This window comes from Allobosea sp. OAE752 (assembly GCF_050433265.1).
Taxonomy (GTDB): domain Bacteria; phylum Pseudomonadota; class Alphaproteobacteria; order Rhizobiales; family Beijerinckiaceae; genus Allobosea; species Allobosea spartocytisi.
This window is the reverse complement of record NZ_JBNPXO010000007.1, coordinates 225,705-270,806: the sequence shown is the minus strand read 5'-3', so window position 1 is coordinate 270,806 and position 45,102 is coordinate 225,705. Positions and strand designations below refer to the sequence as shown.

Below are 45,102 nucleotides of genomic sequence, written 5' to 3'. Positions count from 1 at the left end.
CGCGGCTGCGCCAGCTCGCCGAGGCCGCCTTCGTCCAGTCCCGGACCGCCCCAGCCCCCCGCAAGGTCGCCAATGGCCGCGCCATCGACACCGGATGGGAAGAGTTCTGAGGGAGCCCGGCCTTCAAGGCGCTCCGTCACAAACACAAACGGCGCCGAAAGGCGCCGTTTTCTTTTTCTTTATGCGTCAATGGCCTGCCCGACCGAGACCTGGCGCGCCCGAAAGCGCTCCAGGCGGTGCTCAGACGGCTTTTCGGTCCAGCACCGCCGACAATTCCGGCTTCACGTTGAGCGTCTGGAAGACGACGCAGTAGCGCTCGGTGAGCTTCAGCAGCGTGTCGAGCTTCTCCTGCGGCGCGTCGGTCTCGACGTCGAAGGAGAGGCGAATCGCCTTGAAACCGACGGGCGCATCCTTGACGACGCCGAGCGTGCCGCGGAAGTCGAGATCGCCCTCGGCCCGCACCACGCCCTTCTTCAGCTCGATCTCGAGCGCCGTCGCGACGGCCTTCAACGTCACGCCGGCGCAGGCGACCAGCGCCTCGAGCAGCATGTCGCCGGAGCAGAGCTCGGCCCCGGAGCCGCCGGTCGCGGGATGCAGGCCGGCCAGCGCGATGGCGCGGCCGGTCTCGACCTTGCAGGCGATGTGCTGGTCGTCGAGCTCGCCATGGGCCTTGAGCGTGACGATCGCCGCCTCGGGGTTGCTCCGGTATTCGTCCTTGAGGGGAGCCTGCAAGGCGCGCAGCGCGGTGACGTCCATGGAACCGACCCTCTCGTTCAGACTGTGAAATCGCGTCATGCGGCTGATAGGACGAAGCCGCGGCCAATGCCAGAGATGGCAGCGCGCCGCAGCCGGGCTACCACCACATGCCGGCGGTCTCGGCCGCCTTCTCCTGATGCGGCGCCTCGTGGCGCAGCGAGCGGTCGAGCGCGCGCAACGCCTCGCGCTTCGTCGCCTCGAAGGCCGGAGAGAGCCGGTCACGCGGCCGGGCGAGCGGGTTGTCGAGCTCGTCGAAGAGCCGGCCGGGATGCGGCTGCATCACCACGATGCGGTCGGCGAGCGTCACCGCCTCCTCGACATCATGCGTGACCATCAGGACGGTCGGCCGGCTCTCCTGCCAGAGCGCCAGCAGATGGCCGTGCAGGCTTGCCCGCGTCGTCGCGTCGAGGGCCGAGAAGGGCTCGTCCATCAGCAGCAGCTTCGGCCGGGTGACGAGGGCGCGGGCGATGGCGACGCGCTGCTGCTGGCCGCCGGAGAGCTCGCGCGGCCAACGCTTCTCATGGCCGGCGAGGCCGACGCGGACCAGCGCATTGGTCACCAGCCCTTCCCGCTCGAAGGCGGAGAGATGCGACAGGCCGAAGCCGACATTCTCCGCGACGCTGAGCCAGGGGAAGAGCCGCGGCTCCTGGAAGATGACGCCGACATCGGCGCGGGGCTCGGCGACGGTCTCGCCATTGAGCCGGATCGCTCCGGCGCTCGGCGTGTCGAGCCCTGCGACGAGCCTGAGCAAGGTCGTCTTGCCGCAGCCCGAGCCGCCGAGCAAAGCGACGATCTCGCCGCGCCCGACTTCGAGGTCGATCGCCGAGAGGGCATGGGTGCCGTCGGCATAGGTTTTGGACAGCCGGTCGAAACTCAGCACGGGGTTAAGCCTTCAGAGCTTGTCGCGCGCCGTATCCTGCCAGGCGAGGAAGGGCCGCGTGATGGCGACGAGGAGGCCGTCAGCCAGCTTGCCGAGCACGGCGAAGCTGATGATGGCCGCGATGATGGTGTCGGGGCGACCGAGCTGCTGGCCGTCCACGAGCAGGTAACCCAGCCCCTCGCTCGCCCCCATGATCTCGGCCGCGACCACGAACATGAAGCCGAGGCCGAGGCCCGAGCGCAGCGCAGTGATCCAGTCCGGCAGGATCGCCGGCAGCAGGACGCGCCTGACCATGGCGAGCCGCGAAAGGCGGAAGACCCGGCCGACCTCGACGATCTTGCGGTCGATGCCCTGGATCGCGGCGGCGACGCCGAGATAGACCGGGAAGAAGACGCCGACCGCGATCAGCGCGACCTTCGAGGCCTCGAAGATGCCGAGCCAGAGGATGAAGAGCGGCACCCAGGCGATGGAAGGGATGGCCCGCAGCGCCTGCAAGGTTGGATCGAGCAGGCGGCGCGCAACCGGCAGGGCGCCGGTCAGCGCGCCCAGGACCGTGCCCGCCAGCGCCCCGAGCCCGAAACCCGCCGCGACGCGCGAGAGTGTTGCCGTCGCATGGGTCAGGAGCTCGCCGGAGGCGGCCAGATCCCGGAGCGTGCGGCCGATGACGCTGGGTGGAGGCATCAGCCGACCATTGGCGATGCCTGCCGCCACCAACCCTTCCCAGAGCAGGGCCAGCAGCACTGGCAGCACGAAGCCGAGAAGAACGAGGCTGGAACGGCGCGGCTTGCGGCCGCCCTGCCGCTCCTGCCGGACCGTCCCAGCCGCTTCGGCCTCCACCGCGCTCATCGGGCCGGGCCGCGCCTCAGTTGGTCGCGAGGAAGCCGCGATCGATCAACGAGTCGACCGCCGCCTTCACATCGGTCGCGGCCGGCAGGACGCCGGCGTCCTTCAGCGCGATGCCGGCGGCGGTGATGCTGTCGATCTGCGCCTGCCCGATGGCGGAATGGGTGAGATCCGTGCGGGTGAGCTGGCGCTCGATCACCGGCTCGGAGAGCTTGGTGTAATCGACCAGGATCTTCTTGAGCTCGGCGGGGTTGGCGAGCGCGTAGCGGCGTGCCTCCTCATAGGCGGCGATGACCTTGCGCACGAGCGCCGGGTTCTCCGCAGCGAAAGCCTCGCGGGTATTGAGGATGCCCCAGGTGTTGTCCTCGGGCTTGCGGTAGAACAGCTTGGCGCCGCTCTCGACCTCGGCCGCCGCCATCAGCGGGTCGAGCCCGGCCCAGGCATCGACATCGCCGCGCTCCAGCGCGAGGCGGCCATCGGCGTGCTGGAGCAGGACGAGCTTGACGTCCTTCTCGGTCAGCTTGGCATCGGCCAGCGCCCGGACAAGGAAGATGTGAGGATCGGTGCCGCGCGTGACCGCGACGCGCTTGCCCTTGAGGTCGGCGACCTTGGTGATCTCGCTCTTGGCGCCGGTGACGAGGGCGGTCCATTCGGGCCGCGAATAGACATAGATCGACTTGATCGGGTTTCCGTTGATCTTGCCGATCAGCGCGGCGGCGCCGGCGGTCGAGCCGAAATCGATCGAGCCGGCATTGAGGAATTCGAGCGCCTTGTTGGAGCCGGCCGAGAAGACCCAGCGGACCTTGATGCCGTCGGCCTCCAGCGCCTTTTCCAGCGTCCCGCGCTCCTTGAGCACGAGGCTCACGGGGTTATAGGTCGCGTAATCCAGGCGGATCTCCTTGGGCTGCGCCAAGGCGGGAGTGGCGAGCGCGGCGACCGCCAGGGCGGCGAGCGCAAGACGGCGGGTGATGCTGGTCATCGGATGATCCCTCTTTTGTCGACGATGCGAGGGATCGGGCGCTCATCGCCCCTCCCAACGCTTTAGCTGCACTTGTTTCGCGCCCGCAAGCTGATGGCTCAAATCGGCGCGTATCCTTTTCTTAGGTCCAATCGTTCTGTATGTCAAACAACACAAACCTGCATGGTCTTCCGCAAAATTCACGGAAATCCACGTATATTTTAAGCGTTCCTGCGCAGCGCGCCGTCATGATAGGAACAGACTTCACAGCGAGACCCTGCTGCCGTGTCAGCCGCCCACGACAAGCCCGCCCTTCCGCTTCCCGAGATGCTGCAAGATCCCGAGGCCGGCGTCACCCGCCTGCTGGCTTCGGCACGTCGGCGCGACAAGGCCGAAAAGCGCCAGCTCCTCGTCGGCGCGCTGCGCCAGCTCCTCGACGACGGCCACGCCTCGGCCCGCGCCATTCTCGAAGGGCCGCGCAGCGGGCTCGCCTGCGCGCACCGGCTGTCCGCGGTGATGGATGCGGTCGTCATCGCGCTGCACAAGGCTGCGACGGGCTATTTCTATCCGGCCGACAACCCCTCGCAATCCGAGCGCATCGCGGTCGCCGCCGTCGGCGGCTATGGCCGCGGCACGCTGGCGCCGGGCTCGGATGTCGACCTGCTCTTCCTGTTCCCGCACAAGCAGACCGCCTGGGGCGAGAGCGTGGTCGAGTCCATGCTCTACCCGCTCTGGGACCTGAAGCTGAAGACCGGCCATTCGGTCCGCTCGGTCGACGACTGCATCCGCGAAGCGCGTGCCGACATGACGATCCGCACGGCGCTGCTGGAAGCGCGCTTCCTCAGCGGCGACAGGGCGCTGTTCGACGAGATGGTCCGGCGCTTCGACGCCGAGGTGGTCGAGGGCACGGCCGCGGCCTTCACCGAGGCGAAGCTCGCCGAGCGCGAGACGCGGGTGCAGCGCGCCGGCACCTCGCGCTATCTGGTCGAGCCCAACGTCAAGGATGGCAAGGGCGGCTTGCGCGACCTCAACACGCTGTTCTGGATCGCGAAATACGCCTACCGCGTGAAGGATGTGCGCGAGCTCGTCGCGGCGGGCCTGTTCGACACGCAGGAATTGCAGATGTTCGAGCGCTCGGAGGAGTTCCTCTGGCGCGTGCGCTGCTGGCTGCACTTCATCACCGGACGGGCGGAGGAGCGGCTCTCCTTCGACCTGCAGCGGCAGGTGGCGGCGGCCATCGGCTATGCCGGCCGCAGCGGCCAGGCACCGGTCGAGCGCTTCATGAAGGCCTATTTCCTCGTCGCCAAGGATGTCGGCGACCTCACCGCCATCGTCTGCGCGGCGCTGGAGGCGCGCCAGCAGAAGCCGCGCGCGACGCTCTCGCGCCTGCTCGGCTCCTTCACCAAGCGCAAGCGCGTGCGCGCCCTCGGCCACACCGATTTCACCCTGAAGGGCCAGCGCCTCGCCGTCATCGACGACAGCGCCTTCGAGCGCGACCCGGTCAACCTGCTCCGGCTCTACCAGATCGCCAGCCGCGAGGACCTCGCCATCCATCCCGATACGAGCCGGCTGGTGACGCAGTCGCTCAGGCTGATCACCTCCGGGCTGCGCCACGACCCCGAGGCCAACCGCATCTTCCTGGAAATCCTCACCGCGCGGCGCTCGCCGGAGGTGGTGCTGCGGCGCATGAACGAGTCCGGGCTGCTCGGCCGCTTCGTCCCGGATTTCGGCCGGGTGGTGGCGATGATGCAGTTCAACATGTACCACCACTACACGGTGGACGAGCACCTGATCCGCGCCATCGGCGTGCTGGCCGAGATCGATTCCGGCACGCTCGAGGCCGAGCACCCGCTCGCGAACGAGATCATGCCGACGGTCGCCAACCGGCGGGCGCTCTATGTCGCCCTGTTCCTGCACGACATCGCCAAGGGCCGGCCGGAGGACCATTCGCTCGCCGGCGCACGCATCGCCCGCAAGCTCGGCCCGCGCCTCGGGCTGACGCCGGGCCAGACCGAGACCGTCGCCTGGCTGGTCGAGCACCATCTCGACATGTCGACGGTGGCGCAGAGCCGCGACCTCGGCGATCCGAAGACGATCGAGAGCTTCGCGGCCACGGTGCAGACGCTGGAACGATTGAAGCTCCTGCTGATCCTCACCGTCGCCGACATCAAGGCGGTCGGTCCCGGCGTCTGGAACGGCTGGAAGGGCCAGCTCCTGCGCACGCTCTATTACGAGACCGAGCTCGTCTTGACCGGCGGCCATTCGGCGGTCGAGCGCAAGGCCCGTGTCGGCCGCAAGCAGGACGAGTTGCGGCAGCGGCTCTCCGACTGGAGCGAGGCCGAGCGCGAGGCCTATATCGCGCGCCACTACCCGCCCTACTGGATCAAGGTCGATCTCGCCGACCAGGAGAAGCACGCACGCTTCCTCAGCGAGGCGGAGAAGGCCGGCCGCACCACCGCGACCGTGGTCGAGACCGACCAGTTCCGCGGCGTGACCGAGCTCACCGTACTCGCGCCCGACCATCCGCGCCTTCTGGCCATCGTCACCGGCGCCTGCGCTGCGGCCGGCGGCAACATCGTCGACGCGCAGATCTTCACCACCACGGACGGGCTCGCGCTCGACACCATCTCCGTCTCGCGCGCCTTCGACCGCGACGACGACGAGTTGCGCCGGGCCGGGCGGATCGCGGCGGCGATCGAACGGGCCTTGAAGGGCGAGATCAAGATCGCCGATCTCGTCGCGCAGCGCCGCGCGCCGCCGCCGCGCGGCCAGACCTTCCAGCTCGCGCCGGAGATCGTCATCGACAACGTGCTGTCCAGCCGCCACACGGTGCTGGAGGTCTCCGGGCTCGACCGGCCGGGCCTGCTCTACGACCTCACCACCGCGATCGGGAAGCTCAACCTCAACATCGCCTCCGCCCATATCGCGACCTTCGGCGAGAAGGCGGTCGACGTTTTCTACGTCACCGACCTGACCAATGCGAAGATCGTCTCGACCGCGCGCCAGCTCGCGATCCGCAAGAGCTTGCTGGAGGTGTTCGAGTTCGAGGGGGGCAAGGCGGCGTCGGCCAGGACGAAAGTCCCGGCGCGCGCTTGATTTGGGCCGCCATAAGCCCGATATCGGCCACGAACGCGGCCGCGTTTCCGGGGAAACCCGCCAGGCCCGGCGACGGGCGGCACGGCCAGCCAGATTGATGGATGGGAATTGGAACAGGCAATGACGCGCAACCCTGCGACGGAAGACCCGAACCTCGAAGCCGCGACCGACGCTCCCGAGCAGGCTCAGGCCACCGAAGGGGGCAACGAGGCCCAGATCGCGGCGCTCCAGAACGAGCGCGACGACCTCAAGGACAAGCTGCTGCGCACGCTCGCCGAGATGGAGAACCTGCGCCGTCGCACCGAGCGCGAGATCGCCGATGCGAAGGCCTATGCGGCGACGAGCTTCGCCCGCGACATGCTCGGCTCCTCGGACAATCTGCGCCGGGCGCTCGAGAGCGTGCCGGACACTGCGCGCGACGCCGCCGACGCCACGCTCAAGGCACTCTATGACGGCGTCGAGCTGACCGAGCGCGAGCTGCTGAAGACGCTGGAGCGTCACGGCGTGCGCAAGATCGACCCGCTGGGCGAGAAGTTCGACCCGCACCTGCATCAGGCGATGTTCGAGGCGCCCGATCCGGCCACGCCCAAGGGCATGGTCTCCAAGGTGGTCCAGGTCGGCTACAAGATCGGCGAGCGCGTGCTGCGCCCTGCCCTCGTCGGCATCTCGGCCGGCGGCCCCAAGGCCGAGCAGGGCGGCGACAAGCCCACGAGTCACTGATCGATGTTCGAGGGCGCCGGCGTCGCCATCTTCGCGCTGACCGGAGCCCTCGTCGCCGCCCGCAAGGGCATGGACCCCTTAGGCTTCATCCTGCTCGCGACCGTCACCGGCGTCGGCGGCGGCACGCTGCGGGAGCTGCTGCTCGGCCATAGCGCGCGCTGGGTGCACGATCCAACCAGCGTGATCATCTGCACCGTGGTGGCGATCGGCGCCTGGGCGCTGGCCTATCTGCGCCCAGGCATTATCGAGGGCTGGAGCGGGCGCAAGCTGCTGCTCTGGAGCGACGCCGCCGGCCTCTCGATGTTCGCCGTCAGCGGGACCCTGATCGGGCTGGAAGCCGGCGCGCCGGTCCTGTCCGCCATCGCGCTCGGTGCCATGACCGCCACCTTCGGCGGCATCCTGCGCGACATCCTCGCCGGCGACCGGCCGATGGTGCTGTGGAGCCGGGAATTCTACGTCACCGCCGCCACGGCCGGCGCGGCGGTGACCGCCTTGCTCCATGGCCTTGGCCTGCCCGTCTATGCCGTGGCTCTCGGCGGGCTGGCGATGGGCTTCGGGCTCAGGGCCGGCTCGCTGCTGCTCGGCTGGTCCTTCCCGAAGCTGCCGGGCGGCACGGGCGAATAAATCCCGTTTGCGATGGGCAGTCCTCCCCCCGAGAAGCCGCGAAGCGGCGTCTCGAAGGACGGGGTCCGATCATCTTCAATCCGGCTTCGTCACGCGCCGCAGCGTCAGGTTGAGGCGCCCTCCCTCGGCCAGCAAGGTCGAGGAGCCCGACAGGACGCGGTCGATGCCGTGATAGGCGAGCCGCGCCGCGCCGCCGAAAACCAGCACATCGCCGGAAGCGAGCTTGAGGGAAGCCGTCTTGCCGCCACGCGTCGTCCCGCCGATGCGGAAGAGCGCGGCATCGCCGAGCGAGATCGAGAGCACCGGCGCGTCGAAATCCTGCTCGTCGCGATCCTGATGCAGCCCCATCTTCGCGCCGGCCGCATAATAGTTGACGAGACAGGCCTCGGGCGGATGGGGATAGCCGGAAAGCTCCTCCCACAACGCCAGCAGCGGTGCCGGCAGCAGCGGCCAAGGCTCCTTCGTCTCGGGATGGAGCGGCTGGTAGCGATAGCCGCTCTCGTCGGAAACCCAGCCGAGCGGGCCGCAATTCGTCATCCTGACCGAAAACGGCTTGCCGGTCTTCGGCATGCGCGGCTGGAAGAGGGGCGCCTGCCTGACCACGGCACGCAATTCGGCCAGGAGAGCGCCCTGCTCCGCGGCCGAGAGCCGGCCCGGCCAGTGGACGACGCCCGGGGCGACGGCGATCCGCGTCATGGCCAGCTCCGGGTCACGAGCTACAGCGTGTCGAGGCCGAGGACATCGGCCATGGAATAGAGGCCGGGCGCCCTGCCCCGGCCCCAGAGCGCCGCCCTGATCGCGCCCTGGGCAAAGAGGCTGCGATCCTCCGCGACATGGGCGAGTTCCAGCCGTTCGCCCGCTCCGGCGAAGATGACCTTGTGATCGCCGACAACGGTGCCGCCGCGCAACGCGGCAAAGCCGATCGTGCCCGGATCACGTGCACCGGTGATGCCGTCACGGGCCGCGACGCGCCGCTCGGCGAGATCGACGGCGCGGCCGGCAGCGGCCGCCTCGCCCAGCAGCACGGCCGTGCCGGAGGGCGCATCGACCTTCATGCGATGGTGCATCTCGACGATCTCGATGTCCCAGTCGGTGCCAAGCGTCGCGGCGACCTTGCGCACCAGCGCCGCCAGCAGATTGACGCCCAGGCTCATATTGCCGGACCGAATGATCGGGATGCGCCGCGCCGTCTCCGCCAACGCCGCGAGATGCGCCGGCTCCAGCCCGGTCGTGCCAACGACGTGCAGGATGCCGGCATCGGCCGCGAGGCGCGCGAAGGCGACGGTCGCCTCCGGCGAGGTGAAATCGAACACGGCATCGCCCTGCGCGAAAGCGGCAGCGGGATCGCCCGTCACGGTCACGCCCAGCGGCGGCAGTCCAGCAAGCGGACCGGCATCGGCGCCCAGGGCCGGCGAGCCCGGACGTTCGACGGCAGCGACCAGGCGGCATCCCTCAGCCTGATCGATGGCCTTGATCAGCATGCGCCCCATGCGCCCGGCGGCGCCGACGACGACGAGACGCATGTCACTCATGGGGCAGGCTCCGAAAGGGCTTCCGGACGGAAGCGGCAAGGCAGGACGACTAACGCAAGACGACCAAGGCGGGACGATTATCGCTATAAGCCGGTTCGTCGCGGCGCGACACCCGAAACCGCGCATGGCCAGGCGCATGCGAAAACGGCCGGGTTGCCCCGGCCGTGATGCGATTTTGTTGCAAGATCGCGGAGGTTCAGGCCGCCTGCTGGATCGCGGAGAGCTTCCACTCACCGCCACGCTCGCGCAGGAAGGTCCAGAACTCCTTGACCTCCTGCGGCGCGGTCGCATTGCCGTCGACGACGCGGCCGCTCTTGCGGTCATAAAGCGCGTTGACCAGGCTGAAGCGCATCGAGACCGTGGCGTAGTCGGTGCTGCCCTCGCGCCAGGCCTCGGACAGGTCACCCTGCAGCAGCTTGACGTCGGAGACCCGGTCGACCACGCCGCGGCGGACGTTCTCGGTCAGATCCTCGTCGAAATAGCCGAACATCTCCGGGGTGACGCGCTGGCGCAGGCCGGCCTCGTCCTCGTTCGAATAGGCGGCGTTGACCTCACCGAGCAGGCGCTCGAAGGCGCTGAAATCGGCACCCTCAAGCTGGATCGGCGTGGTCGCCGGCTGGGCCGCGCCACCGCCGAAACCGCCCATGCGGGCGGCCGCGGGCTGGGCCGCGTCGGGCTGCGCGCCATAGGCCTCGCGGCCATAGGGCGCGCCAGCGCCAGCGAGCTGCGGCTCGGACCGGCGGCGGAAGAAGCGGATGGCCAGCATGATGATGCCGGCGATCAGGCCGATCTGCAGCAAGAAACCGAGGATGCCCGCAAGCGAGGCCAGACCGCCGAAGAAGCCCGAGCCGCTGAGCATTCCGAACAGGCCGGCGCCGAGCAGGCCGGCGCCGATGCCCATCATCATGTTGCGGGCGAAGGACGGACGGGCCGCCTGCGCAGCAGCAGCGCCGGCGCCCATGCCGGGGTTGGCGACGGACGGCGAAGGGGCCGCGCTGCGCTGGAAGGACTGCGCGCCGCCGGGAATCGTATTGGTCGGGGCCGGGGCGCTGTTCGAGAACATCCCGCGGCTACCCGAGCTGCGGCCGCCACCGGGGCGCGCCTCGGCGACCAACGGTACCAGCATCAGGGCTCCAACAACCAGGGCGACGGCACGTCCGCGACGGGCGAGCGAGATCAAAGACATTGTTCCTCCCGGAGCCTCCATGGGCTCGACGGCGCTCAATATGGGAGAGGAACGCGCGCGCCGCAAGATGGATGCTTGTTAACCGGCTGAAAGATCTCACTATTTCAAATCGGTGCATAATCATTCGTCGTGATCACTGGCCTGTGGTAAGGTGTCGCATCGTCCTCTCCGCGGACGAAGGAAAGAGCGCCATGTTCGGACATGAACCGAGGCCTCACCGACATCGCCTGTTGAGCTGGCTCCTGGCGCTGGCCGTCCTGCTGCTGATCACCGAAGCCGCCGCCGCGGGAGAACCGGCCATTCCACTCGACGGCCCGCGCCTCGCCCAGGCACCCGAGCCGCTCTGCTTCTGCTGGAACAACGGCCGCAAGATCGCGGAGGGTTCGTCCTCCTGCATCCGCACCTCGCAGGGCCCGCGCATCGCGGCCTGCAGCCGCGTGACCAATCTGATGTCCTGGCAAGTGACGGAAACACCCTGCCCCGAAAGCTGAGCCTTTCACGCCAGCGATCCCGCGCAGGAGCGATCTTTCAAGCGAGCGATCTTGCGAAACAGAAACGCCGCCGGGACATCTCCCGGCGGCGTCATCGTTTATGGCTCTTGTGGTCCTAGCGACTTCGAGACTGACCCTTGTGTCAGAACGCTCCCAGAACGATTGCCATCATGAAAACGAAGGCCGCACCCATGATCAACCGGTCGAGACGCAGCGTGACAGTCATCACACCCTCCTGTGTCATTGACCTGTCGCAGAAGCTACCAGAACTGGCAGCGGCCGCAAGGGGGCGGCACCGTGGCGGCATGGTGGCGAAGGCTAGATCATGCTTAAACTTGCGTTAAATCCTTGAATAGATTTGGGGATATTTCTGATGCCGGCAGTCGCGCAACCGGCGCCCGGAAAGGCTTCCCAAGTCGTTGCAGCGCTCTTCTCCGGACTCTTCCGCATTGACCTCGGACTGAACGACGCACCGGGTCGGCTGCAGCGCAATCGGCATCCGTTAACGCGGGAAACGCCGGATTAAGTCGGCATTCACCACTCCGCCAAAGTTAATCCGGCTGTGGCGGCCGGGGCGCAGTCGGTTGAGAAACCGTTCACCAAACGCTTCGCATTTGAATGGTCATGCGACGCGTAAAACTCGCCCTCATCGCAGTTGGTCTGGCCGGCGCCGCCGGGCTGGCCGGCTGCGGCAAGTTCCAGAAACCGCAGCGCGCTCCCTGGCGCGATCAGGCGGAAGCCACCTGCATGAGCTCCGGCCAGGTGCAGCTCTCCAGCTATGTCAGCCTACGCGGCAAGGCGATCGACGGGCCGGGCGTCTGCGGCATGCAGCAGCCGCTCAAGGTCACCGCGCTGCAGAACGGCAGCGTCGCCCTGAAGAGCCCGGCCCTGCTCGCCTGCCCGGTCGTGGCAACGACCGACCAGTGGTTCGCCGAGGTCGTGCAGCCGGCCGCGATGAACATCTTCGGCGCGCAGGTGATCGAGATCCGCGCCGGTTCCTATTCCTGCCGCTCCATGAACAACGGCACCTATACGACGGCCACTTCGGAGCATGCCTATGGCAACGCCGTCGACGTGTTCTCCTTCCGGCTGAACGACAACCGCGTCGTCACGGTCAAGGAAGGCTGGCGCGGCTCGCCGGAGGAACAGAACTTCCTGCGCGAGGTCTTCGTCGGCGCCTGCACCTATTTCGGCACGGTCCTCGGGCCGGGCGCCGATCCGATGCATTACGACCACATCCATATCGACCTCGCCCGCCATTCCAAGGGCCGGCACATCTGCAAGCCGATCATCAAATACACGCCGAACTACAACCTGCCGCCGCCGGATCCGGCCCGGACCTATTCCTCGGCGCAAAGCGCACCGGCGACCCAGCGGGACGGCGCTCCCGCCGCCACCGCCTATGCCGGCGGGCCGGCGCTGCGCCGCCCGAACGACGGACTGCGCCCGCCCGGCGCCGTGCAGGGCGGCTATCCGGTCGCCAATAACGGCCAGGGCCAGGACCACAGCCTCGACGCCCAGATGCGGTTCCTCCAGGACTACGACGCACGCCGGCAGCAGGGCGGCGCGCGCTTCCAGCCGCAGCCTTTGCCCAGCGAGGCGCGCGGGCCGCTCACCCTGCCCGGCGCGGTCGAGCCGTCGGAGGAGGTCGTGCTCGGCGATGGCGGAGGTTCCGGCGTCGTCGACCAGCAGGGTTCGGAGGAGGCGCAGCCGATCACGCCGGAGCACGACCCCTTCGCCTACAGCTCAGGGCGCACGACGCGGCGCTGACCTAGGAAAGAATGTCGAGTTTCCGCGGAAATGCGCGGTCATCCCGGGCTTGACCCGGGATCCATGCCGGAGCGCCTACCGGAAAAGTTCTGGCATGGCTCCCGGATCTTCGCTTCGCTGCGTCCGGGATGCTCCGTCGTTCCTCGAGGAACGCGAATTCAGGGCGCCGCCAGAACCTGGCGGCATTCCGGCGGCAGGGCATCGAGCGACATCGGCGGCTTGGGTTTCGGCTTCGGGCCAGGCTTTGGCTTCGGCGGATTGAAGATCGCCTCGCGCTGGCGTTCGACCCAGCCGGTGAGCTCGGCGCCGCAGCCATCGCCGAAATTCGGCGGCTCCTGCGGCACGCAGCTCGCCATGCCGGCCGGGCAGGCCAGCCGGATGTGGAAATGGTAGTTGTGGCCCCAGATCGGCCGAACCTTGTCGAGCCAGCTTTTGTCGGCACCCGCCTCGCGGCAAAGAGCCACCTTCAGGGCCGGATTGACGAAAACGCGCTCCACCCGCGGCTCCGAGGCCACCGCCTTGATCAGGCGAGTATGGGCGGGCGTCCAGGCACGCGGATCGACATCGCGCCAATCGGCCCGGGCCATGTTGACCGCCGGCATGTTCTCGCGCTGCTCCCCGTCGAGCCTGCTCTTCGGCATCGGCGTCAGCCAGATATCGGCATCGAGGCCGATCTGATGCGAGGCATGGCCGGTCAGCATCGGCCCGCCGCGCGGCTGCGACATGTCGCCGACCAGAAGCCCGGACCAGCCGGTGATGCGCGGCACGTCGCGGGCCAGCTTCTCGAGATAGTCGATCAGGGCGGGATGCCCCCAGTTGCGGTTGCGGTTGAGCCGCATCACCTGCCAGCTCGGCCCGTCGAGAGGCAGCGCGGCGCCGCCGGAGAGGCAGCCACGTGCATAGGAGCCGATGGCGCGCGGCGGCAGATGCGCCGGGGTCGCCTTCTGGCCGAAGAGCGAGCGGGCGGCATCCGGCCAGGCGGCGATGTTGGCCGCGCGCGTCTTCGCCTCCTGATCGGCGGTGGACTGGGCCCTGGCCGCGAAGGGCACGAGGCCCGCCATGACGGTGAGGAGGGCGGCGATTCGTTTGGCGTGACGCATCGGCACAGAATCAGCGGCACTGCCCCTGGCGGTCAAGCCGCCGGATGGACAAGAGCGGATGCGGCAGGCAGCCTAGTGGCAAAAGGCGGGGCAACCGCCAGCCGCAACCGGAGGACCCCCATGCCAGAGCTCATAGACCGCCGCGCCCTGCTGGCCGGCACCGGCGCCGCACTGCTTGCATCCGGCGCCGGGCTTGCCCAGCAACCCTGGCCGCAAGGGCGGCAGGTCAAGCTTGTCGTGCCCTTCACGCCCGGCGGGGCGACCGACGTGCTCGGGCGGCTCGCGGCCGACAAGCTCAGCCAGAGCTGGGGCAATGTGGTCGTCGTCGAGAACCGTCCCGGCGCCGGCAGCAATATCGGGATCGAGGCCGTCGCCAAGGCCGAGCCGAACGGCGACACGCTGCTGATCGCCTCGGTCGGGCTCGCCACGAACCGCTATCTCTATGCCAAGGTCAACTACGACCCGGTCAGGGATCTCGCGCCGATCACCATGGTGGCGCTGGTGCCGAACCTGCTCGTGGTGCGCAACGACCTGCCGGTCAAGAACGTCGCCGAGCTCGTCGCCTATGCCAAGGCCAATCCCGGCAAGCTGACCTATGCCTCCTCCGGCGTCGGCACCTCGTTGCATCTCTCGGGCGAGCTGTTCCAGAAGCTCACCGGCACGAAGATGGTGCATGTGCCCTATCGCGGCTCCTCCCAGGCGATCCAGGACCTGATGGGCGGCCGCGTCGACCTGATCTTCGACAACATCACCTCGGCCCTGCCGCAGGCCAAGGGCGGCGCCATTCGCGGGCTCGGCGTCACCACCGCCAAGCGCGCCCCGACGGCGCCGGAATATCCGCCGATCGGCGAGACGGTGCCGGGCTTCGACGTCTCGTCCTGGTTCGCGCTGTTCGCGCCAGCGAAGACGCCCCAGGCGATCATCGACAAGATCCAGGCCGATACCAAGGCCGGCCTCGCCGACCCCGCGCTGCGCGCCAAGATGGACGCACTCGCCGCCGAGCCGGGCGGCTGGACGCCGGCCGAGCTCGCCGCCTTCCTGCAAGCCGAGCTCAAGAAATGGGGCGACCTGATCCAGGAGGCCGGGATCAAGGCCGAATAGAACGGAACAGTTGCGTCATGACCCGGGTTTTCCCCGTCGAACGCGCCTGTCGGGCGCAAACGACAAGGAAAACCTCATGTCCACGCTTCTGATCGTTCTGGTGCTGATCCTGCTGCTTGGCGGGGGCGGCTATTACGGCCATCGCAGCTATGGCCCGGCCGGGCTCGGCGGTGTCGTCGGCCTCGTTCTGGTCGTCGTGCTGATCCTGTGGCTGCTCGGCGCCATCGGCGGCGCTCCCGTCCACGTCTGAGGCCTTTGAACGGCGCCGATCAACTCCGATCGGCGCCATGCTCCCAGACGGCCACCGCCGCCGCCAGATCCTCGAGCGCGACGCCGACCGATTTGAACAGCGTGATGCCGCCGCCCTCGACGCTGCCCTGAACGCGCCCATGGCAGAGATCGGCCAAGGTGCCGGCGACCTTGTCGGCGCTGTAGCTGCCTTCGGCGATCGCGACGGCGACGTCGCCGCCCTCCTCGATCGCCTTGGCGGAATCGACGACGACGCGGGCGCGCTGCAGCGCATCGGCATCGGCCTCGCGCATCTGCATGGTGAAGCCGCCGATCAGGTCGAGATGAGCCTCGCGCTTGAGCCAGTGGCCATGGATCAGCGGCTCGGTCGCGTTGGTGGCGCAGGAGATGATATCGGCGGTGCGGACCTCGCCTTCGAGATCGGTCGTGGCGCGGGCCTCGATTCCGTCCTTCGCGAGTTCGGCGACTACGGCCTCGGCCGCCTCCGGCCGCCGCGCCCAGATCGCGATGTCGGTGAGCGGCCGCACCGAACGATGCGCCTTGATGATGAAGGGGGCGAGCGCGCCGGCACCGACCATCACCATATGGCTGGCCTCCGGATTCGACATGTAGCGCGAGGCCAAAGCGGAGGCTCCCGCAGTGCGCCAGAGCGTCAGCCGGTTTCCGTCCATCACCGCGAGCGGGCGCCCCGTCGTGCCGTCCATCAGCAGATAGGCCCCGAGGACGCCCGGCAGGTTGCGCTTGCCGTTGCCGAAGAAGACCGAGAGGATCTTGGTGCCGATATAGGGCTTTTCAGCCGCCGGACCGCTCCAGGCCGGCATGGTCAGCAGGATCGCGTCGTCCTCGCCGGGCCGTTCGATCGCATATTGCCCGCGCTTGGGCGCGATGACCTCGCTGCGGAAGGCGTCGTCCAGAATGTCGATCAGGGCGGGATAGCTCAGGGCCGCGTCGATTTCGGCCACATCGAAAAGGCGCATCGAGAACTCTTTGCTTTACCGCTTTGTCTGGACGCGAACCGGTATCCGCTTCGCTTGCGAAATGGCCTGCCGCCTCGGATTTTCGGGCCGATGCTTTAGTTCCGCCCGTCGGTCAGGGCAGGCAGCGCCGAATCCGGCACGGCCGAGCGCAGCGCCTGCGTCTCGGAGCGCAGCGCCTCGACCTCGCGGCGGCCACGGCGCGCGGCCTTGCGGTGCTTGCCCTGGGCGAGCCAGGAGGCGAGCCCCCCGACGAGAACGCCGAGGAAGATCGCCGCCAGCACCACGGCGAAGAGCGGCACATCATAGGAGAGCGCCGGCAGATCGCGGCTGAGCGGGTCGAACGAAACGCGCACCGCCCCACGGTTGGCAACCGAAAACAGCACGATCAGCAACGCGACCGGCACCAGAACCAACGCCTTGAAGAAGGCTTTCATCAGCGTCTCCGTGACGGTGCCGCCGGAGCGGCCGGCGGCGCCAGTGCCATCCGGCATTTCCCGGAAACACCGAACACCTCTAGCGCCTTGCTTTATCGCATTGTCTTCAAGCGAGCCGGCGTCCGCTCCGCTCAAATACGCTCGGGGCTCACGCCTTGCCGTTCAGGCGCAGGCGCAGCTCCTTGCCCGTCTTGAAGACGGGCACGAATTTCTCCTCGACCTCGACGGCATCCCCGGTGCGCGGGTTGCGGCCGATGCGGGCCGAGCGCGCCTTGCGGGAAAAGGCGCCAAAGCCGCGCAGCTCCACCCGGTCCCCACGCTCCAGCGCCTTCACGACCTCGTCCAGGATGGCCGAGACGATGTTCTCGATGTCGCGCTGATAGAGATGTGTGTTGCGGTCGGCAATCCGCTGGACGAGTTCCGATTTAATCATCGCTGGAATATAACCATCTGTATCAACATCACTTTTCAGCCGCAGGCTGCCAGAGCGCCAGAGGCTCGTCAAGCCGCAAGCCAACGGGCTGATCCGCCGCCCGCGCAATCGTCGCCGCCAGCCCGTCGAAGCCGGCGAGACGCGCCGCCACCTCTGCGAGGCTCCACAACCCGAAGCTCGACGAGCTGCTGCGCGGGCGCCAGTCGCGCACCTTCAGATCCTTGGCGACCTTCTTCTCGCGCTCAAGCCAGGCGATGCCCTCGCGCTCGCCGCCGAGCTCGTCGATCAGCTTCAGGCCCAGCGCCTGCCGGCCGGAAAAGACGCGTCCATCGGAGGCCGTGCCGAGCTGCGTATCGTTGAGGCTGCGCCGGTCATGCACCATCTGCTTGAACCAGCGATAATTGTCGTCGACCACGCTCTGCAGGGCGGCGCGAGCCTCAGGCGAGGTCGGCTCGAAGCCGTTCGGCGCGGCCTTCAGCGGGCTCGACTTGATCTCCTCGACCTTGACGCCGACCGTGCCCAGAAGCTGGCTGACATTGGGATACTGGAAGAGCACGCCGATCGAGCCGACGAGCGAGGTCTCGCGCGCGACGATGTGGTCGGTGCTCATGGCGGCGATATAGCCACCGGAGGCGGCAAGGCCGCCCACGACCGTCACCATCGGCTTCTTGGCCGCGAGCTCGCGCAGCGCGATGTGCAGCGCCTCGGCGCCGGAGGTGGTGCCGCCCGGGCTGTTGATGTCGAGCACGACGCCCGAGACAGCATTGCTATCGCCGACCGACTTGATCAGGTCGAGCGTGCGGCGATCCCCCGAGATGAAGCCGGAGATGGAGATGCGGGCGATATGGGCGCTCGACAGCGAGGTCGCGCCGTCGCCGCGCCAGGCGAGGCCGCCGATCACCGCAGCCGCGATCACCCCGAGCACCGCCAGCACGCGCCAGAGCGTCAGCTTACGCCTGAGGCTGCGGCGGTCGGCAAGCAGATCGGCATCGGACGCCATCGGGAAACTCCTGTCGGCTGCGGGCCCGTGATGTAGCCCCGTCACGCTGGACGGGCAAGGCGTTACGCCGCGACCGAGGCGCGCGCCCGGTCGAGAGCGAGCAGCGCGAGCCCGCTCGCGACCGAGCGGAAGGCATCGCCGATATGGACCTTCTCGGCGCCGAAGCGCCGGTCGAAGAGCTGCCGCACCGCCGGCACATGCGAGGTGCCGCCGGTCATGAAGACCGCCTCGATCCGCCCCGCCGCGATGCCGGCCTCGGCCAGAGCCCGGTCGAGCGCCGCCTCGATCGCGCCGACATCCTCCGCGATCCAGCGCTCGAAATCGCTCCGGCGGATCCGGCTTTCGATGGTCACGCCCACCTGATTGAAGCGCAGCACCGTCTCCTCCTGCTCCGAGAGCGCGATCTTCGCGGCCGAGACGGCGCGGTAGAGCTCGTAGCCGAGGTCGTATTCGATCACTGTCAGCAGGTCCTCGAGCTTGCCGGGCTCGACCGCCTCGCGGATCAGCGCGTTGAGCTCGGCCATGGTCTCGCGGCTCTTCATCAGCGAGAGCTTGTGCCATTGCGCGAAGGCGGCGTGGTAATGCGCCGGGACCGGCAGCAGCTTGTCGAAGGAGCGGTACTGCGTGCCCTTGCCGAGCGCCGGCGAGACGGCGTGCTCGATGATCCGGTAATCGAAGGTGTCGCCGGCGACGCCGACACCGGCATGGGAGAGCGGGATGGCTTCCAGCCCCGCGCGCTCGCCGGGCTCGAAGCGCATCACCGAGAAGTCGCTGGTGCCGCCGCCGAAATCGGCGACCAGCATGGTCTGCGGCGTCTTCAGATCGCGCGCATACCAATAGGCGGCACCCAGCGGCTCATAGGCGAAATCGACCTGATCCATGCCGGCCTTGCCGTAGGAGCCTTTCAGGCGCCCGAGCGCCAGCTCCTCGTCCGGCCGCTCGCCGGCGAAGACGACGGGGCGGCCCGAGACCAGGGGCAGCGCCGAAGCATCCTCCAGCCCCTCCGTCAGATCGCCGAGGAAGACGCCGATCAGATCTTCAAGCTGGTAGAGCTTGCCGAAGAGCCGCGTCTCCTGGAAGGCGCGGCTGGAAAGATGCGTCTTGAGCGATTGCAGGAAGCGGTGCTCGCTGGTCATGCCCAGCGCCATGTCGAGGGCGTCGGGGCCGCTGACATGGGTGATGCGGGACTGCGGCGGCCGCCCCTCGCGCCAGAACATCAGCGCCGAGCGATAGGCATCGACCGCGCCCTGCTTCGTGGCGAAGGAACGCGTCACGACCGATCCGTCGGCGCCAGCCAGCGCGACGACGCTATTGGTGGTGCCGAAATCGATGCCGATGGCGGCGGGGGTCATAGCGGGCTCCTTTGCGGATGGACAGACCAGCCCTCATCCTGAGGTGCGGACACGAGCCGGCGTCTCGAAGGATGTTCCAGAGCACACTGGAGCATCCTTCGAGACGCCGCTTCGCGGCTCCTCAGGATGAGGGCTGAGGATAATCAGCCGAAACAAAAGCCCGCGCGGATTGCTCCGCGCGGGCTGTCTTGGATGTCCGGCCGCCGAAGCGGCCGAAACCTCACTTCTTGTCGGTGGTCGTGGCCTTCTTGAGGGCCGCGCCGAGGATGTCGCCGAGCGAGGCGCCGGAGTCGGCGGAGCCGTACTGCGCCATCGCCTCCTTCTCCTCGGCCATCTCCAGAGCCTTGATCGAGACCTGGATCTTGCGGGCCTTCTTGTCGAAGAGCACGACGCGGGCGTCGATGCGCTCGCCGGCCGCGAAGCGCTCGGGGCGCTGCTCGGAACGGTCACGCGCCAGCTCGGCCCGCTTGATGAAGGTCATCATGTCGGTGTCGGCGATCTTCACGTCGAGACCGGACTCCTTCACCTCGACCACCTCGCAGGTGACGATCTGGCCCTTCTTGAACTCGCCGGCATCCACGAAGGGATCGCCGCCGAGCTGCTTGAGGCCGAGCGAGATGCGCTCTTTCTCGACGTCCACATCGAGAACGACGGCCTGCAGGACGTCGCCCTTCTTGTATTCCTCGATGACCTGCTCGCCCGGACGGTTCCAGTCGAGATCCGAGAGGTGGATCATGCCGTCGATGTCGCCTTCCAGGCCCAGGAACAGACCGAACTCGGTCTTGTTCTTGACCTCGCCCTCGACCGTCGAACCGGCCGGGTGCTGCTCGGCGAAGACTTCCCACGGATTGCGGAGCGTCTGCTTGAGGCCGAGCGAGATGCGGCGCTTGACCGGATCGACCTCGAGGATCGCGACGTCGACTTCCTGCGAGGTCGAGACGATCTTGCCGGGGTGGACGTTCTTCTTGGTCCAGGACATCTCGGAGACGTGGATGAGGCCTTCGATGCCCGGCTCCACTTCGACGAACGCGCCGTAGTCCGTGATGTTGGTGACGCGACCCTTGAGGCGCGTACCGACCGGATAACGCTCGGCGATGCCGTCCCACGGATCGGCCAAGAGCTGCTTGATGCCGAGCGAGATGCGGTGCGTGTCCTGGTTGATCTTGATGATCTTGACCTTGACCGTCTGGCCGATGGTCACGACCTCCGACGGATGGTTCACGCGGCGCCACGCCATGTCGGTGACGTGCAGCAGGCCGTCGATGCCGCCGAGGTCAACGAACGCACCGTATTCGGTGATGTTCTTGACGACGCCGTCGATGACCTGGCCCTCTTCGAGCGAGGCGACGAGCTCGGAACGAGCCTCGGCGCGGGTCTCTTCGAGGACGGTGCGGCGCGACACGACGATGTTGCCGCGGCGGCGATCCATCTTGAGGATCTCGAAGGGCTGCGGCTGGCCCATCAGCGGGCCGACGTCGCGGATCGGACGGATGTCGACCTGCGAACGCGGCAGGAAGGCCACGGCGCCGTCGAGGTCGACGGTGTAGCCGCCCTTGACGGTGTTGAAGATCATGCCGGAGACCTTCTCGCGAGCCTCGAAGGCCTTCTCGAGCTTGACCCAGCTCTCTTCGCGGCGAGCCTTGTCGCGCGAGATGACGGCTTCGCCGAGCGCGTTCTCGATCCGGTCCAGATAGACCTCGACCTCGTCGCCGACCTTGATGTCCTGATCACGGCCGGGGCCGTTGAATTCCTTGAGCGCGACGCGCCCTTCCGTCTTCAGGCCGACATCGATGATCGCCATATCCTTCTCGATGGCGACGACCTTGCCCTTGATGACGGAGCCTTCCATCGCTTCGTTGCGCGAGAAGGACTCTTCGAGCAGGGCGGCGAAATCCTCGCGACCCGCGCTGTAGCTTTCAACTGCTGACATGTAATCTCCTGGAAGCCGGCCGCGTATCCCGCGGATGTCCGGCATGGGCCCCTGGCTGGTGCTGCACACCAGATCGTCGCCTGCGGCGCCTCCTCTTCGAAGGCTTCCGGCTCCTGAGAGCCGGTGGGCACCGGGCCGCCGGTTCGATCCGTATCCTGAGGGCGCTCCCAACACAAAACGGGAGCCGGTCTCGCTGACCGCCCCCGGCTCATGATCGATCACGACCCTTCGGACACGCCGGATTTAGTGCAAGCTCCGCGCGAGAGCAAGGCCTACCGTGCGGGAGCGGCCGCGCAACGCCTTCCTTTCCCTCGCCGAGCGGCCCCGCCACACGGGTCACGCAGCGTCAAGATCAAGATGAAGGGTGCGGGTTTCGCGCGCAGCGGGTTTCGTGCCAGTCTGGCGCCGACAGGGCACGGGCTTGGGGAGAACGCTTCATGGGCTGGATCATTCTGGGGCTGATCGTCGTCCTCGCGATCTATGCGGTGATGACCTATAACGGGCTCGTCGCGATGCGGCAGCGCGTCAACCAGGCCTTCGCCGACATCGACGTCCAGCTCAAGCAGCGGCACGACCTGATCCCGAACCTCGTCGAGACGGTGAAGGGCTACGCAACCCACGAGAAATCGACGCTGGATGCCGTGATCGCCGCCCGCAACGCGGCGCAGGGCGCGAGCAGCGTCCATGACAAGGCGGCCGCCGAGCAGCAGCTCTCCGGCGCGGTCGGGCGGCTGCTGGCGCTGGGCGAGGCCTATCCCGACCTCAAGGCATCAGCCAATTTCCAGCAGCTCCAGGTCGATCTCGGCAATGTCGAGGACAAGCTCGCGGCGGCGCGGCGCTTCTTCAACAATGCGGTCGGCGAGTTCAATGCCGCGATCCAGGCCTTCCCCGCCGTGCTCTTCGCGCCGCAGATGGGCTTCACCCAGCGTGAGTTCTTCGATGTCGGCCCGGAGGCCCGGGCCCAGATCGAGGTCGCGCCCAGCGTGAAGTTCTGACGGAAGGCAGGCGCTTACGGCCCGAAGCGCGTCACGCGCCATGCGGATTCGCCCCTGCGTCTCAGGTCTTTGGTGTTTCGCATGTCGTTTTCACAAAACCGCTGCGCAGTTTTGCGCGACATGCTTTAGGGAGCGGCAGCGATGGCGCAGGCCTTCGGGCTCTACACCCATCAGCGCAACAACCGGATCAGGTCCAATTTCCTGATCGCCGGGCTCTTCCTACTGGTCTATCTCACGACCTGGGGGCTGCTGCTCGTCGCCTATGGCTATGGCGGCGTGCCCTATGGCCGCAGCGCCTTCTCGGAAGCCAACCGGATCTTCCTGTCGTGGTTTCCGTTCGTCACGCTGGCGACGATCCTGTGGGTCTTCATTGGCTTTCGCATGAACGTCGCGCTGATCGGGGCGGTGACCGGCTCGCAGGGCATCACCCAGGCGGAGAACCCCAAGCTCTACCGGATGCTCGAGAATCTCTGCATCTCGCGTGGCCTGCCGATGCCCAGGCTCGCGATCATGCAGAGCGATGCCCTCAACGCCTTCGCCAGCGGCGTCAACGACAAGCAGTTCACCGTGACCGTCACCAGCGGCCTGCTGGAGCAGCTCGACGACCGGGAGGTCGAGGCCGTGCTGGCGCATGAGCTGACGCATATCCGCAATGGCGACGTCCGGCTGATGGTCGTCGCCGTGGTGATCGCCGGCGTGATCTCCTTCGTCGGCGAGATGATCTTCCGCGGCTTCGGCCGCAGCCGGATCAGGATGTCGTCGGACGATTCCAAGAAGGGCAACGGGCTCGCCATCCTCGTCGGCGTCGCGGTGATCGCGATCTCCTGGTTCCTGGCCATCCTGATCCGGCTCTCGCTGTCGCGCTCGCGGGAATATCTCGCCGATGCCGGGGCGGTGGAATTGACCAAGAACCCCGACGCGATGATCTCGGCCCTGCTCAAGATCTCGGGCCGGGCCGATATCGACGGCGTGCCCTCCGGCGTCATGGACATGTGCTTCGAGAACGATCCGGACGATTTCGCCGACCTGTTCTCGACCCACCCTTCCGTCACCAAGCGCGTGCAGGCGCTGATCGAGACCGCCGGCGGGCGCATGCCGGCGATGCCGCCGCACCCGCCGAGGCTCGCCGAGCGACAGGACCTGCCGACCATGGTCGAGGAGAGCGTCGCGCGCGGGCCGTGGTCGCGCCCGCCGCAGGGGCCCGCAGCGGGCTGATCAGGCGGTAAGCTTGCCCGGATCGATCTCGAAGACGAGCGGGTAGAAGGTGTCCCAGCGACTCCAGCGCTTCGAGCCCGCTTCGCTCACCGCCCAGAGCTTGCCATCGGGAGCGCAGCCCAGATCCTCGATGCCGCCGGGGGCCGGATAGCGCGCCAGCACCGCGCCGGTCTTCGGATCGAGACGCGAGAGAAAAGCCGGCCTGTTTCCGGCGCTCTGCGAGAGCCAGAGGTCGCCCTTCCGATCGAAGGTGGCGCCCTGCACGATCTGCGGCAGCGGCAGGGTCAGCGTCGCATCCCCCGGCTCCACGGGCTTTTCGTCGCCGGGCAGGAGGCGCTCCGCCGGCACGGCGTAGAGGCTGGGGGCGCCCGTGCGGCGAAAGGCTCCGAACCAGAGCATCCCGCCCGACGCGGCCAGAAAGGACGGCCCCATCGTCTTGTCGATCAGCCTCTCGCCGAGCGGGACGCATTCGCCGGTATCGCAGGAACGCGCGAAATCGAGCGACAGCAGCCGCCCGGAATTGGCGACGAAGACGGTCTCCCCGAGCACCGCGAGGCCGCCGGGATGGCCATAGGTGGCCGGCAAGGCGAAGCTGCCGAGCAGGCGTCCGTCCCTGCGCGCGAGGCGGAAGACGCGGGCCGGACCATTATCCTGCTCCAGCGTCTCGCTCCGGTAGGCGGCGACGAGAATCTCGTCGCGGAAAACCGTGAGCCCCTGCGGCACGAAACCGTCATTCAGCCCCGGAGCCCAGTAGCGGCGCCCGATCGCCTGCTCGTTCGGCACCGCTCCGAGCTCACGCGCATCATAGTGCGGCTCGTCCCCCGGCAGGCGCGGCCGCGCCAAGGCCGCGGGGGCGAAGAGGAGACCTGCTGCCGCGACGAATGCGCCGCGGCGCGTGAGGCCAGCAGCCTCAGCGGCCATCGCGAGCCCAGTCGAGCGCTTCCTCGAGGCGGTCGTCGCCCCAGAACAGCTCGTTGTCCCCCGTGACGAAGAAGGGCGCGCCGAAGATGCCGATCGACTTGGCGTACTCGATCTCCGCGCGCAGGCGGCCCTTCACCTCTTCGCTGCGCGAGAGGGATATCGCGCTGCCAGGATCGCCGCCCGCCTCCTTCAAGGCGGCGCTGAGCACGGCCTCCTCGGCGATGTTGCGGCCTTCGCAGAACTGGGCCCGGAAGAGGGCCTTGGAGAAGGCCGGCGTCCAGCCACCATCCCGCCCGGCGAGAGCCAGCCGGGCCGCGGTCAGCGAATTCTGCGGAAAATTCTCAGGCTTGACCATCGTGATGCCCTGCCGGCCGGCGCGCCTGGCCGTGTCGCGCCACATATAGCGACCCTTGCTCGGATAGAGCGCGAAGGGCGAGGTGGTCCAGCCCTGGGCCGCGAAGATCGGGCCCAGCAGGAAGGGGCGCCAGCGCAGCTCGACGCCGGCATTTTCGGCCAATTGCTCGATTCTCAGGGCGCTCAGGCAGGAATAGGGCGACGCGAACTCATACCAGAAGTCCAGAACGGGACGATTCGGCATTCAGCCTCCGAATTAGGTGGTCATGTCGTGTCGCGCCCGAGCGAGCCTGCGCCCTTCGGGATACGACTGCAAGCGCCGCGAAAGGGCGCGCGGCGATACCCATCGGCGCCTGGCGGCACCGATCCATCACGGAACGACGCGAGATCGATCAGAAGGTTCCGATTGCGTCGCTCCGATGGCTGCGATAGTGCGCCATTGCGTCCGAAACGCGGCCCGAGCGGCCGCCGGAACATTTCCGCGCTTCTTCGAAACGCGGAAATGCTCTAGGTCGTTGTTTTGTCGCATTTTCTTCACGCGGATCGATACCCACTCCGCTCGAAAATGCTCTAGCAGGAATGTGACACAGATGGCTGACAGCAGCGTGAAGAAGGTCGTTCTCGCCTATTCCGGCGGTCTCGACACCTCGATCATCCTCAAATGGCTGCAGACCACCTATCGATGCGAGGTCGTGACCTTCACCGCCGATCTCGGCCAGGGCGAAGAGCTCGGCCCGGCGCGCGACAAGGCGCTGCTGCTCGGCATCAAGCCCGAGAACATCTTCATCGAGGATCTGCGCGAGGAATTCGTGCGCGACTTCGTCTTCCCGATGTTCCGGGCGAATGCGCTCTATGAGGGTGTCTATCTGCTGGGAACCTCGATTGCACGGCCGCTGATCGCCAAGCGCCTGATCGAGATCGCCGAGAAGGTCGGCGCCGACGCCGTCTCCCATGGCGCCACCGGCAAGGGCAACGACCAGGTCCGCTTCGAGCTGACCGCCTATGCGCTGAAGCCCGACATCGCCGTGATCGCGCCCTGGCGCGAATGGGATTTGCGCTCGCGCGAGCAGCTCATCGCCTTCGCCGAGCAGCACCAGATCCCGATCGCGAAGAACAAGCGTGGCGAGGCGCCCTTCTCCGTCGACGCCAACCTGCTGCACGCCTCCTCGGAAGGCCGCGTCCTCGAGGACCCGAACGAGGAAGTGCCGGATTATGTGTTCTCGCGCACGATCTCGCCGGAGGAAGCGCCGGACAAGCCGACCGTCATCACCATCGGCTTCGAGAAGGGCGACGCGGTCTCCATCGACGGCCAGAAGCTCTCCCCGGCGACGCTGCTCGCCAAGCTCAACGACCTCGGCCGCGATAACGGCATCGGCCGGCTCGACCTGGTCGAGAACCGCTTCGTCGGCATGAAGTCGCGCGGCATGTACGAGACGCCCGGCGGCACGATCCTGCATGTCGCCCATCGCGCGATCGAGTCGATCACGCTCGACCGCGGCGCGGCGCATCTCAAGGACGAGATCATGCCGAAATATGCCGAGCTGATCTATAATGGCTTCTGGTACTCGCCCGAGCGCGAGATGCTGCAGGCGCTGATCGACAAGAGCCAGGAGTTCGTCGCCGGCGAAGTCCGCCTCAAGCTCTACAAGGGCGGCGTCCATGTCATCGGCCGCTCCAGCCCGTACTCGCTTTATGACCAGGATCTCGTCACCTTCGAGGAGGGCGCGGTCGCCTACGACCATCGCGATGCGGCCGGCTTCATCAAGCTCAACGCGCTGCGCCTGCGCACGCTCGGCCAGCGCAAGAAGAAGCTGGGGCTGTAAGACGGCCGAACTCCACCATCGCCCGGCACACGCGACAGCGCGTGCCGGGCACGCTTTATGAACCGCGGCCCTGTTCGCGCGTTCAGCACTCACCTTTCATCGTGAGTGCCTCTGCATGAACCGTTTCGCTCCGCTTGCCGTTCTCGCCACGCTGCTGGCCGCCGCATCTGCCTCAGCGCAGGAGGTTCCGCCCGGCAGCAAGCCGGCGACGCCGGAGATCGCGACCTGCAAGACCGCAGCCTTGCAAGCGGTGTCCGCGAAGGAACCGGATATCAAGGACATCTATATCGACGAGGACGGCGCCACCGTCGCCGTGTCGGAATCGAAGATCGAGGCGATCCCGGTGACGCGCATCGTCATGGCCGAGGCCTATCTGCGGACCGACCGCTCCGACAAGCCGCGCCGCTTCCTTTGCCTGCTCGGCGAGAAGAACAAGGTGCTGCTGACCTTCTTCACCTCGCGCTGAGGCGCGGCAACGGGCTCAGCTTTCGTCGATGACCTGCGTCGAAGGCCGGTCGCGGCCATCCGCCAGTTCCTCGTGCCACCGGCCGTCCCCGTCCTGATAGACGATTCCGTCCGTGTTGCCGGCGAGCGTCTGGCGAGCCGCGGCCGAGGTGGCCGCCTTCAGCGCGGCCTCATGCGAGCGAAAGGTTTCCGACAGAACGTCGCCAACCTTATAGGCCCAGCCACCATCATGCTCGACGACTTCATACCTGACGATCGGCATGGCAACCTCCGTTCAAAAACCGGAAACCTCGCCCGCGAGCTCAGGTTCCGGCCTGCTGCGAAAGGAAACGGCGTAGATCCTCGACCTGTTCAGGCTCGAGGGCTCTCTTCGGCAGGATTTGATAGGTCGCGGGATGCGGCCAGAGCAACAGCAATCTCTCGTTCTCGAGCCAGCGCCGATAGATCGGCCAGCGATTCATCGCATGGCCGGAGGTGGTTTCCGAGGTGAGGCCCTCCTCGTCCCAGCGGTAGTGCAAGGGAGCCTGGAAGGCCGGCACGACGCGAAAATTGCGCCGGGCGGCGCGGGGGCCGAGCAGCAGGACGATCAGGACCGGCAGGCCGAACACCAACAGAAACGTGCCGAAAGCGCAGAGCAGCGCGGCCCCAGCCAGCCCGCCGGGCAATTCCCCATTCAGCGACAGCGTGAAAAGGACAACGGCGACGATCCACAGCAGCAGTTGCTTCCACCGCCCCGACGGGTTGCGCAAACTGTCGCGCAGGATCAGCCTCTGTGCCGCGACGAGATCCGCCTCGCCGATCTCGACAATGGCCTCCCGCCGCATCGACAGCCTCGCCTTTGCGCCTCGCCTCAGGCCTCGCCCTGATCGGCCGCGCGCAAGCTCTCGAGCGCCGGCATCGAGGTGATGTGATAGCCCGCATCGACATGATGGACGTCGCCGGTCACGCCGCCGGAAAGATCGGAGAGGTAGTACAGCGCCGAGCCGCCGATCTCGTCGAGCGTCACCGATTTGCGCAGCGGCGAATTCGCCCTCTGCCAGGACAGCATGGCGCGCGCATCGGAGATGCCGGCGCCGGCCAGCGTACGGACGGGCCCGGGCGAGAGCGCGTTGACGCGGATGCCGCGCGGGCCGTAGTCGCCGGCGAGGTAGCGCACGCTCGCTTCCAGCGCCGCCTTGGCGACGCCCATGACGTTGTAGTTCGGCATGAGGCGCATCGAGCCGCCATAGGTCAGCGTGATGATGCTGCCGCCATGCGGCATGCGCTCGGCCGCCCGCTTCGTCGCCTCGGTGAAGGAGAAGCAGGAGATCACCATGGTGCGCGAGAAGTTCTCGCGGCTGGTGTCGGCATAGAGGCCCTTGAGCTCGTTCTTGTCCGAGAAGCCGATGGCGTGGACGAGGAAATCGAGCGTATTGCGCTCGGGATCGCCGCCCCAGACCTCGTCGAGCCTGGCGAAGGTCGCATCGACCGAGGCGATGTCCTCGACATCGCAGGGGATGACGAGGTCCGAGCCGATGCTCTGCGCCAGCGGCTTCACACGCTTGCCCAGCGCCTCGCCCTGATAGGTGAAAGCGAGTTCGGCGCCATGGGCGTGGAGGGTCTTGGCGATGCCCCAGGCAATCGAGTTCTGATTGGCGACCCCCATGACGAGGCCGCGCTTGTTCTGCATCAGGGGGAGCATGGCGCCCTCACGCCTCCAGGCGCTTCATGACGATGGTGGCGTTGGTGCCGCCGAAGCCGAAGGAGTTGGAGAGCACGCAGCCGAGGCCGGCATTGTCGATGCGCTTGCGCACGATCGGCATGTCGGCGAAGGCGGGGTCGAGCTCGTCGATATGGGCGCTCTCGCAGATGAAGTCGTTGTTGAGCATCAGCAGCGAGTAGATCGCCTCCTGCACGCCGGTGGCGCCGAGCGAATGGCCGGTGAGCGACTTCGTCGCCGAGATCGGCGGGCTCTTGTCGCCGGCGCCGAAGACCGCGCGGATCGCCTCGATCTCCTTGGCGTCGCCGACCGGGGTCGAGGTGCCGTGCGGGTTGATGTAGTCGACCTTCGCGTTGACGCCCTGGAGCGCCATGCGCATGCAGCGCTCCGCGCCCTCGCCCGACGGCGCGACCATGTCGTAGCCGTCCGAGGTCGCGCCATAGCCGACGATCTCGCCATAGATCTTGGCGCCGCGGGCCTTGGCGTGCTCCAGCTCCTCCAGCACGACGACGCCGGCGCCGCCGGCGATGACGAAGCCGTCGCGCGCCACATCATAGGCCCGCGAGGCGCGAGCTGGAGTCGCATTGAAGTCGGAGGACATCGCGCCCATGGCGTCGAACAGGACGGAGAGCGTCCAGTCCAGCTCCTCGCAGCCACCGGCGAAGATCACATCCTGCTTGCCCCACTGGATCAGCTCATAGGCGTTGCCGATGCAGTGATTGGAGGTCGCGCAGGCCGAGGAGATCGAATAGTTGACGCCCTTGATCTTGAACCAGGTCGCGAGCGTGGCCGAGGCGGTCGAGGACATGCCCTTGGGCACCGCGAAGGGACCGACCTTCTTCGACGAGCCGCTCTCGCGCGCCTTGTCATAAGCGTCGATCAGCGCGCGCGTGGAAGGGCCGCCCGAGCCCATGATGATGCCGGTGCGCTCGTTGCTGATCTCGGCGGGCTCCAGGCCGGCATCAACGATCGCCTGCTCCATCGCCACCTGGTTCCAGGCCGAGCCACCGCCGTGGAAGCGCATGGCGCGCCGATCGAGCACCGTCGCGGGATCGAGAGACGGGGCCCCGGCGACCTGACTGCGGAAGCCATGCTCGGCAAAGTCCTGGGCGAAGGCGATGCCCGATTTCGCCTCGTGCAGCGAGGCCAGGACCTCCTGCGTGTTGTTGCCGATGGACGAGACGATGCCCATCCCGGTGACGACGACGCGTCTCATGCTCGCTTCACTCCAGCTCTCCACCCACGGCGAGGCAGGCCTCGCCGCTCAGGATTCTCAATCGCGCAAATGGACCGTAAGGCCGCCGGACGCAAGGTCGGGCTGCGTTTTTCCTCAGGCCGCTTCGGGCTTGAACAGCCCGACGCGCATGTCGCTGACAGTGTAGATGCGCTTGCCATCGGCTTCCAGCCAGCCATCGGCGATGCCGAGGACGAGCTTCGACTTGAAGACGCGCTTGAAGTCGACGCCGTAGACCACGCGCTTGACGCTCGGCAGCACCTGATCGGCGAACTTGACCTCGCCGACGCCGAGCGCCCTGCCCCGCCCTGGCAGGCCGAGCCAGCCGAGGAAGAAGCCGGTGAGCTGCCAGAGCGCATCGAGGCCGAGGCAACCCGGCATCACCGGATCGCCCTTGAAGTGGCAGTCGAAGAACCAGAGGTCCGGCTTGATGTCGAATTCGGCGCGGACACCGCCCTTGCCGTGGGCGCCGCCCTCTTCGGTGATCTCTGTGATACGGTCGAACATCAGCATCGGCGGCAGCGGGAGTTGCGCATTGCCCGGCCCGAACAGTTCCCCGCGGCCACAAGCGAGGATCTCCTCGTAGCTGAAAGACGATTGACGCTGCATTCCCGCTCCGTTGCCTTGTCTCGGCCGCATTCGACCGGTGGATATCGCCTGCGTGCCTAACATGCCCGACGCCGGGAACGAAAGGGCGCAGGCACATTCACCCACATGGCACGCTGACGCGCTCGGGGCAGCTCAACCCGCGCGATTGTCAGCATGCTGGCATGAGCCCGCGCTTGCGAGCCCTCGTTCGAAGTCCTACATTTCCAATCGAATGCAGATGATGCGGAGCGCAGGACGCCCGTTGCAGCAAGAAGGGCAGAGCAGAGGCATGAGCGATCAGGTTTCCCGCGACGAGGCCTATGGATCGACCGTGCGGCAGGGTTGCCCGTTCCATGACGTCCGCCACAAGCTGCGCCGCGTGGGCCTGCGGCCGACACGGCAGCGCGTCTCGCTCGGCTGGGTGCTTTTCGCCAAGGGCGACCGGCATATCAGCGCCGAGATGCTGCATGAGGAGGCGGCGAAGGAACGCATCCCGGTCTCGCTGGCGACGATCTACAACACGCTGCGCCAGTTCACCGAAGCCGGGCTGCTGCGCGAGCTCGTCATCGACGGCAACAAGACCTATTTCGACACGGCGATCCATGACCACCATCATTTCGTGGTCGAAGGCGAGAACCGCGTCATCGACATCCCCGCGCGGGAGATCGACGTCGCCACCTTGCCCACCCCGCCGGAGGGCTACGAGATTTCCCATGTCGACGTGGTCGTGCGGCTGCGCAAGATCGGCGACTGAGGCGCCGCCCTTTCCGGCTCCCTGATGCGCTTTCCGGCCGATGCCCGCCCGAAACGGTGCGGCTGATGGCCTCAGTCGACGTTTTCGTTGGGATAAACGCCCCAGAGCCGTTCCTGCGGCAGATAGCCCGTGACGTTACGGATGCTGACGCGGCACCAGGCGCGGACGCATGAGGTGACGCCGATCACCACCCCGGGCTGCAATTCGGCGACGACCGTGGCGTCGGCATCGGGTGCGCTGCGCATCGGAAACAGCTCCGCCTTGTTCCGCGACCAGGGCGCGACCAGCGCCGTCCGGCGCCCCGAAAGCAGGCTGTGCAGCACCCAGCCTTCGGTTCCGTCGGAATCTCGGACGCGCCGCCAGGTTTCGAATTCCGCCGTGACCTCCACGGGCAAGCCGGCCCGCTGATAGACCCAGCGCGTGCGATGCTCCTTCGACGGCCCTTCGCGCAGATTCACCCGGTCCGATTTCAGGCTGACATAGCGCGGCACGGGCAGGCCCGTCACCGAACCGGCCTGCATGTCCTGAGCCTGCGCGCCCGTTGCCATCGCGGCGATGAAAAAGCCCGCCACGGCAAGGCATCTCATCCGCAAGCTCAGCATCGGCTGCTCTCCCACGCGACCCGCTCCGCTCTCAGGCGAAGGGTCAAGTTGTCATCCGCCATCGCGCCGCCTAGACAAACAGGAGCCGGGCTGCACGATCGCTCCATTCCTGAGCCACCACGGTTAACGGTGGGTTGAGGAGAAGCGGTCAATCCGGTGTGCCAGGAAGGGGAGTCACCATGTCGAAGAAGAAGCCGCTGGTCGTGGTGACCCGCAAGCTGCCGGCCGTGGTGGAAACCCGGATGCGCGAATTGTTCGACGCCCAACTCAACATCGACGACAAGCCGATGTCGCAGGCCGCCCTGGTCGAGGCGGTGAAAACCGCCGATGTGCTGGTGCCGACCGTGACCGACAAGATCGACGCCGCGGTGATCGCGCAGGCCGGCGACCAGCTCAGGCTCATCGCCAATTTCGGCAACGGCGTGGACAATATCGACGTCGCCAGCGCCGTGCAGCGCGGCATCACCGTCACCAATACGCCGGGCGTCCTCACCGACGACACCGCCGACATGACGATCGCGCTGATCCTCGCTGTGGCGCGGCGCATCGCGGAAGGCGCCCGCGTCATCCCCGAAGACGATTGGGCCGGCTGGTCGCCGACCTGGATGCTCGGCCGGCGGATCACCGGCAAGCGGCTCGGCATCGTCGGCATGGGCCGGATCGGCCAGGCCGTGGCGAAGCGCGCCGCCGCCTTCGGCCTGTCGATCCACTACCATAACCGCCGCCGGGTCGATGCCCGCATCGAGGAGAAGCTCGGCGCGACCTATTGGGATTCGCTCGACCAGATGCTGGCGCGGATGGACGTCGTCTCGGTCAACTGCCCGCATACGCCGGCGACCTATCACCTGCTCTCGGCCCGACGGCTCAAGCTGATGAAGCCCGACGCCATTCTGGTGAACACCGCGCGCGGCGAGATCGTCGACGAGACGGCGCTTGCCCGGATGCTGGAAGCCGGCGAGCTTGCCGGCGCCGGGCTCGACGTGTTCGAGCAGGAGCCCGCGATCAATCCGCGCCTGCTCAAGCTCGCACGCCAGCACAAGGTCGTGGTCCTCCCGCATATGGGCTCGGCCACCCATGAAGGCCGCGCCGATATGGGCGAGAAGGTCATCGTCAACATCAAGACCTTCATGGACGGCCACAAGCCGCCGGACCGCGTGCTGCCGAGCATGCTCTGAGGAGAGTGCCGAAAGGCCGTCTCGAACATCCTTCGAGACGCCGCTGCGCGGCTCCTCAGGATGAGAGCTGAAAAGGCCGTTCAGGCCGCGAGCGAAGCCACCGCTCCTGGCCAATCCGCATAGCTGTCCACGACGATGGCGGCACCGGCCGCCAGCAGGCGCTCGCGCATCGCCGCCTTGTCGCGTGCCGTGCCGGTGAAGCCGGCGACCCGCATTCCCGCCGCACGCGCCGCCTGCACGCCGGGGACCGAATCCTCCAGCACCAGGCAATGGGCCGGCTCGGCGCCCATCTCCGCGGCGGCGAAGAGGAAGACGTCCGGCGCCGGCTTGCCGCGCGCGACCTGCGAGGCCGAGAAGACATGCGGGTCGAACAGCTCGATCAGCCCGGCCAGCGCCAGGTTGCGCCGCAAGGGCTCGAGGCTGGTCGAGGAGGCAACACAGCGGCGCCCGACGAGACGCTCCAAAGCGCTGTGCACGCCGGGCAGCGCCCGCAACTCCTGTTCGAGACGGGCGGCGACGCCATCCTCGACGCGGCCTTCGAAATCGGCGGGAAGCGGCCGGCCGAGCGCCGCCTCGATCACCTTGAAGCCGTCAGCGAGCGGAATGCCGACCATCTGCGTGTCGTAGTCATCGAGCGTCCAGCTCGTCAGCCCGATCTCGTGACACAAGGCGAGACTGACCTCGCTATAGACCGTCTCGCTGTCGATCAGCGTGCCGTCGCAATCATAGATGACGAGATCGAACGGCATCGCCTTCCTCGCCGAATCAGGGAGCCGCGATCAGCTCGCCCGCGCCGTGTCGAACTGGCCGGTCTTGCGGAAGCGCCAGAGATAGGACGGCACCTCAACCTCGACCGAAACCGGCGCGATGCCGAGGCCGGCGAAATCGCGCCCCTCCGCCTTCGCAGCCGCGGAGACGACATTGTCGCTGCCGAGCAGCGTCACCTGGTCGCGGGTCAGCTTGAGCTCGTTCGGCAGCAGCCCGAGCGTCAGCGTATCCACCACTTCCAGCACCCGCGCCATGATTCCGGCCAGCGGCAGCGGCAAGGGCAGGATCAGGCGCTTGCGGCCGATGACCTTGCAGACATCCTCGACGAGCTCGCGCAGGCTCATCACCTCCGGCCCGCCGAGCTCATAAGTCCGGCCGGGCTCCAGCGCACCGTCGACCCCACGCGCCACGACCTCGGCGACATCGCCGACGAAGGCCGGCTGGAGCTTGGCGCTGCCGTCCCCGACCAGCGGCAGGACCGGCATCATCCGCGCCATGGAGGCGAAACGATTGAAGAAATCGTCCTCGGGGCCGAACATCACGGAGGGCCGCAGGATCACCGCGCGCGGCACGATATGGCGCACAGCGCTCTCGCCTTCCGCCTTGGTGCGAGCATAGGCCGAGCGCGATTCGGCAGCGGCGCCGAGCGCCGAGATCTGCACCAGCCGGTCGATTCCCGCCGCAGCGCAGGCCTGCGCTACGGTGCGCGCGCCATTGGCCTGGACGGCGGCGAAGCTCTGCCGGCCGCGCTCGTTCATGATGCCGACGAGATTGACGACCGCATCCGCGCCCTTGACCGCCGCGGCGACCGAAGCCGGGTAGCGCAGATTGGCCTGCACGGCATGGATCTGGCCGACCGTGCCGAGCGGCTGCAGGAAGCCTGCGAGATCGGGCCGGCGCACGGCGACGCGCACCCGGTAGCCGCGCTTGACCAGGGCACGCACCACATGGCGCCCGACGAAGCCGGAGCCGCCGAAGACCGTGACGAGTTGCTGAGCCGGGGCTTGAAGGGCCATCGGGAAAGCTCCGTTTAGAATGCTTCTGCCCTCCTAGATCATGTTCCGCGAAAGTGGAAATCCCTTTTGCGGCGATGCAGCGCAGAACGGCCATGCCGGCATGCGGATGCATGGTCCACCGCGGGCCTAGAGCCGGGAAAGCCGGCTTTCCGGCGGGTGCCGGGCCGCAGCGGACCGGCGATTTTCAACAGCCGCATGACGAAGCCGACACAATTCTTTCCGGATGCCGTTGACAGCGCGATCAGCCCCCCGTAAACGAGCCGCCGTTGCCCAGGTGGCGGAATTGGTAGACGCACCAGCTTCAGGTGCTGGCGCTCGCAAGGGCGTGGAGGTTCGAGTCCTCTCCTGGGCACCACTCATCTACCAGAGTGGTGGTTTGTCAGCACCTTAGCTGATATCGACGGCTTAGTGGACGCCCGAGTGATACAATCGGGTGATCCACATGGTCCTGGCAATGGCCCGGCCGTTCAAGCATCCCAAAACAGGCGTCTATTGGTTTCGCAGGGTCGTCCCAAAGGACCTACGGGCGACCGTTGGGAAACGCGAGGTTCTTCGTTCGCTCCGGACAAAGGACCCTACCGAGGCCCGCGCTCTTCACGCGAATATCGTGGCCGAGGTTGAGAAGCACTGGGGAGCGCTCCGCTCGCCGGCTGAAACCCTGCACAGAGGCAAGTCATCGCCCTTGCCGGCGTCTTCTATCTGGAGCTGACAACCGAACTATCCGACGAGCCCGGCAGTCCTTCCGTTCGGGAGCACTGTCTTGGGATCGAGCGGCAGGCTCGCGACGCTGGCAAGCGGGAGCAGTGGCTTGGTCCGGAGGTGGATAAGTTGCTGGCCCGACATGGCCTCAACATCGAAGCGCCCCCGAGGGCGGCTCCTTGTCGCCATCAGCGAAGCATCCGAGCAAGCCGCCGCGCAACTCAAGCGGAATGCCGAGGGCGACTATAGCCCCGCCCCGAGGGCTTCCCGGTTCCCCGAATGGAAACCAACGGAGGAGCCTAGAACTACCAAGCCAGCCGGCAAGACCAGCCTGACAGGCATCCTTGCGGATTGGTGGAAGGAAGCGCAGGCGACTGGCCGGAAGCCGAGCACCTTTGAGAGCTACAGCAACACCGTGGACGGCTTCGTCGCCTTTCTCGGGCATGCCGCCGCGCTGGCAGAGCTGAAAGCCGGGGCATCTCCAATCTCCGGATAGGCGCTTCCCGTTGTCAGTCAGCGGGCTCCAACGGCGATTCCGCTCGGTGAGAGGGTCGTTGAAAAGACGATTTCCCCGAAGGCACAGGACATCCGGTTTTCCCTCGGGACGGCCAATCCTCCCGACGTGAAGGCCCGCAACGCCCTCGGTGCTGCACTCGATAGCGGTCGTTCACTTTGGGATGACGTTCACTTCGCCTTTACCGCGATCATGGCAACCTCTCCGATCACGCGAGCCGGGTTCCGGATTTTCGCTACTGATTGGATCTATGAACTATTACAATGTCATAGGTTTGCTGAACACGAGTATGGCCGCGATATTCTGTATCGCGCTGCTAGCGATATGGCGAAACAATCGCGCCCTGAAATATATAGGGGTGCTTAGCCTATCGTATGGGATTCGGTCGCTGTGCTTCGGCATTTTCTACTTTGCCTTCTCCCTTGATAATCCGGCTTTGCGATATTCGGCGAACATCTTCCTCCTGTTCGCGATCATGCTGCTCTCTATCGGCTTGTCCAATCGGCGCTTAAGGCAGCCTCGCTACGGCGCTCTCCTTGCTATCGCTGCGATCACGCTCGGACCGCTCTACTATTATCAGTTCATCGAACCGAACCTGCTCGCCCGCGTCATCATCCTCAATTCTGGGCTGGCCCTGCTCAGCCTCGTGATGTTGTGGGATGTCGCGAGGGCGCCGCGCCGCTCGCCGGTCGAGCAGGTGCTCCTCGGGTTGTTACTCGTATCTTGCGCAGGCTATCTTCTTCGCCCGCTCTTCCTGATCGCGTCAGGGGCCTCCGGCGAGCGGTTCGAAGATTCCTACTGGCTTGTCGTTTCGATTTCTGATGCTCTTATCTGCGCGATGACTGCTGTTGGTGTGCTTGCGGTTATTGCAAGCGACGTGATGGATGAAATCAAGACTGATGCACTGATCGACACCCTGTCCGGATTGTTCAATCGCCGCGGCTTCGAACCGCGCGCACTAAGAGCATTAGCCGAGCGGACGGCCGGCAACCCGCCTGCCATGATCCTTACTGATCTCGACCACTTCAAATCGATCAACGATCTATTCGGCCATAGCGGCGGCGACCTGATCATTCGGAGGTTTTCCGAGGTTCTCAAGCAGAAGGCGCCCGGCGATGCGATCATGGCGCGTCTTGGCGGTGAAGAATTCGCAATCCTGTTACCTTCGAACGCGAGCGCCTCTGCCTACCAATTGGCGGAAGAGATAAGAACAGCGTTTAAACAAATCGCATTTGATACCGTAGCGGGTGAGGCTCACCCGACGGCCAGTTTTGGCGTCGCGATTGCGCGGGAGGATGAAGGCCTCCCGTCTTTAATCGAGCGAGCCGATCATGCCCTCTATAGGGCAAAGGGCAACGGTCGAGATCGCGTTAATCTTGCCGAGTAAGCCACGCTAATATGGCCATCTCAGAGGGCTACTGCAAACGCCGGACCGACTGTCCGCTATCGGGCGAAGCCGACATCGACCGGATCGATCTCGTCTTCGATCGCGCCGCACCTGGCCACGCCGGGCCTCAAATTGGGACGCTCGCTTCACGGAATTTCGAATCACGCCCGACACGATCCCACGCTTCCGTTCCCCGAGAGGTCACCCACGCTCCTGCCCGGCCCGTCGTTATCGGCATCCCGACCAGCCAAACCCGCGGATAGGCCTACGCCCGTCCGGTTGCCGCGATAGGCTGCGGGACATGGCACGAGACCTGCCCTGCACGCGGCTCTGCGGGCTGACGGCAATGAGCATGGACGATCTGATGGCGAAGATGTTCGAAAGAGCCGGGCATGGCCGCAGGGGCGCGGCGAGAGCCGTTTTTGTTCTGCTGGCCATCCTGCTGCCGTCGCAGGCGGCCTGGGCAGCCGATTGGCGCTACTGCTATGCCGGCTCGGATCGGGAGCAGCGCTTTTACCTGTCGCAGCCCTTCCAGACGGCGCGGAGCCTTGACGCCCTGGAGCGCGCCTGGGAAGGCTGGCTGACGCAGCAAGGCCTGCCGCATGAGACGACGGGTTGCCCGCGCAGCTCCGACCGTCCCGGCATCGAGGAGACGATCCAGGCCGCCATCCGCTACAACCGCACCGTCGGGCGCAGCGCCGTCGAACTCAATTGGCGGGCCGACTGAATTTCGTCAGGCAAGCCCGAGGCTGCGCCGCTCGAACATGCTCCCCATCACCGCGCGATGCTCGACAGGTCGCGCAGCGAGGATACCGGCACGATCGGAAGGATGATCCGCGAGGCACGCTGCCCGTCGCAGAAGACCGTGTTGCAGGCGATCCGCCGCCGGCGCCCCCGCCCTTCCGGATCGAAGGTGTTGGGATTGACGTCGAATTTCGGGAAGTTCGAGGAGGAGATGTCGAGCCTGATCCGATGCCCGGCCTTGAACAGCGCCGCCGTGGCGAAAGGCTCGATGGTGATGCGGAACGGAACCTCCGTTTCGATCGGCTCCGGCTTCTCCCAGGAGTTGCGATAGCGGCAGCGGAAGATGCCGTCCGTCAGGTTGAGCGCGAAGCCGGTGGGGTAGTCCGCGGAGGGCGGATGCATGTCGACCAGCTTGGCGGTGAAGTCGGTATCGGGCGCGTCGGAGGCGACCCAGAGCTCGACCGTGATCGGCCCGATCACGGCCATGTCCTGCTCCAGAGGCAAGCTCTCGAAAGCAAGCACGTCGCGGCGCGCGATCAGCGGCATGCCGGCAGCGCGCGAGCCGAAGAAGCGCGGCCCCTCGCGCTGGTCGAAACCGCCGCCCTCGAAGATCGGCTGGCCGCTGGTCAGCGCGCCGCCGATGGTCGGCACCGGATCGGCCGGGTCGAAATCATAGCTCAGGGACGGGGCGTCGTGAGCCGGCTGCTCTTGCGACAGCACGCCATTGCCGTGGAGATACCAATCCTGCGGCTGCGTGCCCGGCAGCGGCCAGGCCGAAGCCTCGATCCAGCGGCCGCCCTGCACGAGCCGCCCCTCGGCGTCCTTCTCGCCGGAGCCGCCGCCCATCAGGAACAGGCGCAAGGTGGGATCGGCCTCGAGGCCGTTGGGTTCGTCCCTGAGCCAGCGATCGAACCAGCGCCGGCGGAAATCGAGCCAGCTCGCGCCGACATTGCCGTCGAAGGGCGCGGCCTCGCCGAAGGATACGTCGCCGGCAAAGGTGGATTGGCGGTTCCCGTGCAGGCCGGGGCCCATGATGACGTTGACGTGGCGGCGGCCCGCTGCGCTCAAGCCGGCGAAATTGTCGAAGGTGGTCTTCACATAGACGTCGTACCAGCTCGACATCAGCATGATCGGGATGTCGGGAACCGCGTCGTAGAAGCCTTCAAGCCACAGGCCCGGCCGCTTCCATTCGGGGCCGAAGGTCCCGGCGCGCCACTGGTCGAGCAGATAGGTCTCGTATTCGGGCACCCAGCGCACCGGCGAGCGACCCTCGCTCCATGGCATCACGCGGAACCAGGCATGCAGGTCCTCGGCCGCGAGGCCGGCGGCGACGACGGGGTCGGCGAGCGCGTCCGGGCTTTCCTGCGCCCGGTTATAGGCCCAGGTCGCCTGCTTGAGCTCGAAGGCACCGCCCTGCCGGATGCCGCAGAGGAAGGCGTTCGAGAAGCCGCCGGAATCGAGGATCATGCAGGTAAGGCCGGGCGGCGTCAGCGAGGCCAGCGCCGCCTGGGTATGGGCGGCATAGGACAGGCCCATCGTGCCGATCTTGCCGTTGCACCAGGGTTGCGCGACGAGCCAGGCGCAGGTGTCGTAGCCATCCTCGGCATCGGAGACGTATTTGACGAACTCGCCCTCCGAGCCGTAGCGGCCGCGACAATCCTGATAGACCACCGCATAGCCGGCCCGGACGAAATGGGCGGCCACGTCGGAGCGCGCCATCGGGCTGGCCTCGCCGCGGCCGATCTCGGCGCGCGAGCGCTCGGCCTTGCCATAGGGCGTGCGCTCCATCACGACGGGAAAAGGACCCGGGAGAGCGCGGCCGTCCCGCGCCGGAAGATGGATGTCGGTGGCGAGCCGGATGCCGTCCCGCATCGTCACCATCACGTCCTTCAGCGTCACGACATCGCCGGCAGCCTCCGCCGCAGGCGAGCGTTCGGAAGCGGCCGAAGCACCGCCCTTCATCGACAGGGTGCTCATTTCGCCAGTCCCGCGCGCGCCGCCGAGGTGTCCTCGGCCATGTTCGGCTCATAGGTGATGTTGGCCTTCGAGGCCCAGGCGATCTTCTGCCAGTAGAGCGGGACCACCGGCAGCTCGGCGAAGACCATCTTCGTCGCCGCCTGGATCGCGGCGATCCGCTTGCCCTCGTCGAACTGCGTCAGCGCTTCCGCCAGCGCCTTGTCGAAGCCCGGATTGGAATAGCGCGCGCGGTTGAAGCCACCGGTTCCAGCCTTGGGGTCGGCGGTCATGAACAGGTTGCGCAGGCCGGGGCCGGCGGTCGGCGTCGTCGTGCCGAAGGAGAAGATGAAGGCGGAGAAGCTTTGGCGGCTCGCGGCGCCGGCATAGACATTGTAGGGCTGCGCCACGACGCCGTTCACCTTGATGCCGCCGCGCGCGAACATCTGGCCGATCGCCTGGGCGATGTCCTTGTCCCCGGCGAAGCGGTCGTTCGAGGAATGGATGGTGATGCCGAAACCGTCCTTCAGCCCGGCCTGCTGCAGCAGCGCCTTAGCCCCGGCGAGGTCGTAGGCGACGGGCTGGAGCGCGGGATCGAAGCCTGCCACGCCGCCCGGCACAAGCTGGCCGGCCGGGACTCCCGCCCCGTTGAGCAGCCGCTCGACGATCGCCGGCACGTTGATCAGCTTGGCAAGAGCCTGCCGCACCCGCAGATCGCGAAGCGGGTTCGGCTTCAGCGGCTTGCCCTCCTTGTCGGTGACGAAGGGGCTTTCCTCGCGCGCCGTGTCGAGGGCCAGATAGATCAGCCGGGCCGAGGGGATCGCATGGACCTTGAGCCCCGCCGTCTTCTCCAGCACGGGCAGATCGGCGGGCGGGACGCCGTCGATCAGGTCGACCGCGCCTGAGCGCAAGGCCGCGACGCGGGCGGCGTCATTGGCGATGAACCGGATCGTGACCGTCTCGAAGGCGGGTTTTTGTCCCCAATAGCCGTCATTGCGCGTGAGGACCACGCGGTCCCCCGGCACCCATTCCTTGAACCTGTAGGGGCCGGAGCCGACCAGCCCCTCACCCTTGTTGTAGTCCTGCAGGCTCTTGCCCTCGGCGGCGGCCCTTTCGAGGATGTAGACGAAGCCGATCCTCTCCATCAGGTCGGGCGTCGGGACATCGGTCTTCACCTCCAGCGTCGTCGCATCGAGCGCCTTGACCGAAGCCACGCCGGAGACGTTGTTGGAGAAGGGCGCCGGGCTGTTGGGGACATTCCGGGCGCGCTCCAGCGAGAACACGACATCGTCGGCCGTGACCGGCTTGCCGTCCTGGAAGCGGGCGTCCTTGCGCAGGCTGACCCGCCAGGTCGTCGGATCAAGCGCCGCCCAGCTCTCGGCGAGGCTGGGATGCATGCCCAGATGCGCATCCGTCTCGACGAGCCGGTCGAAGATCTGCATCGCGATGTTCTGGTTGGGCCCGGTGCGGGAAAACAGCGGGTCCATCGCCGAGGGTTCGCTCGCCGTGCCGATGACGAGGTCGGTGGCCCACGCCGATCCCGGCGAGGCGAGGCTTGCCAGCAGCGGGAGGAGCGCGGCGAGGCGGTGCTTGCGGGTCATCGAACTCTCCTCTTCAGGCGCCACCGGCCGGCAGCGGCACGGCCGGGGCGTCGTTGAGATGGCAGGCGCTGAGATGCCGTTCGGCGACCGGCTTCAGGAGCGGCCGGGCCTGCGCGCAAGGCGCGAAGACGCGCGGGCAGCGGGGGTGGAAGGTGCAGCCGGGCGGCGGATACAGCGGCGAGGGAATCTCGCCCCGGATCGGGGTGAAGCTGCGGCGCCGCTCCTTGACCGAGGGCAGTTCGCGCAGCAGCGCCGTCGCATAGGGGTGGTTCGGCGCGGCGAAGAACGCCTCGGCCGGCGCGGTCTCGACCACGCGGCCGAGATACATGATCGCAACCCGATCGCTGACGTGCTTCACCACGCTGAGATCATGGCTGATGAAGAGGTAGGTCAGGCCGAGCTCGGCGCGCAGATCCATGAACAGGTTGATGACCTGCGCCTGGATCGAGACGTCAAGGGCGGAGACCGATTCGTCGCAGACGATCATCCGCGGCTTCACCGCGAGCGCCCGGGCGATGCCGATGCGCTGGCGCTGGCCGCCGGAGAACTGATGCGGGTAGCGCTTGCGGTAGGAAGGGTCGAGGCCGACCTTCTCAAGCAGTTCGGCGACATAGTCGTCGACCTCGCCGTGCCGGATCAGGCCGTGGACGCGCGGCGCCTCGCCGACGAGATCGATGACACGCTTGCGCGGATTGAGCGATGACATCGGGTCCTGGAAGATGACCTGGACGGCCAGGCGCATCTCCAGAGCCTCGCTGCGCGACAGCGAGGCGACGTCCCTGCCCTGCCAGAGCAGGCTGCCCTCGGTGAGTGGCAGGAGCCCTGCCAGCAACCGGCCGAGCGTGGACTTGCCGCAGCCGGACTCGCCGACGAGACCGAGCACCTCGCCTTGCCGGATGGCGATGTCGACGCCCTCCACGGCATGGACGACCTCCTCGGAGACGTTGGCACCGAGAGCCCTGGCGAGCTTCTCCGCCGCATCCAGGCCACGGGAGAAGCGCCGAACCAGACCGCGCCCTTCGATCAGCACCTCGCTCATGCCGCAACTCCGGCCGGCAGCGGATGGTGGCAGCGGAAGCTGTGATCGCCGCCTTGCAACACGGGTTCCTGCTGGCAGATCTCCGTCGCGGCGAAGCAGCGGGTGCGGAAGGCGCATCCGCCCGGCCGTGCCAGCGGAGAGGGAGACAGGCCGGGGATCGGGCGCAGCTTCTCGCCCCGCGCCGCGTTGGCAGGCAAAGCATCCATCAGGCCGCGCGTATAGGGATGAGCCGGCCGGTCGAGCACGTCGTCGGTATAGCCGGTTTCGACGATGCGGCCGGCATACATCACCGCGATACGGTCGGCGAGACTGGCGACAACGCCAAGATCATGGCTGATCCAGATCAGCGCCATGCCGAATTCCGTCGCCAGCCGGCGCACCTCGAACAGGATCTGGCTCTGGATGGTGACGTCGAGCGCCGTCGTCGGCTCGTCGGCGATAATGAGGTCGGGCCGGTGGAGCAGCGCGATGGCGATGGCGACGCGCTGGCGCATGCCGCCGGAGAACTGGTGCGGATAGGCCTTCAGCCGCTCCTCCGGAGAGGGAATGCCGACGAGGCCGAGCGTGTCGCGGGCCCGCTCGCGCGCTTCCTTCCAGGGGACCGCGTCATGGGCGAGCACCGCCTCGACCATCTGCGTCTCGATGGAGAGCACGGGATTGAGCGTCATCATCGGGTCCTGGAAGATCATCGCGATCTTCTTGCCGCGCAGGCGCCGCAGGCGCTCGCTCGGCAACCCGACCAGATCCTCGCCCTGGAACAGGATGCGCCCGCCCGCGACCCGGCCGGGCGGCTCGATCAGGCCGAGGATCGAGAAGCCGGTGATCGACTTGCCCGAGCCGGATTCCCCGACGAGGCCGAGGATCTCGCCACGGTCGATGCTGAAGGAGACGCCGTCCACGGCGCGGACCAGGCCGGCGCCACTGCCGAACCGGGTTTCGAGATTGTCGACGACGAGCACCGGGGTCATGGCTCAGCGCTCCGCCAGACGGGGGTTCAGCACTTCGCGCAGGCGGTCGCCGACGATGTTGATGCTGAAGACGAGGATGAGCAGCAAAAGCCCGGGATAGACGCTGATCCAGTACTGGCCGGAGAGCAGCACCTGATAGCCATTGGCGATCAGCAGCCCGAGAGAGGGCTGCGTGATCGGCAGGCCGATGCCGAGGAAGGACAAAGTCGCCTCGGCCGAGATCGCATTCGCGACCTGGAGCGTGCCGATGACGATCAGCGGCGAGAGGCAGTTCGGCAGGAGGTGGCCGAAGAGCATGCGCGGCCGCGACAGGCCCAGCATGCGCGCCGCCTCGATATAGTCCTTGCCCTTCTCGACCAGCGCCGCAGCGCGAACGGCGCGCGCGAACATCGCCCATTGCACCAGCACGAGGGCGAAGATCACCTTGCCGACCCCCTGCCCGAGAATGGCGAGCAGCATCAGCGCGACGAGCAGCGTCGGAAAGCCCAGCATCAAATCGACCAACCGCATGATCAGGCTGTCGATCCGCCCGCCGAAATAGGCGGCCGAGAGGCCGAGCACGGTGCCGACAAGCAGCGCCACGAGACCGGCGAGGACACCGACGAGAAGCGAGGTCCGCAGGCCGTAGATCATCGCCGAGAGCATGTCGCGCCCCTGCACGTCGGTGCCGAACCAGTAGGCGGAACCGGTCATGCTCTCCGAGCCGGGAGGCAGCTTGGAATCCAGGATGTCGAGCGTCGACAAATCGTAGGGGTCCTGTGGCGCAAGGGCCGGGCCGAAGAGGGCGGCCAGGATGAGCGCGATGCAGACGCAGGCGGCGATCGTCGCCTTCGGGCTCTTCAGGATGCCCGCCAGCGAGCGGGCAAGCAGGCTGTCGGCGTCGGGGCGCAGCGCCGCGAACAGGGCAGGTTTCGCGAGAGCCATCAGTTCCGCCCCAGCCGGATGCGCGGATCGAGGATGGAATAGAGCACGTCGACCGCAAAGTTCAGCAGGATGAAGAGGCTGACGACGACGAGCAGATAGGCGACCACCACCGGGCGGTCGAGCCGCATGATCGAGTCGATCAGCAGCTTGCCGATGCCGGGCCAGGCGAAGATCGTCTCGGTGACGACGCCGAAGGCAATCAGCGAACCGATCTCCATGCCGATCACCGTGA

Annotated in this window: 46 protein-coding genes and 1 tRNA gene (1 of these 47 cut by a window edge); 17 read left to right on the top strand and 30 right to left on the bottom strand. The window is 67.0% G+C overall.

Annotated elements, in window-relative coordinates:
• Positions 1–240 precede the first annotated feature (240 nt).
• The 4 genes from GGC47_RS19535 to GGC47_RS19520 all read right to left on the bottom strand — a co-directional run bounded on the left by GGC47_RS19535 (position 241) and on the right by GGC47_RS19520 (position 3,458).
• Complete coding sequence (locus tag GGC47_RS19535; RefSeq protein ID WP_142023386.1) at positions 241–756, bottom strand: OsmC family protein; 516 nt, start codon at positions 754–756, stop codon at positions 241–243.
• A 97-nt stretch (positions 757–853) separates the two neighbouring features.
• Positions 854–1,636 carry an ABC transporter ATP-binding protein gene (locus GGC47_RS19530; protein ID WP_142023385.1) on the bottom strand — a complete coding sequence of 261 codons (783 nt, stop codon included), beginning with the start codon at positions 1,634–1,636 and terminating at the stop codon, positions 854–856.
• Between the two features lie 12 nt (positions 1,637–1,648).
• The gene (locus tag GGC47_RS19525; protein ID WP_142023384.1) at positions 1,649–2,482 is read right to left on the bottom strand and encodes an ABC transporter permease; all 834 of its coding nucleotides are present in this window, start codon (positions 2,480–2,482) and stop codon (positions 1,649–1,651) included.
• Positions 2,483–2,498: 16 nt separating this feature from the next.
• Positions 2,499–3,458 (bottom strand): aliphatic sulfonate ABC transporter substrate-binding protein, encoded by a 960-nt coding sequence (locus GGC47_RS19520; RefSeq protein ID WP_142023383.1) that lies wholly within the window; start codon positions 3,456–3,458, stop codon positions 2,499–2,501.
• Between the two features lie 309 nt (positions 3,459–3,767).
• On the opposite strand from GGC47_RS19520, the gene GGC47_RS19515 reads away from it, so the two are divergent.
• The 3 genes from GGC47_RS19515 (at position 3,768) to GGC47_RS19505 (ending at position 7,877) form a co-directional block, all read left to right on the top strand.
• Positions 3,768–6,533 carry a [protein-PII] uridylyltransferase gene (locus tag GGC47_RS19515; protein ID WP_429068604.1) on the top strand — a complete coding sequence of 922 codons (2,766 nt, stop codon included), beginning with the start codon at positions 3,768–3,770 and terminating at the stop codon, positions 6,531–6,533.
• A 120-nt stretch (positions 6,534–6,653) separates the two neighbouring features.
• Entirely contained in the window at positions 6,654–7,253 is a 600-nt protein-coding gene (gene grpE, locus GGC47_RS19510) for a nucleotide exchange factor GrpE (RefSeq protein WP_038357764.1), read from the top strand.
• Positions 7,254–7,256: 3 nt separating this feature from the next.
• Positions 7,257–7,877, top strand: a complete 621-nt coding sequence (locus tag GGC47_RS19505) for a trimeric intracellular cation channel family protein (RefSeq protein WP_142023381.1) — start codon at positions 7,257–7,259, stop codon at positions 7,875–7,877.
• A gap of 75 nt (positions 7,878–7,952) precedes the next feature.
• Here the strand turns inward: GGC47_RS19505 and GGC47_RS19500 are convergent, their stop codons facing one another.
• The 3 genes from GGC47_RS19500 to GGC47_RS19490 all read right to left on the bottom strand — a co-directional run bounded on the left by GGC47_RS19500 (position 7,953) and on the right by GGC47_RS19490 (position 10,595).
• Positions 7,953–8,573: an alpha-ketoglutarate-dependent dioxygenase AlkB family protein gene (locus GGC47_RS19500; protein WP_112764818.1), complete on the bottom strand. Its 621-nt coding sequence runs from the start codon at positions 8,571–8,573 to the stop codon at positions 7,953–7,955.
• Between the two features lie 20 nt (positions 8,574–8,593).
• Positions 8,594–9,400, bottom strand: coding sequence for a 4-hydroxy-tetrahydrodipicolinate reductase (gene dapB / locus GGC47_RS19495; protein WP_133565878.1), 807 nt, complete (start codon positions 9,398–9,400; stop codon positions 8,594–8,596).
• A gap of 205 nt (positions 9,401–9,605) precedes the next feature.
• Positions 9,606–10,595, bottom strand: a complete 990-nt coding sequence (locus GGC47_RS19490; RefSeq protein ID WP_112764817.1) for a Tim44 domain-containing protein — start codon at positions 10,593–10,595, stop codon at positions 9,606–9,608.
• Positions 10,596–10,825: 230 nt separating this feature from the next.
• Here GGC47_RS19490 and GGC47_RS19485 point away from each other — a divergent pair, with 230 nt between their 5' ends.
• Both GGC47_RS19485 and GGC47_RS19480 read left to right on the top strand, forming a co-directional pair.
• Positions 10,826–11,086 (top strand): hypothetical protein, encoded by a 261-nt coding sequence (locus GGC47_RS19485; protein WP_038357755.1) that lies wholly within the window; start codon positions 10,826–10,828, stop codon positions 11,084–11,086.
• Between the two features lie 624 nt (positions 11,087–11,710).
• Complete coding sequence (locus tag GGC47_RS19480; RefSeq protein ID WP_429068602.1) at positions 11,711–12,856, top strand: extensin-like domain-containing protein; 1,146 nt, start codon at positions 11,711–11,713, stop codon at positions 12,854–12,856.
• 158 nt (positions 12,857–13,014) lie between these two features.
• Here the strand turns inward: GGC47_RS19480 and mepA are convergent, their stop codons facing one another.
• Positions 13,015–13,962, bottom strand: a complete 948-nt coding sequence (gene mepA / locus GGC47_RS19475; RefSeq protein ID WP_429068601.1) for a penicillin-insensitive murein endopeptidase — start codon at positions 13,960–13,962, stop codon at positions 13,015–13,017.
• A gap of 114 nt (positions 13,963–14,076) precedes the next feature.
• Between mepA and GGC47_RS19470 the strand changes: the two genes are divergently transcribed.
• Positions 14,077–15,057 carry a Bug family tripartite tricarboxylate transporter substrate binding protein gene (locus GGC47_RS19470; RefSeq protein WP_133565860.1) on the top strand — a complete coding sequence of 327 codons (981 nt, stop codon included), beginning with the start codon at positions 14,077–14,079 and terminating at the stop codon, positions 15,055–15,057.
• Between the two features lie 76 nt (positions 15,058–15,133).
• Complete coding sequence (locus GGC47_RS19465; RefSeq protein WP_081925034.1) at positions 15,134–15,307, top strand: DUF3309 family protein; 174 nt, start codon at positions 15,134–15,136, stop codon at positions 15,305–15,307.
• A gap of 19 nt (positions 15,308–15,326) precedes the next feature.
• Here the strand turns inward: GGC47_RS19465 and lhpI are convergent, their stop codons facing one another.
• From lhpI to rpsA, 6 genes are all read right to left on the bottom strand, one after another.
• A complete protein-coding gene (gene lhpI / locus GGC47_RS19460; RefSeq protein ID WP_112764813.1) occupies positions 15,327–16,283 on the bottom strand; it encodes a bifunctional Delta(1)-pyrroline-2-carboxylate/Delta(1)-piperideine-2-carboxylate reductase in 957 nt (318 codons plus the stop codon).
• A gap of 95 nt (positions 16,284–16,378) precedes the next feature.
• Positions 16,379–16,774: a LapA family protein gene (locus tag GGC47_RS19455; RefSeq protein ID WP_248311050.1), complete on the bottom strand. Its 396-nt coding sequence runs from the start codon at positions 16,772–16,774 to the stop codon at positions 16,379–16,381.
• A gap of 91 nt (positions 16,775–16,865) precedes the next feature.
• Positions 16,866–17,150, bottom strand: a complete 285-nt coding sequence (gene ihfB / locus GGC47_RS19450; RefSeq protein ID WP_038357749.1) for an integration host factor subunit beta — start codon at positions 17,148–17,150, stop codon at positions 16,866–16,868.
• A 28-nt stretch (positions 17,151–17,178) separates the two neighbouring features.
• Positions 17,179–18,150 (bottom strand): signal peptide peptidase SppA, encoded by a 972-nt coding sequence (sppA, locus tag GGC47_RS19445; RefSeq protein WP_113252864.1) that lies wholly within the window; start codon positions 18,148–18,150, stop codon positions 17,179–17,181.
• Between the two features lie 62 nt (positions 18,151–18,212).
• Positions 18,213–19,502: an Hsp70 family protein gene (locus tag GGC47_RS19440; RefSeq protein WP_142023377.1), complete on the bottom strand. Its 1,290-nt coding sequence runs from the start codon at positions 19,500–19,502 to the stop codon at positions 18,213–18,215.
• 220 nt (positions 19,503–19,722) lie between these two features.
• Positions 19,723–21,432 carry a 30S ribosomal protein S1 gene (gene rpsA, locus GGC47_RS19435; RefSeq protein WP_038357744.1) on the bottom strand — a complete coding sequence of 570 codons (1,710 nt, stop codon included), beginning with the start codon at positions 21,430–21,432 and terminating at the stop codon, positions 19,723–19,725.
• 437 nt (positions 21,433–21,869) lie between these two features.
• Here rpsA and GGC47_RS19430 point away from each other — a divergent pair, with 437 nt between their 5' ends.
• Together GGC47_RS19430 and GGC47_RS19425 are read left to right on the top strand one after the other, a co-directional pair.
• A complete protein-coding gene (locus GGC47_RS19430) occupies positions 21,870–22,427 on the top strand; it encodes a LemA family protein (RefSeq protein WP_142023376.1) in 558 nt (185 codons plus the stop codon).
• A gap of 141 nt (positions 22,428–22,568) precedes the next feature.
• A complete protein-coding gene (locus tag GGC47_RS19425) occupies positions 22,569–23,642 on the top strand; it encodes a M48 family metallopeptidase (protein ID WP_142023375.1) in 1,074 nt (357 codons plus the stop codon).
• Here GGC47_RS19425 and GGC47_RS19420 read toward each other — a convergent pair whose 3' ends face one another.
• Positions 23,643–24,563, bottom strand: a complete 921-nt coding sequence (locus GGC47_RS19420) for an NHL repeat-containing protein (RefSeq protein WP_113252868.1) — start codon at positions 24,561–24,563, stop codon at positions 23,643–23,645.
• Positions 24,553–25,161 (bottom strand): 2-hydroxychromene-2-carboxylate isomerase, encoded by a 609-nt coding sequence (locus GGC47_RS19415; protein ID WP_038357738.1) that lies wholly within the window; start codon positions 25,159–25,161, stop codon positions 24,553–24,555. Before GGC47_RS19415 ends, GGC47_RS19420 begins: the two co-directional genes overlap by 11 nt.
• Positions 25,162–25,507: 346 nt before the next feature.
• Between GGC47_RS19415 and GGC47_RS19410 the strand changes: the two genes are divergently transcribed.
• Together GGC47_RS19410 and GGC47_RS19405 are read left to right on the top strand one after the other, a co-directional pair.
• Positions 25,508–26,740 (top strand): argininosuccinate synthase, encoded by a 1,233-nt coding sequence (locus GGC47_RS19410; protein ID WP_038357736.1) that lies wholly within the window; start codon positions 25,508–25,510, stop codon positions 26,738–26,740.
• 115 nt (positions 26,741–26,855) lie between these two features.
• On the top strand, positions 26,856–27,206 hold the full coding sequence (locus GGC47_RS19405) for a hypothetical protein (protein ID WP_142023374.1): 351 nt from the start codon (positions 26,856–26,858) through the stop codon (positions 27,204–27,206).
• Positions 27,207–27,221: 15 nt separating this feature from the next.
• Here GGC47_RS19405 and GGC47_RS19400 read toward each other — a convergent pair whose 3' ends face one another.
• The 5 genes from GGC47_RS19400 to fabA all read right to left on the bottom strand — a co-directional run bounded on the left by GGC47_RS19400 (position 27,222) and on the right by fabA (position 30,747).
• Positions 27,222–27,467 carry a DUF2188 domain-containing protein gene (locus tag GGC47_RS19400; protein WP_112764807.1) on the bottom strand — a complete coding sequence of 82 codons (246 nt, stop codon included), beginning with the start codon at positions 27,465–27,467 and terminating at the stop codon, positions 27,222–27,224.
• A gap of 40 nt (positions 27,468–27,507) precedes the next feature.
• Positions 27,508–28,029: a YcxB family protein gene (locus tag GGC47_RS19395; protein WP_142023373.1), complete on the bottom strand. Its 522-nt coding sequence runs from the start codon at positions 28,027–28,029 to the stop codon at positions 27,508–27,510.
• Positions 28,030–28,055: 26 nt separating this feature from the next.
• The gene (gene fabI / locus GGC47_RS19390; RefSeq protein WP_142023372.1) at positions 28,056–28,886 is read right to left on the bottom strand and encodes an enoyl-ACP reductase FabI; all 831 of its coding nucleotides are present in this window, start codon (positions 28,884–28,886) and stop codon (positions 28,056–28,058) included.
• A 7-nt stretch (positions 28,887–28,893) separates the two neighbouring features.
• On the bottom strand, positions 28,894–30,120 hold the full coding sequence (fabB, locus tag GGC47_RS19385) for a beta-ketoacyl-ACP synthase I (protein WP_142023371.1): 1,227 nt from the start codon (positions 30,118–30,120) through the stop codon (positions 28,894–28,896).
• A gap of 114 nt (positions 30,121–30,234) precedes the next feature.
• On the bottom strand, positions 30,235–30,747 hold the full coding sequence (gene fabA, locus GGC47_RS19380; protein ID WP_038357728.1) for a 3-hydroxyacyl-[acyl-carrier-protein] dehydratase FabA: 513 nt from the start codon (positions 30,745–30,747) through the stop codon (positions 30,235–30,237).
• A gap of 268 nt (positions 30,748–31,015) precedes the next feature.
• On the opposite strand from fabA, the gene irrA reads away from it, so the two are divergent.
• Positions 31,016–31,480, top strand: a complete 465-nt coding sequence (gene irrA / locus GGC47_RS19375) for an iron response transcriptional regulator IrrA (RefSeq protein WP_191125447.1) — start codon at positions 31,016–31,018, stop codon at positions 31,478–31,480.
• A gap of 71 nt (positions 31,481–31,551) precedes the next feature.
• Here the strand turns inward: irrA and GGC47_RS19370 are convergent, their stop codons facing one another.
• On the bottom strand, positions 31,552–32,067 hold the full coding sequence (locus tag GGC47_RS19370; protein WP_112764829.1) for an SH3 domain-containing protein: 516 nt from the start codon (positions 32,065–32,067) through the stop codon (positions 31,552–31,554).
• A gap of 194 nt (positions 32,068–32,261) precedes the next feature.
• On the opposite strand from GGC47_RS19370, the gene GGC47_RS19365 reads away from it, so the two are divergent.
• The gene (locus tag GGC47_RS19365) at positions 32,262–33,257 is read left to right on the top strand and encodes a 2-hydroxyacid dehydrogenase (protein WP_038357724.1); all 996 of its coding nucleotides are present in this window, start codon (positions 32,262–32,264) and stop codon (positions 33,255–33,257) included.
• Positions 33,258–33,337: 80 nt separating this feature from the next.
• Here the strand turns inward: GGC47_RS19365 and GGC47_RS19360 are convergent, their stop codons facing one another.
• Together GGC47_RS19360 and GGC47_RS19355 are read right to left on the bottom strand one after the other, a co-directional pair.
• A complete protein-coding gene (locus GGC47_RS19360) occupies positions 33,338–34,006 on the bottom strand; it encodes an HAD family hydrolase (protein ID WP_112764802.1) in 669 nt (222 codons plus the stop codon).
• Positions 34,007–34,036: 30 nt separating this feature from the next.
• Positions 34,037–35,041, bottom strand: coding sequence for a complex I NDUFA9 subunit family protein (locus GGC47_RS19355; RefSeq protein WP_038357720.1), 1,005 nt, complete (start codon positions 35,039–35,041; stop codon positions 34,037–34,039).
• 268 nt (positions 35,042–35,309) lie between these two features.
• Between GGC47_RS19355 and GGC47_RS19350 the strand changes: the two genes are divergently transcribed.
• The 4 genes from GGC47_RS19350 to GGC47_RS19335 all read left to right on the top strand — a co-directional run bounded on the left by GGC47_RS19350 (position 35,310) and on the right by GGC47_RS19335 (position 38,368).
• Positions 35,310–35,396, top strand: a tRNA-Leu gene (locus tag GGC47_RS19350).
• Between the two features lie 87 nt (positions 35,397–35,483).
• Positions 35,484–35,750, top strand: coding sequence for a DUF6538 domain-containing protein (locus GGC47_RS19345; protein ID WP_429068603.1), 267 nt, complete (start codon positions 35,484–35,486; stop codon positions 35,748–35,750).
• Between the two features lie 754 nt (positions 35,751–36,504).
• On the top strand, positions 36,505–37,641 hold the full coding sequence (locus GGC47_RS19340) for a GGDEF domain-containing protein (protein ID WP_142023370.1): 1,137 nt from the start codon (positions 36,505–36,507) through the stop codon (positions 37,639–37,641).
• A 301-nt stretch (positions 37,642–37,942) separates the two neighbouring features.
• A complete protein-coding gene (locus GGC47_RS19335; protein ID WP_142023369.1) occupies positions 37,943–38,368 on the top strand; it encodes a hypothetical protein in 426 nt (141 codons plus the stop codon).
• Between the two features lie 47 nt (positions 38,369–38,415).
• Here the strand turns inward: GGC47_RS19335 and GGC47_RS19330 are convergent, their stop codons facing one another.
• The 6 genes in view from GGC47_RS19330 to GGC47_RS19305 are tightly spaced (at most 13 nt apart) and all read right to left on the bottom strand, a layout consistent with a single transcriptional unit that may run on beyond the window.
• Positions 38,416–40,362: a CocE/NonD family hydrolase gene (locus GGC47_RS19330; protein ID WP_429068600.1), complete on the bottom strand. Its 1,947-nt coding sequence runs from the start codon at positions 40,360–40,362 to the stop codon at positions 38,416–38,418.
• A complete protein-coding gene (locus tag GGC47_RS19325) occupies positions 40,359–41,939 on the bottom strand; it encodes an ABC transporter substrate-binding protein (RefSeq protein WP_142023368.1) in 1,581 nt (526 codons plus the stop codon). The genes GGC47_RS19330 and GGC47_RS19325 overlap by 4 nt, the downstream gene beginning before the upstream one ends.
• 13 nt (positions 41,940–41,952) lie before the next feature.
• Positions 41,953–42,978: an ABC transporter ATP-binding protein gene (locus GGC47_RS19320; RefSeq protein WP_142023367.1), complete on the bottom strand. Its 1,026-nt coding sequence runs from the start codon at positions 42,976–42,978 to the stop codon at positions 41,953–41,955.
• Complete coding sequence (locus GGC47_RS19315) at positions 42,975–43,946, bottom strand: ABC transporter ATP-binding protein (protein ID WP_142023366.1); 972 nt, start codon at positions 43,944–43,946, stop codon at positions 42,975–42,977. Before GGC47_RS19315 ends, GGC47_RS19320 begins: the two co-directional genes overlap by 4 nt.
• Positions 43,947–43,949: 3 nt before the next feature.
• Complete coding sequence (locus GGC47_RS19310) at positions 43,950–44,870, bottom strand: ABC transporter permease (protein WP_142023365.1); 921 nt, start codon at positions 44,868–44,870, stop codon at positions 43,950–43,952.
• Positions 44,870–45,102, bottom strand: the end of a protein-coding gene (locus tag GGC47_RS19305; protein ID WP_038357710.1) for an ABC transporter permease. 739 nt of this gene lie beyond the right edge of the window; 233 of the gene's 972 nt are visible here — the last part of the coding sequence; its start codon lies beyond the right edge, outside the window; the stop codon is at positions 44,870–44,872. The genes GGC47_RS19310 and GGC47_RS19305 overlap by 1 nt, the downstream gene beginning before the upstream one ends.

Coding starts and splice junctions, on each gene's coding strand:
- GGC47_RS19535 (WP_142023386.1), bottom strand. CDS start 756: ATGGACGTCACCGCGCTGCGCGCCTTGCAGGCTCCCCTCAAGGACGAA.
- GGC47_RS19525 (WP_142023384.1), bottom strand. CDS start 2,482: ATGAGCGCGGTGGAGGCCGAAGCGGCTGGGACGGTCCGGCAGGAGCGG.
- GGC47_RS19520 (WP_142023383.1), bottom strand. CDS start 3,458: ATGACCAGCATCACCCGCCGTCTTGCGCTCGCCGCCCTGGCGGTCGCC.
- grpE (WP_038357764.1), top strand. CDS start 6,654: ATGACGCGCAACCCTGCGACGGAAGACCCGAACCTCGAAGCCGCGACC.
- GGC47_RS19505 (WP_142023381.1), top strand. CDS start 7,257: ATGTTCGAGGGCGCCGGCGTCGCCATCTTCGCGCTGACCGGAGCCCTC.
- GGC47_RS19500 (WP_112764818.1), bottom strand. CDS start 8,573: ATGACGCGGATCGCCGTCGCCCCGGGCGTCGTCCACTGGCCGGGCCGG.
- dapB (WP_133565878.1), bottom strand. CDS start 9,400: ATGCGTCTCGTCGTCGTCGGCGCCGCCGGGCGCATGGGGCGCATGCTG.
- GGC47_RS19490 (WP_112764817.1), bottom strand. CDS start 10,595: ATGTCTTTGATCTCGCTCGCCCGTCGCGGACGTGCCGTCGCCCTGGTT.
- GGC47_RS19480 (WP_429068602.1), top strand. CDS start 11,711: ATGCGACGCGTAAAACTCGCCCTCATCGCAGTTGGTCTGGCCGGCGCC.
- GGC47_RS19470 (WP_133565860.1), top strand. CDS start 14,077: ATGCCAGAGCTCATAGACCGCCGCGCCCTGCTGGCCGGCACCGGCGCC.
- GGC47_RS19465 (WP_081925034.1), top strand. CDS start 15,134: ATGTCCACGCTTCTGATCGTTCTGGTGCTGATCCTGCTGCTTGGCGGG.
- lhpI (WP_112764813.1), bottom strand. CDS start 16,283: ATGCGCCTTTTCGATGTGGCCGAAATCGACGCGGCCCTGAGCTATCCC.
- GGC47_RS19455 (WP_248311050.1), bottom strand. CDS start 16,774: ATGCCGGATGGCACTGGCGCCGCCGGCCGCTCCGGCGGCACCGTCACG.
- ihfB (WP_038357749.1), bottom strand. CDS start 17,150: ATGATTAAATCGGAACTCGTCCAGCGGATTGCCGACCGCAACACACAT.
- sppA (WP_113252864.1), bottom strand. CDS start 18,150: ATGGCGTCCGATGCCGATCTGCTTGCCGACCGCCGCAGCCTCAGGCGT.
- GGC47_RS19440 (WP_142023377.1), bottom strand. CDS start 19,502: ATGACCCCCGCCGCCATCGGCATCGATTTCGGCACCACCAATAGCGTC.
- rpsA (WP_038357744.1), bottom strand. CDS start 21,432: ATGTCAGCAGTTGAAAGCTACAGCGCGGGTCGCGAGGATTTCGCCGCC.
- GGC47_RS19430 (WP_142023376.1), top strand. CDS start 21,870: ATGGGCTGGATCATTCTGGGGCTGATCGTCGTCCTCGCGATCTATGCG.
- GGC47_RS19425 (WP_142023375.1), top strand. CDS start 22,569: ATGGCGCAGGCCTTCGGGCTCTACACCCATCAGCGCAACAACCGGATC.
- GGC47_RS19420 (WP_113252868.1), bottom strand. CDS start 24,563: ATGGCCGCTGAGGCTGCTGGCCTCACGCGCCGCGGCGCATTCGTCGCG.
- GGC47_RS19415 (WP_038357738.1), bottom strand. CDS start 25,161: ATGCCGAATCGTCCCGTTCTGGACTTCTGGTATGAGTTCGCGTCGCCC.
- GGC47_RS19410 (WP_038357736.1), top strand. CDS start 25,508: ATGGCTGACAGCAGCGTGAAGAAGGTCGTTCTCGCCTATTCCGGCGGT.
- GGC47_RS19405 (WP_142023374.1), top strand. CDS start 26,856: ATGAACCGTTTCGCTCCGCTTGCCGTTCTCGCCACGCTGCTGGCCGCC.
- GGC47_RS19400 (WP_112764807.1), bottom strand. CDS start 27,467: ATGCCGATCGTCAGGTATGAAGTCGTCGAGCATGATGGTGGCTGGGCC.
- GGC47_RS19395 (WP_142023373.1), bottom strand. CDS start 28,029: ATGCGGCGGGAGGCCATTGTCGAGATCGGCGAGGCGGATCTCGTCGCG.
- fabI (WP_142023372.1), bottom strand. CDS start 28,886: ATGCTCCCCCTGATGCAGAACAAGCGCGGCCTCGTCATGGGGGTCGCC.
- fabB (WP_142023371.1), bottom strand. CDS start 30,120: ATGAGACGCGTCGTCGTCACCGGGATGGGCATCGTCTCGTCCATCGGC.
- fabA (WP_038357728.1), bottom strand. CDS start 30,747: ATGCAGCGTCAATCGTCTTTCAGCTACGAGGAGATCCTCGCTTGTGGC.
- irrA (WP_191125447.1), top strand. CDS start 31,016: ATGAGCGATCAGGTTTCCCGCGACGAGGCCTATGGATCGACCGTGCGG.
- GGC47_RS19370 (WP_112764829.1), bottom strand. CDS start 32,067: ATGAGATGCCTTGCCGTGGCGGGCTTTTTCATCGCCGCGATGGCAACG.
- GGC47_RS19365 (WP_038357724.1), top strand. CDS start 32,262: ATGTCGAAGAAGAAGCCGCTGGTCGTGGTGACCCGCAAGCTGCCGGCC.
- GGC47_RS19360 (WP_112764802.1), bottom strand. CDS start 34,006: ATGCCGTTCGATCTCGTCATCTATGATTGCGACGGCACGCTGATCGAC.
- GGC47_RS19355 (WP_038357720.1), bottom strand. CDS start 35,041: ATGGCCCTTCAAGCCCCGGCTCAGCAACTCGTCACGGTCTTCGGCGGC.
- GGC47_RS19345 (WP_429068603.1), top strand. CDS start 35,484: ATGGTCCTGGCAATGGCCCGGCCGTTCAAGCATCCCAAAACAGGCGTC.
- GGC47_RS19340 (WP_142023370.1), top strand. CDS start 36,505: ATGAACTATTACAATGTCATAGGTTTGCTGAACACGAGTATGGCCGCG.
- GGC47_RS19335 (WP_142023369.1), top strand. CDS start 37,943: ATGGCACGAGACCTGCCCTGCACGCGGCTCTGCGGGCTGACGGCAATG.
- GGC47_RS19330 (WP_429068600.1), bottom strand. CDS start 40,362: ATGAGCACCCTGTCGATGAAGGGCGGTGCTTCGGCCGCTTCCGAACGC.
- GGC47_RS19325 (WP_142023368.1), bottom strand. CDS start 41,939: ATGACCCGCAAGCACCGCCTCGCCGCGCTCCTCCCGCTGCTGGCAAGC.
- GGC47_RS19320 (WP_142023367.1), bottom strand. CDS start 42,978: ATGAGCGAGGTGCTGATCGAAGGGCGCGGTCTGGTTCGGCGCTTCTCC.
- GGC47_RS19315 (WP_142023366.1), bottom strand. CDS start 43,946: ATGACCCCGGTGCTCGTCGTCGACAATCTCGAAACCCGGTTCGGCAGT.
- GGC47_RS19310 (WP_142023365.1), bottom strand. CDS start 44,870: ATGGCTCTCGCGAAACCTGCCCTGTTCGCGGCGCTGCGCCCCGACGCC.